This is a genomic window from Micromonospora sp. MW-13, from assembly GCF_003434305.1.
In the GTDB taxonomy this organism is placed as follows: Bacteria; Actinomycetota; Actinomycetes; order Mycobacteriales; family Micromonosporaceae; genus Micromonospora.
The window spans coordinates 168151-225821 of sequence record NZ_QKKX01000035.1; the positions used below are offsets into that span (position 1 = coordinate 168151).

Annotated in this window: 51 protein-coding genes, 1 pseudogene and 1 riboswitch (2 of these 53 only partly in view); of the genes and pseudogenes, 27 read left to right on the top strand and 25 right to left on the bottom strand. The window is 74.0% G+C overall.

Features of this window, described 5'->3' with window-relative positions:
* Window positions 1–869, bottom strand: the beginning of a protein-coding gene (locus C5N14_RS19110; protein ID WP_117669558.1) for a family 10 glycosylhydrolase. Its footprint begins 976 nt before the window's first position; the window shows 869 of its 1845 coding nt (coding positions 1–869); the start codon lies at window positions 867–869; its stop codon lies beyond the left edge, outside the window.
* A gap of 318 nt (window positions 870–1187) precedes the next feature.
* Here C5N14_RS19110 and C5N14_RS33805 point away from each other — a divergent pair, with 318 nt between their 5' ends.
* Window positions 1188–2528 carry a hypothetical protein gene (locus C5N14_RS33805; protein WP_128763608.1) on the top strand — a complete coding sequence of 447 codons (1341 nt, stop codon included), beginning with the start codon at window positions 1188–1190 and terminating at the stop codon, window positions 2526–2528.
* A gap of 168 nt (window positions 2529–2696) precedes the next feature.
* Here C5N14_RS33805 and C5N14_RS19125 read toward each other — a convergent pair whose 3' ends face one another.
* Entirely contained in the window at window positions 2697–3737 is a 1041-nt protein-coding gene (locus tag C5N14_RS19125) for an App1 family protein (RefSeq protein WP_243639772.1), read from the bottom strand.
* A 129-nt stretch (window positions 3738–3866) separates the two neighbouring features.
* Here C5N14_RS19125 and C5N14_RS19130 point away from each other — a divergent pair, with 129 nt between their 5' ends.
* From C5N14_RS19130 to C5N14_RS19145, 4 genes are all read left to right on the top strand, one after another.
* Entirely contained in the window at window positions 3867–5519 is a 1653-nt protein-coding gene (locus C5N14_RS19130; RefSeq protein WP_165878153.1) for a glycosyltransferase family 39 protein, read from the top strand.
* Between the two features lie 66 nt (window positions 5520–5585).
* A complete protein-coding gene (gene yaaA / locus C5N14_RS19135; protein WP_117669479.1) occupies window positions 5586–6383 on the top strand; it encodes a peroxide stress protein YaaA in 798 nt (265 codons plus the stop codon).
* 131 nt (window positions 6384–6514) lie between these two features.
* On the top strand, window positions 6515–7207 hold the full coding sequence (locus C5N14_RS19140; protein ID WP_117669480.1) for a hypothetical protein: 693 nt from the start codon (window positions 6515–6517) through the stop codon (window positions 7205–7207).
* A gap of 56 nt (window positions 7208–7263) precedes the next feature.
* Window positions 7264–8220, top strand: coding sequence for a TAXI family TRAP transporter solute-binding subunit (locus C5N14_RS19145; protein ID WP_117669559.1), 957 nt, complete (start codon window positions 7264–7266; stop codon window positions 8218–8220).
* Window positions 8221–8223: 3 nt separating this feature from the next.
* Here the strand turns inward: C5N14_RS19145 and C5N14_RS19150 are convergent, their stop codons facing one another.
* Both C5N14_RS19150 and C5N14_RS19155 read right to left on the bottom strand, forming a co-directional pair.
* Window positions 8224–9711, bottom strand: coding sequence for a HAMP domain-containing sensor histidine kinase (locus tag C5N14_RS19150; RefSeq protein WP_117669481.1), 1488 nt, complete (start codon window positions 9709–9711; stop codon window positions 8224–8226).
* A gap of 7 nt (window positions 9712–9718) precedes the next feature.
* Window positions 9719–10375 carry a response regulator transcription factor gene (locus tag C5N14_RS19155; RefSeq protein ID WP_117669482.1) on the bottom strand — a complete coding sequence of 219 codons (657 nt, stop codon included), beginning with the start codon at window positions 10373–10375 and terminating at the stop codon, window positions 9719–9721.
* A 155-nt stretch (window positions 10376–10530) separates the two neighbouring features.
* Between C5N14_RS19155 and C5N14_RS19160 the strand changes: the two genes are divergently transcribed.
* Window positions 10531–10869, top strand: coding sequence for a DUF952 domain-containing protein (locus tag C5N14_RS19160; RefSeq protein ID WP_117669483.1), 339 nt, complete (start codon window positions 10531–10533; stop codon window positions 10867–10869).
* 158 nt (window positions 10870–11027) lie between these two features.
* Entirely contained in the window at window positions 11028–11567 is a 540-nt protein-coding gene (locus C5N14_RS19165; protein ID WP_117669484.1) for an acyltransferase, read from the top strand.
* 60 nt (window positions 11568–11627) lie between these two features.
* Here the strand turns inward: C5N14_RS19165 and C5N14_RS19170 are convergent, their stop codons facing one another.
* A complete protein-coding gene (locus C5N14_RS19170) occupies window positions 11628–13385 on the bottom strand; it encodes a CDP-glycerol glycerophosphotransferase family protein (RefSeq protein WP_207892785.1) in 1758 nt (585 codons plus the stop codon).
* Between the two features lie 512 nt (window positions 13386–13897).
* On the opposite strand from C5N14_RS19170, the gene C5N14_RS19175 reads away from it, so the two are divergent.
* The gene (locus tag C5N14_RS19175) at window positions 13898–15976 is read left to right on the top strand and encodes a DUF6541 family protein (RefSeq protein ID WP_128763609.1); all 2079 of its coding nucleotides are present in this window, start codon (window positions 13898–13900) and stop codon (window positions 15974–15976) included.
* Between the two features lie 101 nt (window positions 15977–16077).
* On the opposite strand, the gene C5N14_RS19180 is transcribed toward C5N14_RS19175, so the two are convergent.
* On the bottom strand, window positions 16078–17046 hold the full coding sequence (locus C5N14_RS19180; protein ID WP_117669486.1) for a Gfo/Idh/MocA family protein: 969 nt from the start codon (window positions 17044–17046) through the stop codon (window positions 16078–16080).
* Window positions 17043–18143, bottom strand: a complete 1101-nt coding sequence (locus C5N14_RS19185) for a DegT/DnrJ/EryC1/StrS aminotransferase family protein (RefSeq protein ID WP_117669487.1) — start codon at window positions 18141–18143, stop codon at window positions 17043–17045. Before C5N14_RS19185 ends, C5N14_RS19180 begins: the two co-directional genes overlap by 4 nt.
* A gap of 200 nt (window positions 18144–18343) precedes the next feature.
* On the opposite strand from C5N14_RS19185, the gene C5N14_RS19190 reads away from it, so the two are divergent.
* Entirely contained in the window at window positions 18344–19411 is a 1068-nt protein-coding gene (locus C5N14_RS19190) for a lysylphosphatidylglycerol synthase domain-containing protein (protein ID WP_117669488.1), read from the top strand.
* A gap of 67 nt (window positions 19412–19478) precedes the next feature.
* Here the strand turns inward: C5N14_RS19190 and C5N14_RS19195 are convergent, their stop codons facing one another.
* The 9 genes from C5N14_RS19195 to C5N14_RS19235 all read right to left on the bottom strand — a co-directional run bounded on the left by C5N14_RS19195 (window position 19479) and on the right by C5N14_RS19235 (window position 28458).
* The gene (locus C5N14_RS19195) at window positions 19479–20717 is read right to left on the bottom strand and encodes an acyl-CoA reductase (RefSeq protein WP_165878154.1); all 1239 of its coding nucleotides are present in this window, start codon (window positions 20715–20717) and stop codon (window positions 19479–19481) included.
* The gene (locus C5N14_RS19200) at window positions 20714–21760 is read right to left on the bottom strand and encodes an acyl-protein synthetase (RefSeq protein ID WP_117669490.1); all 1047 of its coding nucleotides are present in this window, start codon (window positions 21758–21760) and stop codon (window positions 20714–20716) included. The genes C5N14_RS19195 and C5N14_RS19200 overlap by 4 nt, the downstream gene beginning before the upstream one ends.
* A complete protein-coding gene (locus C5N14_RS19205; protein WP_117669491.1) occupies window positions 21757–23178 on the bottom strand; it encodes an AMP-binding protein in 1422 nt (473 codons plus the stop codon). Before C5N14_RS19205 ends, C5N14_RS19200 begins: the two co-directional genes overlap by 4 nt.
* The gene (locus C5N14_RS19210; protein WP_117669492.1) at window positions 23175–23930 is read right to left on the bottom strand and encodes an SDR family NAD(P)-dependent oxidoreductase; all 756 of its coding nucleotides are present in this window, start codon (window positions 23928–23930) and stop codon (window positions 23175–23177) included. The genes C5N14_RS19205 and C5N14_RS19210 overlap by 4 nt, the downstream gene beginning before the upstream one ends.
* Window positions 23923–24162, bottom strand: a complete 240-nt coding sequence (locus C5N14_RS19215; RefSeq protein WP_117669493.1) for an acyl carrier protein — start codon at window positions 24160–24162, stop codon at window positions 23923–23925. The genes C5N14_RS19210 and C5N14_RS19215 overlap by 8 nt, the downstream gene beginning before the upstream one ends.
* A gap of 37 nt (window positions 24163–24199) precedes the next feature.
* On the bottom strand, window positions 24200–24826 hold the full coding sequence (locus C5N14_RS19220; protein WP_117669494.1) for a DapH/DapD/GlmU-related protein: 627 nt from the start codon (window positions 24824–24826) through the stop codon (window positions 24200–24202).
* 2 nt (window positions 24827–24828) lie between these two features.
* Window positions 24829–26019 carry a glycosyltransferase family 4 protein gene (locus C5N14_RS19225; RefSeq protein ID WP_165878155.1) on the bottom strand — a complete coding sequence of 397 codons (1191 nt, stop codon included), beginning with the start codon at window positions 26017–26019 and terminating at the stop codon, window positions 24829–24831.
* A gap of 340 nt (window positions 26020–26359) precedes the next feature.
* Window positions 26360–27292, bottom strand: coding sequence for an NAD-dependent epimerase/dehydratase family protein (locus C5N14_RS19230; RefSeq protein ID WP_117669496.1), 933 nt, complete (start codon window positions 27290–27292; stop codon window positions 26360–26362).
* Window positions 27293–27318: 26 nt separating this feature from the next.
* Window positions 27319–28458 carry a DegT/DnrJ/EryC1/StrS aminotransferase family protein gene (locus C5N14_RS19235; RefSeq protein WP_117669497.1) on the bottom strand — a complete coding sequence of 380 codons (1140 nt, stop codon included), beginning with the start codon at window positions 28456–28458 and terminating at the stop codon, window positions 27319–27321.
* Between the two features lie 120 nt (window positions 28459–28578).
* Here C5N14_RS19235 and lhgO point away from each other — a divergent pair, with 120 nt between their 5' ends.
* Window positions 28579–29775: an L-2-hydroxyglutarate oxidase gene (gene lhgO / locus C5N14_RS19240; RefSeq protein WP_117669498.1), complete on the top strand. Its 1197-nt coding sequence runs from the start codon at window positions 28579–28581 to the stop codon at window positions 29773–29775.
* A gap of 80 nt (window positions 29776–29855) precedes the next feature.
* On the opposite strand, the gene C5N14_RS19245 is transcribed toward lhgO, so the two are convergent.
* Entirely contained in the window at window positions 29856–30464 is a 609-nt protein-coding gene (locus C5N14_RS19245; RefSeq protein ID WP_117669561.1) for a TetR/AcrR family transcriptional regulator, read from the bottom strand.
* A gap of 251 nt (window positions 30465–30715) precedes the next feature.
* On the opposite strand from C5N14_RS19245, the gene C5N14_RS19250 reads away from it, so the two are divergent.
* The 4 genes from C5N14_RS19250 to C5N14_RS19265 all read left to right on the top strand — a co-directional run bounded on the left by C5N14_RS19250 (window position 30716) and on the right by C5N14_RS19265 (window position 35806).
* Window positions 30716–31612 (top strand): ABC transporter permease, encoded by an 897-nt coding sequence (locus tag C5N14_RS19250; protein WP_117669499.1) that lies wholly within the window; start codon window positions 30716–30718, stop codon window positions 31610–31612.
* Complete coding sequence (locus tag C5N14_RS19255) at window positions 31605–32423, top strand: ABC transporter ATP-binding protein (protein WP_207892787.1); 819 nt, start codon at window positions 31605–31607, stop codon at window positions 32421–32423. Before C5N14_RS19250 ends, C5N14_RS19255 begins: the two co-directional genes overlap by 8 nt.
* A 145-nt stretch (window positions 32424–32568) precedes the next feature.
* Window positions 32569–34071, top strand: a complete 1503-nt coding sequence (locus tag C5N14_RS19260) for a bifunctional cytidylyltransferase/SDR family oxidoreductase (RefSeq protein ID WP_117669500.1) — start codon at window positions 32569–32571, stop codon at window positions 34069–34071.
* 43 nt (window positions 34072–34114) lie between these two features.
* Window positions 34115–35806, top strand: coding sequence for a CDP-glycerol glycerophosphotransferase family protein (locus C5N14_RS19265; protein WP_117669501.1), 1692 nt, complete (start codon window positions 34115–34117; stop codon window positions 35804–35806).
* A 71-nt stretch (window positions 35807–35877) separates the two neighbouring features.
* On the opposite strand, the gene C5N14_RS19270 is transcribed toward C5N14_RS19265, so the two are convergent.
* The 5 genes from C5N14_RS19270 to C5N14_RS19290 form a co-directional block, all read right to left on the bottom strand.
* Window positions 35878–36612, bottom strand: coding sequence for an alpha/beta fold hydrolase (locus tag C5N14_RS19270; RefSeq protein WP_165878156.1), 735 nt, complete (start codon window positions 36610–36612; stop codon window positions 35878–35880).
* Between the two features lie 231 nt (window positions 36613–36843).
* Window positions 36844–37707, bottom strand: a complete 864-nt coding sequence (locus C5N14_RS19275) for a C39 family peptidase (protein WP_207892788.1) — start codon at window positions 37705–37707, stop codon at window positions 36844–36846.
* Between the two features lie 221 nt (window positions 37708–37928).
* Window positions 37929–38071, bottom strand: a riboswitch (cyclic di-AMP (ydaO/yuaA leader).
* A gap of 313 nt (window positions 38072–38384) precedes the next feature.
* Window positions 38385–39146, bottom strand: coding sequence for a hypothetical protein (locus C5N14_RS34000; RefSeq protein ID WP_117669502.1), 762 nt, complete (start codon window positions 39144–39146; stop codon window positions 38385–38387).
* 138 nt (window positions 39147–39284) lie between these two features.
* A complete protein-coding gene (locus tag C5N14_RS19285) occupies window positions 39285–39656 on the bottom strand; it encodes a hypothetical protein (protein WP_117669503.1) in 372 nt (123 codons plus the stop codon).
* A 201-nt stretch (window positions 39657–39857) separates the two neighbouring features.
* Window positions 39858–41072, bottom strand: coding sequence for an acyltransferase (locus C5N14_RS19290; RefSeq protein WP_117669504.1), 1215 nt, complete (start codon window positions 41070–41072; stop codon window positions 39858–39860).
* A 311-nt stretch (window positions 41073–41383) separates the two neighbouring features.
* Here C5N14_RS19290 and C5N14_RS19295 point away from each other — a divergent pair, with 311 nt between their 5' ends.
* From C5N14_RS19295 to pseI, 4 genes are all read left to right on the top strand, one after another.
* Window positions 41384–42709, top strand: a complete 1326-nt coding sequence (locus C5N14_RS19295) for a polysaccharide pyruvyl transferase family protein (RefSeq protein ID WP_117669505.1) — start codon at window positions 41384–41386, stop codon at window positions 42707–42709.
* 90 nt (window positions 42710–42799) lie between these two features.
* The gene (locus tag C5N14_RS19300; protein ID WP_117669506.1) at window positions 42800–43927 is read left to right on the top strand and encodes a glycosyltransferase; all 1128 of its coding nucleotides are present in this window, start codon (window positions 42800–42802) and stop codon (window positions 43925–43927) included.
* Window positions 43924–44448: a GNAT family N-acetyltransferase gene (locus C5N14_RS19305; protein ID WP_117669507.1), complete on the top strand. Its 525-nt coding sequence runs from the start codon at window positions 43924–43926 to the stop codon at window positions 44446–44448. The genes C5N14_RS19300 and C5N14_RS19305 overlap by 4 nt, the downstream gene beginning before the upstream one ends.
* Window positions 44445–45494: a pseudaminic acid synthase gene (gene pseI, locus C5N14_RS19310; protein WP_117669508.1), complete on the top strand. Its 1050-nt coding sequence runs from the start codon at window positions 44445–44447 to the stop codon at window positions 45492–45494. Before C5N14_RS19305 ends, pseI begins: the two co-directional genes overlap by 4 nt.
* Here pseI and C5N14_RS19315 read toward each other — a convergent pair.
* A pseudogene (locus C5N14_RS19315) lies at window positions 45485–45679 on the bottom strand (SDR family NAD(P)-dependent oxidoreductase); the annotation flags it as partial. The gene pseI and the pseudogene C5N14_RS19315 overlap by 10 nt on opposite strands.
* A gap of 49 nt (window positions 45680–45728) precedes the next feature.
* Window positions 45729–45971, bottom strand: a complete 243-nt coding sequence (locus C5N14_RS19320) for an acyl carrier protein (RefSeq protein WP_117669509.1) — start codon at window positions 45969–45971, stop codon at window positions 45729–45731.
* A 244-nt stretch (window positions 45972–46215) separates the two neighbouring features.
* Between C5N14_RS19320 and pseB the strand changes: the two genes are divergently transcribed.
* From pseB to C5N14_RS19350, 6 genes are read left to right on the top strand one after another with little or no spacing between them, the layout of a single operon-like run.
* Complete coding sequence (pseB, locus tag C5N14_RS19325) at window positions 46216–47199, top strand: UDP-N-acetylglucosamine 4,6-dehydratase (inverting) (RefSeq protein ID WP_117669510.1); 984 nt, start codon at window positions 46216–46218, stop codon at window positions 47197–47199.
* Window positions 47200–47204: 5 nt separating this feature from the next.
* On the top strand, window positions 47205–48353 hold the full coding sequence (locus C5N14_RS19330; RefSeq protein WP_117669565.1) for a DegT/DnrJ/EryC1/StrS aminotransferase family protein: 1149 nt from the start codon (window positions 47205–47207) through the stop codon (window positions 48351–48353).
* A 14-nt stretch (window positions 48354–48367) separates the two neighbouring features.
* Window positions 48368–49204: a hypothetical protein gene (locus tag C5N14_RS19335; protein ID WP_117669511.1), complete on the top strand. Its 837-nt coding sequence runs from the start codon at window positions 48368–48370 to the stop codon at window positions 49202–49204.
* A complete protein-coding gene (locus C5N14_RS19340) occupies window positions 49201–51087 on the top strand; it encodes a class I SAM-dependent methyltransferase (RefSeq protein WP_117669512.1) in 1887 nt (628 codons plus the stop codon). The genes C5N14_RS19335 and C5N14_RS19340 overlap by 4 nt, the downstream gene beginning before the upstream one ends.
* The gene (locus C5N14_RS19345) at window positions 51084–51815 is read left to right on the top strand and encodes a cytidylyltransferase domain-containing protein (protein WP_117669513.1); all 732 of its coding nucleotides are present in this window, start codon (window positions 51084–51086) and stop codon (window positions 51813–51815) included. The genes C5N14_RS19340 and C5N14_RS19345 overlap by 4 nt, the downstream gene beginning before the upstream one ends.
* Window positions 51812–52879 carry a PseG/SpsG family protein gene (locus tag C5N14_RS19350; RefSeq protein ID WP_117669566.1) on the top strand — a complete coding sequence of 356 codons (1068 nt, stop codon included), beginning with the start codon at window positions 51812–51814 and terminating at the stop codon, window positions 52877–52879. Before C5N14_RS19345 ends, C5N14_RS19350 begins: the two co-directional genes overlap by 4 nt.
* 96 nt (window positions 52880–52975) lie before the next feature.
* Here the strand turns inward: C5N14_RS19350 and C5N14_RS19355 are convergent, their stop codons facing one another.
* Window positions 52976–54982 (bottom strand): hypothetical protein, encoded by a 2007-nt coding sequence (locus C5N14_RS19355; protein ID WP_117669514.1) that lies wholly within the window; start codon window positions 54980–54982, stop codon window positions 52976–52978.
* Between the two features lie 170 nt (window positions 54983–55152).
* Here C5N14_RS19355 and C5N14_RS19360 point away from each other — a divergent pair, with 170 nt between their 5' ends.
* The 3 genes from C5N14_RS19360 to C5N14_RS19370 all read left to right on the top strand — a co-directional run.
* Window positions 55153–55788, top strand: a complete 636-nt coding sequence (locus C5N14_RS19360) for an alpha-ketoglutarate-dependent dioxygenase AlkB (protein WP_117669515.1) — start codon at window positions 55153–55155, stop codon at window positions 55786–55788.
* 311 nt (window positions 55789–56099) lie between these two features.
* Window positions 56100–57635, top strand: a complete 1536-nt coding sequence (locus C5N14_RS19365; protein ID WP_165878157.1) for a glycosyltransferase family 39 protein — start codon at window positions 56100–56102, stop codon at window positions 57633–57635.
* Window positions 57577–57671, top strand: the 5' portion of a protein-coding gene (locus C5N14_RS19370; RefSeq protein WP_117669517.1) for a glycosyltransferase family 2 protein. The gene runs 1174 nt beyond the window's last position; 95 of the gene's 1269 nt are visible here — the first part of the coding sequence; its start codon is at window positions 57577–57579; its stop codon lies beyond the right edge, outside the window. Before C5N14_RS19365 ends, C5N14_RS19370 begins: the two co-directional genes overlap by 59 nt.

Sequence of the window (57671 nt, forward strand, 5' to 3'; positions counted from 1 at the left end):
GTCACGGTCTCCGACCACCAGCGGACCAGCTCGGCGTAGTCGGCCGAAGGGTGGCCGATGTGCCAGTAGAGCTGCGGGGCGATGTAGTCGACCCAGCCCTGACGCACCCAGCGGCGGGTGTCGGCGTAGATCGCGTCGTACGACTGGAGGCCGGTGGTGCGCGAGCCGAGCGGGTCGGTGCCGGCGTTGCGCCAGATGCCGAACGGGCTCACGCCGAGCCTCACCCACGGCTTGACCGCCCGGATCCGGTCGTGCATCTCCTGGACCAGCAGGTTGACGTTGTTGCGCCGCCAGTCGGCGATGTCGCTGAAGCCGGCGCCGTACTGGGCGAAGGTGGCCTGGTCGGGGAAGGCCACCCCGCTGACCGGGTACGGGTAGAAGTAGTCGTCCCAGTGCACCGCGTCGATGTCGTAGCGGCGGACGGCGTCCATCATGGCGTCCTGCACGAAGGCGCGGACGGCGGGAATGCCGGGGTTGTAGTAGAGCTGGCCGTTGTAGGCAACGGCCCAGCCCGGGTTCTTGCGGGCCGGGTGGCTCGCCACGAGCTTGGTGAGATCGGTGTGGTTGGCGACCCGGTACGGGTTGAACCAGGCGTGGAACTCCAGGTTGCGGGCGTGCGCCTCGGCCACCATGAAGGCCAGCGGGTCGTAGCCGGGGTCACCGCCCTGGGTGCCGGTGAGCCAGTGCGACCAGGGCTCGTAGGTGGACGGCCAGAACGCGTCGGCGGTGGGGCGGATCTGCACGACGACGGCGTTCATCCGCCGCTGCTGGGCCAGGTCGAGCCAGCCCCGGTACTCCGCCTGCTGGGCGGCCGGGGTGAGCCCGGTGCGGCTGGGCCAGTCGATGTTGGCGACGCTCGCGATCCACATGCCGCGGAGCTGCCGTTTCGGGGTGGCCGGATCGGTCACGCAGGCCGCCTGGGCGGCCACCGGCACGGTGTCCGGCGTGGCGGGCGGGGAGGCGGTGGCACCCGTGGGGACGGCCACGCCGAGCGCCAGCGCCACCGTCAGCGCCGCGCCGGAAAGGAATCGACCATAATCTCTGCGCACGAAAAGAATGTTCGATGCTGCCGGTCTGTTGCGCAAGTATCCTTCACAACTTTCACCGACCGGGGTCAGGTGGTTCACTGGTGCGACCACCGAACGAGGTCAACACGTCACTCGGACTCGTACCTGGGAGGAACCTTCGTGCCCGCAAGCATCCCTCGGGAGAGAACGTCCAGGATCAGGGTCATCGCGGCCGGCATCGGCGTCGGCCTCGTCACGGCCGGAGGGGCCACCTCACTTCCCGCCGGGCCGGCGGTAGCGGCAGCGCGCTCGGCCCTCGCCGTCAACCTCGACTCCACCCCGCCCGGGGCACCCACCGTCTCCCACCCGGGAGACCTGACCACGACGGTGCACGTGCCGGCGACCTTCACCGTCGCCAAGAGCGCCACCGGCGACACCCCGAGCCAGTACGTCTACCAACTCAATGCCGGCCCGCCGGCCAATGTCGCGGCGGACGGCCAGGGCAACGCCACCATCGTGATCGCACCCACCCGATTCACCAACACCCTCACCGTGACCGGCGTCTCCGGCGGAAGCTTCGGCGAGTCCACCAACGTCACGTTCAACTCGAACCCCGCTCCCCCCGCCGTCGACGGCGACATGACCGGAGACGGGGCCGCCGACCTGCTCATCGTGGGCGCGGCGCACGGCCTGCCCTCCGGGCTCTGGCTGGCCCCCGGCAACACCGCCGGCTCCGCTCTCCCCGCGACCGACATCGGCGCCCTGGGCAACGGGGTCGGGAACAACACCTCCGCCGACTTCGACGGGGCGCAGGTCCTCACCGGCCGGTTCACCGGCACCGGGGTCCAGGACGTCCTCGTCTACTACCCCGCCGGCGTCAATCCAGGCGGCGCCAGCGTCCTGGCCGCCAACGGCGACGGCTCTGTCCTCCAGAGCCACCTCAGCGGCAACCAGTTCAGCATCTACTCCGGCCAACTCCTCGACCCCGACGGCAACATACCCCTCCAGTTGGCCAACGCCGGCGACACCCGCCGCATCGACGCCCCGGTCCCCGACCTCATCGGCATCAGCGGCAACGCCACCACCGGCCATCACCTGACCTATTACCCCAGCCTCGGTGCGCCCGCCGCATACTTCGGCGTCTTCCACACCACCGCCCTCACCCCCACCGGCGGCACCGACTGGAACAACTGGACGATCGCCACCGCCCAGCTCACCGGCGGCACCGCCATGTTCCTGTGGAACCGCACCACCGGCGCCCTGCACCTGTGGACCGACCTCACGGTCGACCCCGACACCGGCGCACTCAGCTACACCCCCTACGCGCTGTCCACGTCCTGGAACACCGGCGCGAACCTCACCCTGCGCGCCGCCGACGTCGGCAACGACGGCACGCCCGACCTGTGGACCGTCGGCGCCGGTGGCAGCACCGTCCTCTGGCGGGTAACCAACCTCACCGCAGGCACCCCCGGCACCGGCACCCTCGCCGCCGACCCGGCCCGGACCTTGATCACCAATTAGTCCTGACAGCTCAACGGTGCCGGCGGCGTCGCCCGCGACACCGCCAGTCGTGCCCGTCCGGCCGGGTCCCGTCGGAGCGCGCGGGACCGAATACCACCCCGGATCTTCTGACCCGGGGCCGGTCTCGGCGCACGCCGGGACCGGCCCCGGCCGCCGTGCCGGGAAGGCTCAGACCAGGCCGGCTTCGCGCAGCAGCTTCCACAGCCCCGCGCCGTCGGGGGCGGCGAGCCACTTCTGCCCCACCGGCCCGGACGACGAACTGCCGGACGGGGCGGGCAGGCTACCGGCCAGCACCGACTGGGTGGGCGAGAGGCGGCGGATCGCCACCCCGGCCACGTTGTCCGGGTGCCCGGCGGCGAACTCCCGGTAGATCTCCGGGTCGTGCTGGCCGTCGTCGCCGATCAGCAGCCAGCGCACGTCGGGGAACTCGCGGGACAGCCGGGCCAGGGTGGCCCGCTTGTGCTCCCGGCCGCTGCGGAACCACCGGTCGGCCGTCGGCCCCCAGTCGGTGAGCAGCAGCGGCCCAGCCGGGTAGAGGTGCCGGGACAGGAACCGGGTCAGGGTCGGCGCGACGTTCCACGCGCCGGTGGACAGGTAGAGGACCGGGGCCCCGGGGTGGGCGGTGACCAGCCGCTCGTAGAGCACGGCCATGCCGGGCACCGCGGTGCGGGCGTGCTCGTCGAGGACGAAGGTGTTCCACGCGGCCAGCAGCGGACGGGGCAGCGCCGTCACCATGACCGTGTCGTCGATGTCGGAGAGGATGCCGAACCGGACGTTCGGATCGAGGACGCGGATCAGCGCCTCCACCGGCTCGGCGTCGGCGACGCTCAACCGCACCGACGACCAGCCGGGCGTCAGGTTGGCCTCGACCACGGTGTCGACGAAGCCGCTGCGGTCGGCCTTCGCCTCGTGCGTCACCCCGCCGGCCTCGACGGTGACCGTCACGTGCTTCGCGGGCAGGGTGGCGAAGCTGCGCCAGCCGCGCACCTTCTCCAGGCGCTGCCCGGACCGGGTGTCGGGGCGGCCGAGCAGCACCCGGCACAGCACGCGCGCCCAGCCGGGGGCGCCGTACCCGGCGTACGCGACAATGTTGGTCTGCCACCCGGTGCGCCGCAGCCGGCGCTCCACGAGGTTGTGCACGGCATCCTCGATCCGCGCGGCCCGGTGCAGGTTCGGAACGGCCAGTTCGCCGGCGGGTGTCGGTGGCACGCTGCAACCCTGCCACACCTCGGCGGAGACGGCCACGCAAGGCGAGGAGCTGCCGGCTCCGCCCGATTCGCCCCGCTTGCACCCGACACGTGACATACTCCGGTCGGGACGACGACGGGGGCGTTGGTCGTGTCGACACGTGTGCGACTCCATGGGCGACGGCGCCCGGCGCTCGACCGGCCGGCGCTGGTCGCGCTGCTGCTCGGGCTGGCCGGGTTCGGTTACCGGCTGCTCCTCACGCTGCTCACCGTGCCCGTGTCGAACAGCGACGAGGCGACCTTCGGGCTGGCCGCGCTGCACGTCGCCGCCGGCCGGGAGCACCCCGTCTTCCTGTACGGGCAGCGTTACATGGGAACGGCGGAGTCGTACCTGGCGGCCCCGCTGGTGGCCGTCGCCGGCCCGAGCTGGCCGGTGCTGCGGCTGCCGGTGCTGGCGCTCTGGGCGGTCTTCGTCTGGCTGATGTACCGGCTGACCCGCCGGATCTGCGCGCCGTGGCACGCCGTGCTGGTCGTCGGCCTGCTCGCGCTGGGCCCCGAGCGGGTGCTCCGGGACCAGTTGATGGCGGTGGGCGGGCGGCCCGAGGTGAAACCGGCGGTGGTGCTGATCCTGCTGGTCGCCGTGGGGCTGGCCGACGGGCGGGTCCGGGCCCGGCGGCTCGCGGTGGGCGCGGCCGGACTGGTGGCCGGGCTGGCCGTGTGGTCGGACTGGCTGATCGTGCCGTACCTGGCCGTGGCCGGGCTGCTGCTGGTCTGGGTGCTGCGCCGAGAGCTGTTCGGCTGGTCCGGGGCGCTGCTGGCGGCCGGGTTCGCCGTCGGGACGGCGCCGTTGATCGTCGACAACCTGCGCGCGCCGCCCGGGCAGGACTCGCTGTCGGTGCTGCGGCGGATCAGCACGGTGACCGGCGCGGCCCCGCCCCTGCTCGATCGGCTGCGCGGCGGGCTCCTGGAGGGGGTGCCGCTGGCCACCGGGCTCTGCCCGGCCGACGGCTGCGCCCGCTGGCAGCAGTGGTTCGGGCTGCTCTACCCGGCGCTGCTGGCCGCCGCCGGGGCGCTCGCCCTGGTCGCGTACCGGCGGGCCGCCGCCGGCTCCTCCACGACCGCGACCGCCGGCGACCGGGGTCGGCCGACCGCCGACCGGGCCGGACCGGCCGCGCAGCTCGCCCTGGTCGCGGGTGCCGCCCTCACCCTGGCGACGTACGTCCGCAGCCCGCTGGCCGCCACCGACCCGCTGAACAACGCCCGCTACCTGTCGGTGCTCCAACTCTCGCTGCCGGTGGTGCTGTGGCCGCTGTGGCTGGCGGCGGTCGGCGTCTGGAGGGGCACGGCGGGGGCCGCCGGCCGGCTGGCCGGCGCGTCGGCCACCGCCGCGCTGGCCGGGCTGACCGCCACCGCGGTGGTCGCCACCGGCCTGTTCGTCGCCGGCGTCGGCCCGGTGCGCGCCGAGGAGCGGCGGGCCCGGGAGCTGGCCGACACGGTCCACCGGGCCGGACTGCGCGCGGTGTACGGCGAATACTGGACCTGCAACCGGCTGGTCTTCAACACCGCCGAGGCGGTGCTCTGCGGGGTGCTCGACGAGGAGCTGACCCCGGGGCAGAACCGGTACGGGCCGTACTGGCGGCAGGTGGGGCAGGCCGACCGCCCCGGGTACGTGCTGGCGGCCGACGGCCCCGCCGACCGGCGGCTGCGGGAGCTGCTGGGCGCGCGCGCCGCACCGGCGCTGATCGCCGAGGTGGGTGGCTTTCGCGTGTACCACCCGGAGACGGCCGTGCGGCCGTGGCGCTGACCCGGGCCGTACGCTGGCCGGACCGGCGCGCGCCGGCGCGCCGCCGCACCGAGGAGTCGTACCGAGATGCTCATCCTGCTGCCGCCCTCGGAGGGGAAGGCCGACGCCGGCACGGGCCGGCGGCTGGACCCGGCCCGGCTGTCCCTGCCCGAGCTGGCCCCGGCCCGCGCGCGGGTGCTGGCGGAACTGGTCGGCCTCTGCGCCGGGCCGGACGAGGCGGCGGCCCTGGACGCGCTGGGGCTGACCCCGGGGTTGGCCGGTGAGCTGCGCCGCAACGCCCGGCTGGAGCGGGCGGCCACCGCCCCGGCGGGCCGGATCTACACCGGCGTGCTCTACGAGGCCCTCGACCTGGCGACGCTGCCCCCCACGGCACAGCGGGCGGCCCGCCGTTCGGTGCTGATCAGCTCCGGCCTGTGGGGGGCGGTGCGGCTCACCGACCGCATCCCGCCGTACCGGTGCCCGATCGGGGCGCGGCTGCCCGGGGTGGGGGCGCTGTCGGCGTACTGGCGGCGGGAGCTGGCCCCGGCGTTGGACGCGGCGGCCGGCGGCGGCGCGGTGCTGGACCTGCGCTCGGGCGCGTACGCGGCGACCTGGACGCCGCGCGGCGAGCTGGCCGCACGGACGGTGACGGTGCGGGTGCTGCACGAGCGGGACACCCCGGACGGGCCGGTCCGGTCGGTGGTCAGCCACTTCAACAAGGCGACCAAGGGCCGGCTGGTCCGCGACCTGCTCGTCGCCGGCGCCCGGCCGCGCCGGGCCGGCGAGCTGGTGACCGCGCTGCGGGACCTGAAGTACACGGTCCTGGAACAGCCGGTGACCGCCGGCCGGCCCCGGACGGTGGACCTCGTGGTGACGCAGTTGTGACAGATCGCGCACGGGACACGTCGTCGTCGGCTACTGTCGCAAGATTTCCTCAAGGCTCGCGGCCACGGCTACCACCGGACCGCCCGGGAGGCCACGGTTAGGGGATCCCCGACGCCGACAAGGAGACTGTGGTGGCCCCCGAACCCACGCTGCTCGACCGGCCTCGTCCTCGCGCGACCCCGGCCCCGCTGGACTGGCTGACCCTCGCCGACGCGTTCGAGGTGGCCTGTCTGCTGCGCTGCACCTCCGCGCCGGCCGCCCCGGCCGGGGCGGGACGCCGGCCCCCGGGCCCCACCCACATCGGCCCGGCCGCCGAGTTCAACCGGGAGGACGCGGCGCACCGGATGCGCCTGCTCCTCGCCCGGCTGGAGATCCCCGTCGGGCACGACGTGGCCACCGGCGGCCTGCGCCGCCGCTACGAGCTGCACCGGCTCCAGGTGCCCCGCGAGCACCGGGCGACGTACGCGACATTGGTCGAGATCGGCTGGCGGCAGGGCCGCCGGGAGCTGCTCGGCGGGCCCGTCCCGGGCGCGTCCACGGCCCGCCGGACGTGGCGTCCCCGGCTGGCCGCCTCGGCCTGGCGGGCTGCGCTGCTGGCCGGCGGCCGGCACGTGCGCCGGCACATCCTCGGGATCCGGCTGACCGACCGGGAGCTGGCCGCCGTGCTGGTCCGGGGCGCCGCCCTGCTGGAGGTGCCGGCGCTGCTACGGCCCGGCGCGGGCTGCTTCGTGGTCAGCGTGGCCGACGGCCCGGACCGGGACCGCATCCTGCACAGCGTCGCCCTGGACCCGGCGACCGGGCCGGGGGTGGCCGCGGTCGGCTGAGCGCGGCCGGCCGGCGGGCTTGCGCCGGGAGCGCCGCACGGCGCAGAGTGCACCGGGTGAGCCGAAGCTGGTCTGTGCCACCGCGCGCCGCCGGCGTGGCGGTGCTGCTGTTGGTGCTGGTGGCGGCGTGGCCCGGGCTCGCCGCCTGCCAGGATTCGCCGAGCGAGCCGATCCCGATCCGGATCGCCACCGGCAGCCCCACCGCCGTCTACCACGCGTTCGGCGAGTCGCTGGCCGCCATCCTGAACCGGGAACTGCCCGGGGTGCGGGCGAGCGTGGTGGTCACCGCCGCGTCGGCGGAGAACATGCGGCTGCTCGGCACGGGGGACGCCGAGCTGGGCTTCACCCAGGCCGACGTGCTTCCCACCGACCGGGAGGAGCAGCCACGGGTGCTGGCCGTGGCCCGGGTCTACGACGACCTGCTGCACCTGGTCACCAGGGCCGACGGCCCGGTCCGCTCGGTGGCCGACCTGCGCGGCCGGCGGGTCTCCGTGGGGGCGCCCGGCTCCGGCACCGAGGTGACCGCCACCCGGCTGCTGGAGGTCGCCCGACTGGGCGGCACCGCGGTCCGTAGGGAGCGGCTGGGGCTGGACGGCTCGGTCGCCGCGCTGCGCGTCGGGCGGATCGACGCCTTCTTCTTCTCCGGCGGGCTCCCGGTGCGCGGCGTCGAGGAGCTGGCCTCGGACAGCGCCACCCGGATCGTCGACCTGGGCGAGTGGACGGAGCCGCTGCGGCGCAGCTACCGGGAGGTCTACGTGTCCCGGGACATTCCCCGCTCGGTGTACCTGGTCGAGCCGGTGACCACCGTGGCGAACCCGAACTACCTGGTCGTCCGGGCCGACCTGCCGGCGCCGCTGGTCCGGGAGGTGACCCGGCTGCTGATGGAACGCCGGGCCGAGCTGGCCGCGGCGCATCCCGCGGCGGGCCGGATGAGCCCCCGCTCGGCGATCGCCACCGCCCCGCTGCCGCTGCATCCCGGGGCCGCCGACTGGTACCGGTCGAACAAGCCCTGACCGTCAGCCGGCCGGCGCAGCCGCCCCGCCGGCCGGCGGGGCGTCCCGGCCCGGCGCGGCCCCACCGGCCGGCCCGGCGGTGCCCCCCGGAAGCCGGGCGGGGGCGGGGGCGGCCTCGGTCTCCGGGGCGGCCGGGAACCAGAGGCCGGCCACCAGGCCACGCGGCTGCGCCGGGCGCATGGTGAGCCGACCGTCGGAGGCGTCGACCAGGACCGCGACGATGGTCAGCCCCAGCCCGGCGCCGTCGACGTTCTGCACCTCGGGAGCCCGCCAGAACCGTTCGGTGGCCTGGTCGAGCTGGTCGAGGGTCATGCCGGGGCCGGTGTCGCGGACCTCCAGGGCCACCCCGTCGTCGGCCGGCCCGACGTCCACGGTCACCTCGCCGCCCGCGCCGCTGAACTTGACCGCGTTGTCGATCAGCGCGTCCAGCGCCTGGTCCACGGCGGTCGGCACGGTCCGGGCGTACACCGGGCCGGCGACCGGGGCCAGGCGCAGGGCGACCGACCGGTGCCGGGCCAGCGGCTGCCAGGCGGCCACCCGGGACGCGGCGACCGCCGCGGCGTCCACGGTGACCCGCTCGTTCTCCTCGCGCTCGGCGCGGGCCAGGGTGAGCAGGGCGTCCAGCAGCAGGGCCAGCCGGTCGGTCTCCTCCAGCGCCAGCCGGTGCTCGGCCCGCCCCTGCGGGTCGGTCAGGCTCGGCCCCAGCTCCTCCACCCGCAGCCGCAGCGCGGTCAGCGGGTTGCGTAGCTGGTGGCTCGCGTGCGCGACGAAGGCCCGTTGCCGGTCCATCACGTCCGACACCACGTCGGCCATGTTGTTGAAGCTCACCGCCAGGCGGCGCAGCTCCGGCGGGCCCAGCCGGTGCTGCACCCGGGCCCCCCGGTCCCCCTCGGCGATCTCGTGGGTGACCGCGTCCAGCTCGGTCACCGGGCGCAGCACCCAGCCGGCCAGCCCGAACGCGGTCAGCACGCAGGCCAGCACGGCGAAGATGCCGGTCGCGGCGAGCAGCAGCCACCACGCGGTGACGGTACGCCGGACCCCGTCCGCCGGGCTGGCGATCACCACCGCCCCGAGCACCTCACCGCCGTCGTTGATGGGCACCGCCACCACGACCGGCCCGCCGGTCCACGGCCACACCGACTCCGGGACGCTGAACTGCTGCCCGGACAGCGCGTTGTCCAGCGCCGCCTCGGTGCCCGGCCCGACCTGCCAGCGGCGCGAGGCCACCACCGTTCGGCGGTCCCGGTCGACCACGGCCGCGCCGATGCCGTACAGCTCGTCGTAGCTGCTCAGCTCGCCCCCGATCGGGCCGGGGACGCCGCCGCGCAGCACCGGCCCGGCCAGCGAGGCGAACCGGGTCGCGTCGGCCAGCCGGTCGGCGCGCACCTCGTCGGTCTCCCGGGTGGCCAGGGTGGTGGCGAGCGGCGTCTCCAGCGCGATGAGCACCAGCACCATCAGCAGCAGGTAGCTGATGACCAACCGACGGCGCACCGGCGCCTCACTCCCCGCGCAGCCGGTAGCCGACCCCGCGGACCGTCTCCACCAGCCGGGAGTCGCCCAGCTTGCCGCGCAGCGACCCGATGTGCACCTCGACGGTGTGCCGGTCCGCCCAGGTGGTGCCCCACACGTCGAGCAGGATCCGGTCCCGGGGCACCGCCGCCCCGAGCTGCCGGGCCAGCGAGAGCAGGATGTCGAACTCCTTGCGGGTGAGGGTCACCTCCCGGTCGTGCACGCTGACCGTCCGACCGGCGACGTCGATGCGGACCGGGCCGGCCTGGATCACGTCCCGCTCCGGGGCGGCGTGCGCGGCCCGGCGCAGCACCGCCTCGATCCGGGCCTGGAGCTCGACCATCGAGAACGGCTTCACCACGTAGTCGTCGGCGCCCAGCCGCAGGCCGAGGACCCGGTCGCGCTCCTCGCCCCGGGCGGTGACCGCGATGATGCCGAGCTGGGCGCTGCGCCGGCGCAGCGCCCGGCACAGGTCGGTGCCGTCGCCGTCGGGCAGGGTCAGGTCGAGCAGCACGAGGTCGCAGGGCGCGGCGGACAGCGCCGCGGCGACGGTGGCGGCGTGCTCCACCTCGTAGCCGCGGCGGGTCAGGGCGGACGACAGGGCGGCGGCCACCCGTCGGTCGTCCTCGACCAGCAGGATGCGCAACCCGGACCTCCGTTCCTCGTACTCGACCGTCGAATGGTCCCAGAAGTGCCGCCCGGACGGGAGGGCCGGCCGGTCAGACCCTCCCCGTCGTCGGAGGACGCCCGGGCCGGGCCGGTCCCGGGCGGCGGGGGCCACGGTCGCCGTAGGCTGCCGGGGTGATCTACAAGCTGCTGGCCACGGCCGAGTGGGACGCCGCCCGGGACGCCGGGCACTTCGCCGGTTCGGCGGTGGACCGCCAGGACGGCTTCATCCACCTCTCCGCCGCCGACCAGCTCGTCGAGACGGCCCGGCGGCACTTCGCCGGCGCCACCGGGCTCACCCTGCTCGCGGTGGACCCGGCGGCGCTCGGCGCGGCGCTGCGCTGGGAGCCGTCCCGGGGCGGGGCGCCGTTCCCGCACCTGTACGGGACGCTGCCGGTGGCCGCCGTGACCGCGGCCCACCCGCTGCCGGCGGACGTCCCGGCCGCCGACGCGGTGGCGCGACTGCTCCGCTGAGGGATCGCTATGCTCACCCGAGTCCGCGCGCCGGCCGGGGTGAGCGCAGCCCGCCGGCGGGCGCGGCAGTCCGATCCGCTCGGGCGGCCGGCACCCGCCGCCGGCCCGACGCGGCCACCCGCCGGCGCGACGGCGCGCCCCGAGCGATGCGAGCAGCGATGACTGACACCACCGACCGATCCGACGTCTTCGTCCACCCGAGCGCAGACGTGGAGGAGGGTGCCCGGGTGGGCGACGGCACCAAGGTCTGGCACCTGGCCCACATCCGGTCCAGCGCCCGGGTCGGCGCCGGCTGCGTGATCGGTCGCAACGTGTACGTCGACGCCGGTGTCACCGTCGGCGACCTCGTGAAGATCCAGAACAACGTCTCGGTCTACCAGGGCGTGACCATCGAGGACGAGGTCTTCGTCGGCCCGTGCGCCGTGTTCACCAACGACTTCCGCCCCCGGGCGCAGAACCCGGACTGGACCATCACCCCGACGCTCGTGCGCCGGGGCGCGTCGATCGGCGCGAACGCCACCCTGGTCTGCGGGATCGAGGTCGGCGAGTACGCGATGGTCGCCGCCGGTTCGGTGGTCACCCGGGACGTCGCGCCGTACCAGCTGGTCGCCGGCAATCCCGCCCGCCCCAAGGGCTGGGTGGACGCCAAGGGCGAGGTCGTCTCCCGCGACGTGGACAACCCGCCGCGCCGCGACTGAGCGCCGGCACGGCGAAGGGGGACGGCGGGTGCCGTCCCCCTTCCTCGTGCGGCGGGCGGGTCAGCCGCAGAGCCGGCCGATCTCCTGCCGGAACCGCTCCATCGGGTTCGGCTCGTCGGGGCCGAGCAGGTAGATCTTCAGCTCGCGGCGCGCCTCGGTCATCGGGTCGTCGCCGGCCCGGGTCAGGGCGACGATCTTCTCCAGCTCGCCGCAGTCCTTCGAGAGCAGGTACGCCCCCCGCGAGGTGGGGAAGTTGCGCCGGAACTCGTCCTCCGGCAGCCCGCTCGGGTTGGCCACCACGTACGGGCGCTGGCTCTGCACGAAGTCCGAGACCACGCTGGAGATGTCGCTGACCAGCAGGTCGGTCTGGTTGAAGCAGTCGAACAGCGCCGGGGTGCGGCCGGTGACCACCAGGTGGGCGGTGCCGTCCAGCGAGGTGGCGTCGGGGTCGCCGCCCGCCGCCCGGATCGCCGCGACCACCCGCTCGTGCACGGCGCGGGCCTCCTTGGCCCGGGTGCCGGTCAGCGGGTGCGGCTTGTAGATCAGCCGCACCGCCGGCCGGGCCGCCAGCAGCCCCTTGACGATCCGCTCCCCCATCAGCACCAGCGAGGTGTGGTACGGATCGTCGTCGAGCCACCCCTCCCAGGTCGGGGCGTAGAGCACGGTGAACGGCCGGTCGACCGACTCCGCGCCGAAGGTGTGCACGCCGGCGAGCTGGGGGCGGCCGATCTCCACGATGTCGGCGTCGAGCACCCCGACGCCGGCCCGGGCGTACCGCTCCCGCCCGGCGAGGCCGGCCACCCACACCTCGTCGTACACCTTGCTGTACGGGTTGACGCTGGCCTGCTTGTCGCTGTCGCCGTGCCCGACGAAGACGTGCTTCATGCCCGGTTCGCGCAGCATGTGGATGTTGGCGCCGACGTTGGCCGCGTACAGGGTCGCCCGGACGCTGCCCAGCTCCAGGTTCATGAAGTCCACGCCGGCCGGCACGCAGATCACCGGCAGCCGGGTGTCGGCCAGCTCCGCGAACGCCTCCCGGCTGCGCATCAGCACCACCGCCCGCCGCTGGAGGGCCTCGGTCGGGGCGAGCCACATGTTGGCCTGGTAGACGTCCTTGGCCGGGCCGGCGAAGTAGACGGCCACCTCCGGACGGTGGGTGTCCAGCCACCGCTGCACGGCGGGCAGCAGCGGGCTCTGGCCGGTGCCCCGGCCGCGCAGCCAGGTCAGCGCGACGATGCCGCCGGCCACCGCCGCGGAGAGCGCGGCGGCGGCGCCGCCGGCCAGCATCGGCGCGGCGTCGCCCCAGGCGGCCGAGAGCAGCGCCGCCGGCACCAGCAGCACGTTGACCATGGCGAGCCGCTCACCGGCGACCCCGGCCGCCCACTGCGGCGGGCTCGGCGCCGAGCGCATGGGGCCGAGGTCGATGTTGCGCACCAGCGCGGAGACCGGGTTACGCCGGTCGATCATCGTGTTCAGCGCCCCGGCGAAGACCGAGATCACCCAGACCACCGCCGGGAGCAGGAGGACCAGGGTGAGCTGCGCCGCGGTGAGGTCCACCGTGGCGGCCACCAGCAGCACGGCCGACAGGTCCCGGGCCAACTGCCGGTAGCCGAGGCCGAGGCCGACCTTCTCCAACAGGACTTCCGACGGCTTGGACCATCGGGCGAGCGCGAACTCGCCCAATGCCGCCGCCGCGCCGGAGACGGCGAACACGGCGGTCCAGCCCAACGTTCCGGCGGCGAGCATGACCAGATAGGACAACAGGAGCAGGGCGCCGCGGGCAGCGACCCCCACCCGCTGGAGCAACGAGCCGAACAAGGATCAGTCTCCCTATGAAGTCAACGACGGGCGGAGCCCGTTGGCCGGCGGCACTACTGGGCCCATCCGATGAGCTTCCGGCGGCGGGCCATGGTCGTGTTCCCGCTCGGCGACACCTGACGGGCCTGTCCCGCAGTGCTCCGGGGAGCCCCGCCCGGGTTGACCGCGCGGTCGGACGGTCGCGGCCCTGACGGGAGGCGGTCCACCACCATTCAGGTCACGTGCCATCTCGGTTTCCTGGATCCAGTCTGTCATCGCCGGCAGCCGAAACGTCGTTGCGACCTTAACGCGAGGGATCGGCACGCCCTCGCTCGGGTTAACCCATGACTTTCCGACCCATCGTCGCGAAAACGGTCAGCCGCCCGCTGAGGGACGAACCGGCACAGCCGGGGACGCCGCCCCCGCATCCGTGGCGGAGGCGCTCGGTCGGCCGCACGTCGGTTCCAGCTCTTTCCGATAGTGTTGCCGCCGAAATCGGCGTCGGCGACTGCCCGCCGGAAGGGGAACCTGTGTTGACCAGTCTCGTCGCCCTGGCCGTGGCCGTCCTACCCGGGGCTCTGCTCGGTTTCGTCGTGCCGCCCGGGCGCTACCGCTGGGCGGTGTGGGCGACGGCGCCGGCGCTGACCCTCGGCCTGACCACGATCGCGATGGGGTGGCTGCCCAAGCTGGGACTGCCCGACAGCGCCTCGGCAGTGCTGGTGGTGGAACTGCTGCTGGCCGGCGCGGCGGTGCTGGTCTCCCGGCTGTTCGGCCGGGGCTGGCCCGCTCCCGCCGGGGGCCGGGAGACCGGGGCCGAGGACGGCGGGGCGGCTCCGGCGTCCGCGCGCCGCGCCGCACTGCTCGCCCGCCTCCGGCAGCGTCCGGCACGTCCCGGCTGGGCGGACGTGCTCGGTCTGGCGGTCCCGTCGGTGCTCAGCGTGGCGTACGGGTGGCTGCTGCTCGGCCGGCTCATCGCGCCCCCCGGCTGGGACGCGATGAACCACGGCTACTTCACCCGGCGCATCCTGGACACCGGCCACGCGGCAATCGAGTCGGCGTGCAGCACCGGCTCCACCGAGCCAGCGGTCGGCTGTTCCTTCTACCCGCTGGCCACGAACGTCGCCTGGGCGCAGGCCACGGAGCTGACCGGCGGTCGGATCAGTGTCGCGATGACCGCCTGGTCGATCCTGGTCGGGCCGCTCGCCCTGGTCGCCGGGGTGTACGCCTGCGTCCGGGTGCTCGGCGGCCGCCCGGTCGTCGCGGCCTGCGCAGCGCTCGCCCCCACCTTCCTCGGCCCGCTGTGGTACTCGGTGGTCACCGGCCGGATCACCCAGCAGACCGGTCCGGCCATGGCGGTCGGGATCGCCCTGCTCGGCGCGCTCGCGTTGCGCGGCCCGCACCCGGTGCGGCTCGGTCTGCTGGCCGGCCTGTCCGGGGCCGGGTTGATCATGTCGCACACCTACGACGTCCTCGTCGTCGCCGTGCTGGCGCTGAGCCTGCTGGTGCTGCTGCGCCACCCGTTCTCGGTCCGCCACGCGGCCGCCGGCGTGGTGGCTGCGGTGGTCGGCGGCATCGGCGCGTTGATACCGTTCATCAACGCATTGACCAGCGCCAACGGCGAACGCGAGCAGAACGAGCCCGCCCTGCTCGGCAAGTGGGGCGAGGCGTTCGAGTACTGGGTCACCGACCAGCAGCGTTACGCTCTGCTGGGCTTTCCACCCCCGGGGGGCGCGGACTACCAGCTCAGCGTGCCGGCCATCCGGGTCGGCCTGATCATCACCCTTGCCTGCCTGATCGCCTCCCCGCTCTGCCTGGTGTTCCGTCAGCTGCGCTGGGCCCGACCGTGGCTGTTCACCGGTGTCCTGTTCACCGCCGTCGGGGTGTGGACCACCAGCTCCGACTCGGCGCCCGCGATGTTCGTGTCCGGCCTCTGGTACGGCGTACGGGAGCGGTTGCGCTCGATGATCCTGCCGGTGTACGGCCTGCTGGCGGTGGCCGGAGCGGTGGCCATCGGCCTGGCGATCCAGTGGCTGGCGACCCGCCTGGTGACGCGGGCGAGAACGCTGCGTGGGTCGACCGTGCCGGCCGCGGTGGCCGCCTCGGTCCTGCTGGTCACGCTGAGCGTGCTCGCCGTGCTGCCGGAGACCTGGCACCCGATCCGGGGCGAGTTCAAGCGCCGCGCCCCGGTCGGCGAGAACTACGTCCGCACGTACGAGTGGTTGGCGGCGAACACGCCGCAGGGCAAGGTCGTGGCGTATGACCGGCACCGGCAGTTCATGACCTGGTCGTACGTGGACTACGGCACGCCGGTGCTGTTCGGGCTGCCTCCTCTGCCCGTCTTTGACGTACAGAACTACAAGCGCCGCTGGGACGCCTGGAACTGGTTGGTCGACAACGAGGCGGCCATCCCGGCGGGGTGCGAGGTGGACCGGTTCGGCGTCGAGTACGTGGTCGTCGGCGGTGGCCGGGTGCTACCGGGCGGCTGGGAGAAGCACTACACCCCGGCCCGGCTGGACGCCAGTGGCCGGGTGAAACTGGTCCAGAGGTTCGGGAGTATCAACATCTACCAGGTCACCGACGAGGGACGCGCCTGCGCCAACCCCGGCGGATGACCGGCCGGTGACCCCGGCCCGGCCGGGGTCACCGTCGCCACCCCAGACGTGCTGAAGGGCGTCGCCGACGTCGTCGGCGACGCCCTTCAGCGTGGGACCGCTCAGTGACCCTTGTTGTCCCCGATGACAGCGGCCACCGCGCGGTGGGCGGGGAGCAGCCGCTGGCGCTCCACGTCCGCGTCGAGGCGCCCGTCGAGGATGTCGAGGAAGTGGTCGAGCTGGGCGGCCAGCGGCTCCCGGTTCGACACCAGCTCGGGCACCTCCATGATGCTCTGCTGCCGGTATCCGCGGCCGTCCGGCGTCGCCGCGTCCAGCGACACGTGCCGGTAGATCGTGACGTCCTTGCGGATCAGGTCCGCCTCGATCAGCCGGTCCACCTCGCTGATGACCAGCGTCCGCACCTTGCGCTGACCGATCCGGCTCGCCGAGATGTTGGCCAGTGCGGTGTTGCCGAAGGTCAGCACCGCCTCGGCGACGTCCTCCGCGCCCGCGACGGAGTCCGGGTGGAAGTATCCCAACGCGCCCCGCGTCGAGGTCGGCTCCTGGCCGCCGAACGCCTGGATCGCCAGGTCGACGTCGTGCACCAGCAGGTCCCACGCCACGCCGGTGCGGATGCGGGGAGCGTACGGGGAGTGCCGGGTTACGGTGAGGTGCACCGGGCGGTGGATGAGCGCGAACGCGGTCAGCACGGCCGGATTGAAGCGCTCCAGCAGACCGCAGAGCAGCGGCAGTCGCCGCTTCTCGGCGATCGCGACGATGTCCTCGGTCTCGTTCAGGCTGCCGCAGACCGGCTTCTCGATCAGCAGCGGCTTGTCCGCGCCGAGGACTTCCTCGGCGAGGCCACGGTGAAACTCGGTGGGGGCGGCGATGATCACCGCGTCGATGTCGGAGAGGTCGGACAGGTCCGGCGCCCAGGAGGCGCCGTACCGGTCGGCGATGTCCCGGCCTACCGTCTCCCGGGGCTCGATCACGCGGGCCAGCCTGGCCCGGGAGGACTGGGAGATGACCCGGGCGTGCAGGGAACCCATCACACCCGTGCCTACCAGGGCAAAACGCACAGGGGCGGTCACGCTCCCACCGCCTTGCGGACGGCCTCGACCACCCGGTCCACGTCGCCGTCGGCGAGGTGGTGGTGCACCGGGAGGGAGACGCACTGCCGGACCACCCGGTCGGCGACCGGGGCCGGGTCCGCGACCACCCGGGGGTGCTCGCGGTAGCAGTCGTAGTCGTAGACCGTCTTCGGGTAGTAGATCCCACAGCCCACGCCCTGCTCGGTCAGCCGGGCGACCACCTCGTCCCGGGTGACCGGCGCGGCGTCGGTGACCAGCACGGTGTACTGGTGCCAGACGTGCGAGCGGCCCGGCAGCTCGGTCGGCAGCCGCAGGCCAGGCACGTCCGCCAGACCGGCGGAGAGCCGGGTGGCGTTGTCCTTGCGGCGCTTGACGTTGTCCCCGTAGCTGGCGAGCTGCGGGATGCCGAGGGCCGCCTGGAGGTCGGTGAGCCGGTAGTTGTGGCCGGCCACCTCGTACTGGTAACGCTGCCGCATGCCCTGGTTGCGCAGCACGCGCAGCCGGTCGGCGAGGGTGGCGTCGTTGGTGGTGATCATCCCGCCCTCACCGGTGGTGAGGTTCTTCGTGGCGTAGAGAGAGAAGGTGCCCAGACCGAAGCTGCCGGCGCCGCGCCCGTCGATCGTCGCGCCGAGCGACTGCGCGGTGTCCTCGACCAGGCCCAGCCCATGCCGCTCGACCAGCGGCACGATCCCACCCATGTCGGCCGGCTGGCCGTACAGGTGTACCGGCATCACGACCTTCGTCCGCGGCCCGATCGCGGCGCCGAGGGCCTCGGGGTCGAGGCAGAAGTCCTCCTCGCGGATGTCGGCGAAGCGCGCGGTGGCACCGGCCTCAAGGATCGCGTTCAAGGTGGCGACGAAGGTGAACGGGCTGGTGACGACCTCGTCACCGGGCTTGAGGTCGAGCACCTCCAGGGCCGCGACCAGCGCGGTCGTACCGTTGTTGACGGCCACCGCGTGCTCCACTCCGACGACGTCGGCGAACTCGCGCTCCAGCCGGGCGACCATCGGACCCTGTGCCAACACTCCTGAACGGATCACCTCGACCGCCAGCTGTTCGGCCGCCTCGTCGAGTTTGACGACGGAAATGGGGATCACAGCGTCTCTCCTTGGGGGATCGGTGGCAGCGAGCAGACGGTAACAGCGGCGGACTTCGACGGGACAGGTGGTCCGTCGTCGACGGATTCCGCATCGAGCGCGCCGGGTGCCTACGGGCGCGCAGCCTGGGCTAGTGTAGTGCCTTGCTCTGACCACCCCATTCCGGCAACGGGTGAATGCGACGCGGAGGCAGGTAACGCATGGTAGAGACCGCCGCGCGGAAGGACGCCGCCGTCACGAACGCCCCGGCGTCCCCCGCCCCGTCGGCCCCGGTCAGCCCGCTGAAGGGCTGGCTGTCGCTGGGTGTACGGGTGGTCGTCATCGGGGCCATCGCCGCCGGGATGGTCTGGAGCGTCGTCGACCAGTGGCCCCAGGTCCGCTCCACCTGGCTCGGCCTGGCCTGGCAGTCGGTGGCGCTCTCCGTCCTGGCGGCCCTGCTGGGCATGGTCGCCAACACGATGGCCTGGCGGGCCGCCGTGGACGACCTGGAGCACCGGGTGTCCGTCACCGCCGCGCTGCGGATCTGCCTGGTCGGGCAGCTGGGCAAGTACGTGCCGGGCAGCGTCTGGGCGTACGTGCTCCAGATCGAGCTGAGCAAGCGGGCCGGCCTGCCCCGGGCCCGGGCCTTCCTGGCCACCCTGGTCACCGTCGGCCTCAGTGTGACCGCCGCGCTCGGCCTCGGGCTGCTGAGCCTGCCGGCGCTGCGGAACGCCGCCGGCGCCACCGACTCCAGCTACGCCGACTCGGTCCGGGTGGCGCTCTGGATCGTGGCGGGGCTGTTCCCGATCGCGCTGGTCTGCGCCGTGCCACGGGTGCTCACCATGCTCGTCCAGCTCGCCCTGAAGGTGCTGCGCCGGCCGCCCCTGGAGAACCGGCTCACCTGGCCGGGAGTGCTGCGCGTGGTCGGCTGGAGCGCCCTGGGCTACAGCCTGTTCGGGGTGCACCTGTGGCTGCTGGCCAACGCCCAGGCCGCCCCGGGGATGGAGGGCCTGCTGCGCAGCATCGGCTCCTTCGCGATCGCGATGACCGTGGGTATGTTCGCCTTCCTCTCCCCTTCCGGGCTCGGTGTGCGGGAGGCCGTGCTGGTCGCCGCGCTGGCGCCGTTCCTGGTCGGCAGCGGCGGCGTCGGCGCGGCCATGGGCATCGCACTGGCGTCCCGGCTCATCTTCACCATCGCCGACGTCATCGCCGCCGGCCTGGCCGCCCTGTCCGGGGTGCGTCAGCTGCGCCAGGGTGCCCCGGCGCAGGTGGCACCAGCCACCGAGTAGCACGACGCACGCACGAACGGGCCCGATCACTCCGGCGTGATCGGGCCCGTTCGTCGTCCGGCGGACTTCAGCGAGTGACGACGCTGGTGATGCGGGTGAACTCCCGCATCAGGTCGTACCCGTCCCAGGTGGCGGCGAAGTTCAGCGCGTCGCCCACCGGGACGATCCGGTCCACTCCGCGACCGCCGAGGGCCCGGGCGAAGGCGACCAGTTCCGCACTGCTGAACCCGAAGTGGGTGACGGTCTGGTCCCGCCGGACCACCACCGGCGCGAGGTCCACGAGGGCCTCCACCCGCGCCTGCGGGAACGTCCCGATGCCGAGCCAGCGACGCGGGATGGCCCCCGGCTCGGCCAGGTCGACGGTCGCCAGGTCGTTGCCGTCGAAGTGGATGGCCGTGGCCGCTCCCTCGACGGCCAGGCCATAGGTGGCCACCCGCTTCTCCACCGCCATCGCGGCGTCCACCTCCGGCCGCTTGTCGTTCAGCACCGTCCGCAGGCGGGCCAGCAGGTCTGCGCGGGCGGCCTCGGCCGTCGCCGGGTCGCCGACCCAGTACACCGTCCGGGGGGAGGCGCAGGCCGCCTGGTCGAACCAGTAGGAGTCGTTGTAGAAGCCGAGGGCGGCGGCGGCGCGGTCCCGCTCGTTCGCCGTGAGCCAGCCCGCCGCACCGATCACGGTGAACGAGGAGCGGTCCGGGAAGGTCAGGTCCCGGGCGTGCGGGGCGAGGGGGTGCCGGCGGATCTCTGTGACCGAACGGTCGCCGCCCCAGACAACCCGCAGGTCTGCGGCGGCGGAGAGCGCGGCGGTCACCGCGTCGTCGCGGCCGTAGGTGATCATCCGCTGGCTCTGCCGGACCGCCTCCGCAGCGTCGGCAAGGGTGTCGTTGAGCGCGTCGAGCACCACGTCGGCTGCCCCGGCCGAGCGGGACGAGATCCGGACGACGTTGGCGTTACCGGCCAGCGCGGACAACGCCCACGAGTAGACGAAGATGGTGTCCACGTTGGCCGGTGGGACGTGGAAGACCAGTCCCCGGGGGAAACGCAGCTGACCCGGCTCGTCAGCCACCCGGTGGAGTGCCTTGGCGATCTCCCCTCGACGTAGGAAGAAGCCGAGCGAGGCCAACTCCGGGTGCCGGCGGGCGACCGCCGGGCGGAGCAGCCGCCGGGCGAACGCCACCAGGAAGTCGACCACCCGTTCGTCGCCGACGGTCAGCGGACCACCGGCCGGGGCCGCGCGCAGGGCGGTGACCAGGTCGTCGACGGCGACCGCGCCGCCGGCCGGGAACCGCTCGATGACCTTGCTGCTCATGCCGCCTCCGCGAACGTGTCGCTGCAACCACGGGCCTCGGCACGGGGTAGCCGGCCCAGGATGGAGAAGCGCTTGCCGGGCCAGACGCCGTCGTCGATGCCGTGTATGACGCCCTGGTCCTCGGTGAGCAGGATGTGCCCCGGGTACGACCGGGGCATCGTGCTGATCACCTGGACCACGCCCGGGGTGCCGACCGGCACCTCCTCCCAGGTGCGCGGGTCCCGGACGATGATGTCGGAGAATTCGGGGCAGTAGAGCCCGCCGCCGTCCGGCCCTTCCAGGAAGGTCGTGCCGATCTGCTCGACCATTCCGTAGAAGCTGTGGATCCGGGTCAGGCCGGTGTCCTCGGTGAACCGGCGGCGGAACTCGGCGTTGTCCACCGCGCGGTCGACCAGCTTCTTCCAGCCGCCGCTGTGGATCAGGATGCCGTTGCTCAGGTCGAACTTGTTGTCCCGGGCCAGCTCGTAGAGGTAGAGCCAGGTCATGAAGGTGAAGCCGAAGATGAGGAACGGCTGGTCGCCGTGCTTGTCCAGGAAGACACGCACCGCGTCCAGGTCGGGCTGCTCCTGCTCGTCGAGGACGAAGGTGTGCTCCCGGCCGAAGTTCATCAGGCCGAGCACTCCGGCGCCGCGGGCCGAGAACGAGTTGCGGTTCTTGAACAGCGCCTTCGTGTCGACCAGCAGCATCGGCAGCCGCTTGGCCCCGATCACCGTGCTCAACGTGGCGGAGAGCATTTTCTGCTGGACCCCGGCGGCGTCCCTGTCCAGGTAGACACGGCTCACGTCTCCGGTGGTGCCGGACGAGGTGAGCACCTTGAAGACCTGGTCGTCGGGGATGCTCTTCAGCGTGTGGTGCTTGAACAGCCGCACCGGCAGCCAGGGCAGGTCGGCGATCCGGTCGTACCGACGGCCGGGCAGATGACCCAGGGCGGCGAGCAGCCGGGCGTACTCCCGACTGTTGGCCCGGTGGTGTTCGGTCAGCTCAACCAGCTCGGGCAGCAGCTTCGCCTCACGGGCCGCCTGGTCGAGGGTGAACAGAGTCATACCAGCGCCTCCAGGGAGCGGTAATCGATCTTGCCGTTGGGCAGCTGCGGCAACCGCTCGATGGCACGGATGTCGAAGCCGGACCGGTGCAGCTTGAGCCGCTCGGAGAACCGGCCGGCCAGCGCCCTGGCCGCGTCGTCGGTGAGCTGCTCGACGAAGACGACGACCTTGTCGGGACCGGAGACCGCCACCACTGGTCCCTGCTCGCGGGCCATCTCCTCGATGTCGTGCAGGTTGACCCGAATGCCGAAGATCTTGCCGAACCGCTTGAGACGACCGCGGAGCCAGACGAACCCGTCCTCGTCGAGGTGGCCGAGATCACCGGTACGCAGCGTCCCGCCCTGCTCGTCCCCCCGGGTGAGGTCAGCCGAGCTCTCGGCGTAACCCATCATCACGTTCGGGCCGCGGTAGACCAGCTCACCGACCACACCGGGGCGGTCGGTCTCCACACCGTCCTCGCCGAGCACGGCGAACGACCCGCCGTCCAGGGCCGGGCCGACCGAGCCGACCCGGTCGGGCAGGGCATCCGCCGGCAGGGTGCTCATCCGCGGCGCGGCCTCGGTGCAGCCCCACATGACGTGGAACCGGCCGCCGACCGCGGCGATCTTCTCGTGGTAGGCGAGGATCATCTCGTCGCGCAACTTGCCGCCGGCCTGGGTGAGGGTACGCAACGACGGGTACTTCGCCGGGCTCCACCGGATCCGGTGCAGCATCTCGTAGTTGTAGGGCACCCCGGCCAGCGACGTCGCGCCGTGGGTCTGCACGGCCTGCCAGAACTCGCGGGCCAGCACCCCGCCGTCGACCACCAGCACCGTCGCGCCGGCCGCCAGGTGGCTGTTCAGCACGGACATGCCGAAGCTGTAATACAGCGGCAGGCTGGTCGGGGCGATCTCGGCCGGGCCGATGGCCAACGCCCGCCCGATCGCGGCGGCGTTGGACTCCACCGCGCCCCGGGAGAGCCGGACGAACTTCGGGTCCCCGGTCGAGCCCGAGGTCGCCAGCAGCACCGCGAGGTCGGGGTGGGGCTGGTCGGTCGACGGCCGCTCGCGGACCCAGACCGACCCGAGGGCCGGGTCGTCGACGTGGCGGTACTGCTTGGGCCGCTCACCGGGGGTGGCACCGGCGCCGCCCTCGGCCAGGCCGACCACCACGGCCGGCTCGAAGCGCCGGACGAAGTCCGCCAGCACGGCCGGGTCCAGCGACGGGTCCAGCGGCGCCACCGGGCGGTCGGCGCGCAGCGCACCGACATACCGCAGCACCGCGGCCACCGAGGTGCCGCTGCGGGCGAAGACCACCCCGGGCGGAAGACCGGCGTACGCGGTGGCGTGCCGCTCCACCTGGGCGGCGAGGTCGTCACCCCCGAGGACGCCTCCGGTGGCGGCGTCGATCAGCCGAGCGGTCGGGGCGATCAGGTTCACGGCACGAGCCCTCCATCGACGCCGAGCACCTGACCCGTCACATACCGGGCCGCGTCGCCGGCGAGGAACCGGATGACGTCCGCCACCTCCTTCGGGTCGCCGAGGCGGCCGAGCGCGGCGGCTGACGCCTGCCGGTCCAGCACCTCCGCCGGTAGTGCCGCCGTGAGGTCGGTGCGGATGACCCCGGGCGCGACGGCGTTGACCCGGATCCCCCGGCTGCCCAACTCCCGAGCGGCGGAGCGGGCCAGCGCGGCCACGGCGGCCTTCGACGCCGCGTAGACCGACTGACCGGCCGCGCCGTACGTCCCGACGACCGAGGCGAGCAGCACGATGGAACCGCCCCGCCGCTCGGTGCCGTCTTCGGCCCTGCGCTTGCGGGCCATCGCCCGGCCGGCGGCCTGGACCGCCGCGACCGTTCCGGCCACGTTGACGTCGAGCGTGCGGCGCACGTCGTCGGCGCGCATCATCCCGAGCAGGCCGCTCTCCATGATCCCGGCGTTGGCGACCAGCACGTCCAGCCCGCCGTGCGCCGCGGTGACCTGCTTGACGGTGGCGCCGACCGCGTCGAAGTCCGCGACGTCCAGCCCTACGCCGTGCCCGCCGAACTCCTTGCCCACCTGCTCGGCCCGAGCGGCGTCGCGGCCGGTGACGACGACCGTGGCGCCCGCCTCGGCGAGCGCTCGGGCGGTGGCCAGGCCGATGCCGCGCGTACCACCGGTGACCAGGGCCACCCGGCCGGTCAGCTCACTCATCGACGCCGAGGCCCCGCAGCATGTCGAGGGCGACCTTGAAGCTGCTCATGTCGATGACCTGCTCGGTCTCGAGCTGCACGTCGAACTCGTCCTCGATGGCGGCGACCAGGGTCATGTGCCCCAGAGAGTCCCACTGCTCGATGCCGCGGTAGTTGAGGTTCTCCACGTCGGTGCCCTCGGGCACTTCCAGGGCGTCCACGAAGACGGTGCGCAGGCGGTCGTTGAGGGTCATGATCGCATTTTCTCCGTTGAATCAGTGAGGGTTGTCGTCACTGCCCGTCGCGGCGCCCGGCCGGCGAGCCCCAGACCGGGGTCTCTCCGCGCGCCTGCGCCTCCGCGCGGCGGGCGGCGTTCTCCGCCCGGACCCGTTCGGCCTCGGCCTGGATGTGCTTCTCGTCGTACCGCTGGAAGACCCGGGCCGGGTTACCCGATACCAGACTGTATGCCGGAACGTCCTTGGTCACCACCGACAGCGGGCTGACCGTGGCGCAGTCACCGATGGTGACCCCCATCATGATCACGCTGTTGCCGCCGATGAAGCAACCCTTGCCGATCCGCACCGGCTTGCGCTCGATGAGGTCGCTGCCGGAGTGGTTCTCCAGCATCATGTTCGCCAGCCAGCTGGAGTGGGTGAACACCAGACAGTTCAGGCCGATGCTGGTGTGCTCGCCGATCTCCAGGCCGCCGCTGGCGTCGAGGACCGTGTTCTCCCCGATCCAGCAGTGCTCGCCCATCACCAGGTTCTCCGGGCTGACGATCTTCGTCCGCTCGCGGATCCGGGTGGTCTCGGGCAGGCCGAGGTGCCGGGCCCGCTCCACGTCGTTGAGGAAGCCGCCGACGAAGTCGTTGAGGATGCCCGTGCGCAGGCGGTTGCTGCGCTCGTCGTCGGAGAACATCGTCACGCGCGCTCACCCACCATCCGCTCGAACACGTCCAGGTGCTTGCGAGTGACCACGTCCAGGGTGAAGTGCGAGTACACCAGGTCCCGCTGGCGCTTGGCGATCCACTCCCGCTCCTCCGGCTCGTCGAACAGCCGGATCACGGCGTCGGCGAGGTCGGCCGGGTCGTTCGGACGGACCAGCACGAAGTTCTCCCAGTTGCGCAGGTGCACGGCCGGGAAGTTGGTCTCGGTCACCGTGCCGATCGTCGCCCGGCCCGCCGCCATCGCCTCCAGGCTGGCGGTGCCGAAGCCACCGCCCTGCAGGTCGTGGGCCACCACGTCGGCAGCGGCGAAGTACGCCGGCACGTCCGCCGACGGCACCGCGCCGGTGGTGATGATCGCGTCGCTGACCCCCAGCTGCGCGGCCCTCCTCGCGAACGCGTCGAAGTAGACCCGACCAATGATCATGACCTTGGTGTCCGGGTGCTTCGCCAGGACGGTCGGCAGCGCCTCCACCAGGGCCAGCCGGTCCCGCAGCGGGATCACGTGCCCCAGGGAGACGATCAGCGGCACATCGCCAACGCCGTGCCGGGCACGCACGTCGGTCTCCGGCCTGCTGTCGAAGCGGCTCGGCTCCACCGCGACCGGAATGTAGTCGAAATCCGCCGTGGTCGCGCCGTAACGCTCCGCACAGTAACGGGCGGCCAGTTCGTCCATGATGACGTAGCGGGGCCGGAACCGGCGGATGATGGGCTTGACCATGAACCGGTCCAGCATCCGGAACAGCGCCGCGTACTTCGGGTCCGGGCTCTCCAGGCGGGTGTGGATGGAGAGCAGCACCGGGACCCGGTGGCGACGCGCGTACCAGCCGGAGATCCAGCTCAGGTCGAAGAACTGCCCGTGCTGGTGGATCACGTCCGGCTTGAACTCGGCCAGCAGCCGGGAGACCCGGCGCAGGTTGCCGGGGCGGGCCAGGGCGAAGGCCATGTCGAAGTCGATGGACAGACCGAGCTTCGGCATCGGCATCGCCGGCAGCCGGACAACCCGGTAACCGTCGCGCACCTCCTCGGCCGGCGTGTCCCGGTAGGCAGCCGTCAGGACGAGCACCTCGTGCCCGGCGGCGGCGTAGCGTTCCGCCAACGCCGCGGCGAGGTGGGAACTCCCGCCTGGTCGAGGGGGGAAGAAGTTGTTGACGACCGCGATCCGCACAGCGGTAACTCCTGTCGAGGTCGGTGTGGGGGGCGGGGGGTCCGGGCCCACCGGTGGATGGTACGGGCGGGCTGGGGGATCTGCCGGGAGGCGACGCCGGCCTACGCTACCGCAGCTCTGGAGGGATCGGCGACGGGCTCCGGTCGAGGTTGATCGACACGGGACGCGGCGGCGGCGCGCGTACGGCGGCCCACCCGTCCGCTTCAGGCCGGCCCGGCGGTCGACGCGCGACCCATGGACGCGCCGGTCCAAGCACCGGTCTCCGGGCATCGAACGCCGCCGCAGAACGGGTTCACCGGGAGCCCGTGCGACGACGGGCCCCCGGCGGACGGCGGCTGGGTCACGCCACCTCGGTCTTGATCAGATCCGTCATCCCGTCCCCGACGGCGATGGTCGGCTCCCAGCCGAGCACCTCGCGGGCCCGGGTGATGTCCGCCGCCCGGCGGCTGACCAGCACCTCGCGCGGGTTGAACTGCGGCTCCACGTCCACCCCGACCGCCTTGATCAGGATCTCGGCGAGGGCGGCGACCGAGGTGTCGAGGCCGGTGCCGATGTTGACCGGCACGTTGCCCTGCTCGGCCTCCATCGCGGCCACCACCGACCGGGCGATGTCGTGGACGTGGATGAAGTCCATCGACTGCTCGCCCTTGCCGTCGATGACCGGCGGCTCGCCGTTCTTCAGCCGCTTGACGAAGTGGTTGATCACCGAGGTGTAGTAGGCGGTCGGCTTCTGGCCGGGGCCGTAGACGTTGAAGAAGCGCAGGGCGATCCAGTTGAGGCCCTTGCTGCGCTGGTAGAAGGCGAGCAGGTCCTCGCCGGCCCGCTTGGAGATGCAGTACGGGGTGAGCGGGTCGAGCCGGTCGTCCTCGTGCATCGGCAGCTTCTGCGGGTCGCCGTACACCGAGGCGGAGGAGGCGAACACGAGCCGCTTCACCCCGTGGTCGGCGGCGGCGGCGAAGACGTTGTGGTTGCCGACCATGTTGATGTCGATCGACTCGTGCGGGTCGGCCTGGCTCTTGTTGATCGAGACGGCGGCCAGGTGGATGACGTACTCGCAGCCCTTCATGGCCGCGTGCACGGCGCCGCCGTAGCGGACGTCCTGGTCGATCAGCTCGACGTCGCCGGTGGCCACCAGCTCCGCGACGCGGTCCCGGTCGCCCCGGAACATGTTGTCGAAGATGCGGACCCGGTAGCCCTTCTCCAGCAACAACGGCACCACGTGCAGGCCGATGAAGCCCGCGCCTCCGGTGATGAAGACGGTCTGCTTCGACATGGCGGACAGTGTCCTTCCTGGGGGGATCAGCGGCCGGTGGCCGCGCTGGTGACGACGTCGACCAGGGTGGCGGCGACGGTCTCGACCTGGGCGTCGGTGAGGTTGGCGTGCATCGGGATGGCCAGGTGCCGGGCGAACAGGTCCGCCGACACCGGGCACGGGTCGGTCTGGCCGTAGAGCGGCTGCAGGTGCGAGGCGTACGTGCCGAAGGTGCACTGCACGCCGCGCTGGCGCAGCGCGAGGGCGACCGCGCCGCGGTCCACCGAGGGGTCGAGGGTGACCACGTACGACTGCCACGGGTGCTCGCGGTCCGGCGCCTCGTACGGGGTGGTGATCAGCTCGTGGTCCTTGAGCAGCTCGCCGTAGCGGGCGGCGGTGCGCCGCTTCGCGGCCAGCAGGTCCGGCAGCCGGTCGAGCTGGGCGATCATGATCGCCGCGGCCACGTCGGAGAGCCGGTAGTTGTAGCCGAGCTCGGTGAAGGTCGGGATCGGCAGGTGGGACAGCTCGGCGCGGGTGAGCGCGCCCTCCACCCCGTAGGTGTGCAGCTTGCGGGCGTGCGCGGCGAGGTCCTCGCGGTCGGTGACGTACGCCCCGCCCTCGCCGGCGGTGATGCCCTTGCGGCCGTGGAAGCTGAAGGTGGCCACGTCGGCCAGGCTGCCGGCGGGGCGGCCCTTGTAGGTCGCGCCGGCCGAGCAGGCGGCGTCCTCGACCAGGAACAGCCCGTGCCGGTCGGCGACGGCGCGCAGTTCGTCGTAGTCGGCGGGCTGGCCGAAGGCGTCGACGGCGATGATGCCGACGGTGCGTGGGGTGATCGCCGCCTCGACCGCGGCCGGGTCGACGGTCCAGATGTCCGGCCGGACGTCGGCGAAGACCGGCTTCGCGCCGGTCCACATCACCGAGTGGCCGGTGGCCGGGAACGTGTAGTCGCCGACGATCACCTCGTCGCCGGGCTTGACGCCGAGGGTGAGCAGCGCCAAGTGCAGCGCCGACCCGCAGTTGCTGGTGGCGAGCGCGTGCCGGGTGCCGACGGCGGCGGCGAAACGCTCCTCGAACCGCCGGCTGGTGGGACCGGAGCCCGCGAGCCAACCGGAGGCGAAGACCTCGGCGATGGCGGCGAGTTCGGCCTCACCGACCGTGGGCTGACCGAGCGCGATGACCTCAGACATGTGACTCCCCGAGAAATTGGACCCGCAGCAGTCTAGGCCACCTGTACGGGTCGGACGCGAATCGGGCGCGCCGGGCGACTTCGTTACCATCTGTGGCCGGCGCCCGGCAGGGGAGATGAGATGACAAGGTTCGTGGTCGTGGGTGGCGGCATCGTCGGCCTGGCGGTGGCGCACCGGCTGGTGACCGACCGCCCCGGCGACTCGGTGACCGTGCTGGAGAAGGAGCCCGGCTGGGCGGCGCACCAGACCGGCCACAACTCGGGCGTGATCCACGCCGGCGTCTACTACAAGCCGGGCAGCCTGAAGGCCACCATGTGCAAGGCCGGCAGCGCGTCGATGGTCGAGTTCTGCGCCGAACACGGGCTGACGTACGACATCTGCGGCAAGCTGATCGTCGCCACCGACCCGGCGGAGCTGCCCCGGCTGCACGCCCTGCACGAGCGGGCGAGCGCCAACGGCCTGCCGGTGCGGCTGGTCGACGCGGCCGAGGCCGCCGAGCACGAGCCGCACGTGGCCGCCGTCGCCGCCCTGCACGTCGCCTCGACCGGCATCGTCGACTTCGGCGCGGTCTGCCGCAAGCTCGCCGAGCTGCTCGCCGCCGGCGGGGCGGACCTGCGTACCCGTACCGAGGTGACCGGGGTGGCCAACCGGCCCGACGGGGTGGTGGTCACCACCACCACCGGCGAGGTGGTCGGCGACGTGCTGATCAACTGCGCGGGCCTGCACGCCGACCGGATCTCCCGACTGGCCGGGGTGCCCACGCCGGTGCGGATCGTGCCGTTCCGGGGCGAGTACTACGAGCTGACCCCGCGGCGGCGGGACCTGGTGCGGGGGCTGATCTACCCGGTGCCGGACCCGCAGTTCCCGTTCCTCGGGGTGCACCTGACCAAGATGATCGACGGCAGCGTGCACGCCGGTCCCAACGCCGTGCTGGCCACCGCCCGGGAGGGCTACTCGTGGGGCCGGGTCAGCCCGCGCGACGTCTGGGACGAGCTGTCCTACCGCGGGCTGTGGGCGCTGGCCCGCCGGCACTACCGGTACGGCCTGACCGAGGTGGCCCGGTCGCTGTCGAGGAAGAAGTTCGCCGCGAGCCTGGCCCGGCTGGTGCCGGAGCTGACCCCGGCGGACATCGTCCCGGCCGGCGCCGGGGTGCGCGCCCAGGCGATCCTGCCCGACGGCGGCCTGGTCGACGACTTCCTGATCGTCGAGGCGGACCGGCAGGTGCACGTGCTCAACGCCCCCTCCCCCGCCGCGACCAGCTCGCTGGAGATCGCCCGGCACATCGTCTCCCGGCTCCCGCTCGACGCCGGCCGCTGACCCCCGCCCGGCCCGCCGGAATCCCACACCGTCGGCTCGGGGCGGGCTCGCGGCCGGCGACCGGGGGCGGCGCGGGCGGCTCAGGCGGGGGTGGCCGGCAGGGCGGCGTCCCGCTGCCTCGGCACGGCCGGTGCCGCGCCGAGGCCGGCCGCCACGGCCTCCACCAGCACGTCGAGGTACGCCTGGGTCGGGGTGGACCGGGCGATCGCCAGCCGCCAGTAGAGCGGCCCGACGACGAGGTCCACGGCCGCGCCCGGATCGGTGCCGGCGGGCAGCTCGCCGCGCTGGACGGCCCGGGCGACCAGCGACCCGCCGATCTCCTGCTGCTTGGCCCGCAGCACCACCTGGAGGGTCTCGTCGATCTCGGGGTTGCGGGCCGCCTCGGCCAGCAGGTCCGGGATGATCTGCGAGGCCAGCGGGTGGCTCAGGGCGTGGGTGACCAGCTTGAACAGCAGGGTGAGGTCGCCGCGCAGGGTGCCGGTGTCCAGCGCCGGCAGCTTGCTGCCGGCCGCCGCGACGACGATCTCCAGAACCAGTTCCAGCTTGGAGCTCCACCGCCGGTAGATCGCCGTCTTGCTGACCCCGGCCCGGCGGGCGACCGCCTCGATGGAGAGCCGGCCGTAGCCGACCGCGGCGAGTTCCTGCATCAGCGCCCGGCGGATGGCCGTGGTGATCTCGCCCCGGAGCACCGCCGCGCCGGCCGGCGCCCGCCTCTTCTCGGTGCTCACGGCAGACTCTTCTCGGGTGTCACGGGAGACTCTTCTCGGCGGTCACGTGGGACAATGTACCGCAACGACGCTACGGTTGCGTCCCGACGTGTTTATGGACTACCTTCCACGCAGCGACGAGGCGGCGCTCCACGCACCGGCCACGCTCGATGAGTTCGAATCCCGTCGTCGCGCGCATCCCGTTGGTACGACAAGATCGGAGCGCCCATCCCATGGCCAACACCGCGCTGGCCGACCCCGACGCCGGCCTGTCCCAGGCACAGCTGGCCGCCCGGCACGGGCTGCGGGTCGCCGGCGAACGGCCGTCCCTGGCGGAGTACACCCGCCGCCTGTGGGCGTACCGGCACTTCATCGCCGCGTACTCCAACGCCAAGCTGGTCGCCTCGTTCAGCAACGCCCGGCTCGGGCAGCTCTGGCAGGTGCTCACCCCGCTGACCAACGCGGCGGTCTACTACCTGATCTTCGGACTGGTGCTGAAGCAGAACAGCATCCCGAACTTCATCGCGTACCTCACCGCCGGGCTGTTCATCTTCAACTTCACCCAGACCGCGGTGCAGAACGGCACCCAGTCGATCACCGGCAACCTGGGGCTGATCCGGGCGCTGCACTTCCCCCGGGCCTGCCTGCCGCTGGCCGTCATGCTCACCCAGTTCCAGCAGTTGCTGGCCTCGCTGGTGGTGCTCGTCGGCATCGTGCTGGTGACCGGCGAGCCGCTCACCGTCGAGTGGCTGCTGCTGGTGCCGGTGGTGCTGCTCCAGGCGCTGTTCAACGCCGGGCTCACCATGGCGGTGGCCCGGCTGGGGGCCAAGGTCGCCGACCTCAAGCAGGTGATGCCGTTCCTGCTGCGCACCTGGATGTACGGCTCCGGCGTGCTCTACAACGTGGCGCTGTTCGAGGAGAACCTCCCCGGCTGGGCGACCAGGCTGGTCGAGGCGAACCCGATGCTGGTCTACATCGAGCTGGCCCGGCACGCCCTGCTGGAGGGGGCGCCGCTGCTCAACTCCTCGATGCCCCAGCTCTGGGCGTACGCGGTGGGCTGGGCGGTCGTGATGGGTGTGGGTGGTTTCATCTACTTCTGGCGCGGCGAACAGGAGTACGGCCGTGGTTGAGCACATCGAGGCGTCCAACGACGTCACCGTGACGCTGCCCAGGATCACCGAGCGCATCCCGACCGTGGTGGTCGACGACGCGCACGTGATCTACCGGGTGCACAAGGGCGCCAGCGGCGGCACCAGCCCGGTGGCCGCGCTGCGGCGGATCGCGTCCCGCGCCTCGGCGCCGAACATCCGCGAGGTGCACGCGGTCAAGGGGGTCAGCTTCACCGCGTACCGGGGCGAGGCGGTCGGGCTGATCGGCAGCAACGGCTCCGGCAAGTCCACCCTGCTGCGGGCCATCGCCGGCCTGCTGCCGGTGAACCGGGGTGCGGTCTACACCCAGGGTCAGCCGTCCCTGCTGGGCGTCAACGCCGCCCTGCTCAACGACCTCTCCGGTGAGCGGAACGTCACGCTGGGCTGCCTCGCCATGGGCATGCACCCCGACGACGTGCAGCGGCTGACCCCGGAGATCATCGAGTTCTCCGGGATCAACCAGCGCGGCGACTTCGCCTCGCTGCCGATGCGCACGTACTCCTCGGGCATGTCGGCCCGGCTGCGGTTCTCCATCGCGGCGGCCAAGAAGCACGACGTGCTGCTGATCGACGAGGCGCTCGCCACCGGCGACAAGGGGTTCCGCAAGCGCAGCGAGCAGCGGGTCCGCGAGCTGCGGGAGAGCGCCGGCACGGTGTTCCTGGTCAGCCACCAGCTCTCCTCGGTCCGGGACACGTGCGAGCGGACGATCTGGCTGGAATCGGGCGAGCTGCGGATGGACGGCCCGACCGACGAGGTGCTGCGCGCGTACGAGGACTTCTCCAACGGCAAGTAGGGTTCCGGCATCCGTACGGTGTCGTGCGGGTGCCGACCCACCGCGTCGTCCCTGGGGGGCGACGCGGTGGACGCGTTATGGTTCACCGGGCCGCCACGCGGCCGTCACCCATTGTTCTGGCATTCCCCGAGAGTGAGGATCGGCAATGACGCAGGACCACACCACTGGCCCGGACGCCGCACCGGAGACCCCGGTGCCCTGGCGGCCCTCGCGGACAGTGGCGGTGGTGCTGGCCGGCGGCACCGGGACCCGGCTCGGCCTGGGTATCCCGAAGCAACTGCTGAAGATCGCCGGCAAGCCGATCATCGAGCACACCCTGGCGGTCTTCGAGGCCGCCCCCGAGATCGACGAGATCATCGTGCTGATGGCCACCGGGCACGTCGCCGACGCCCAGCAGATCGTCGACAAGGCCGGCTTCCGCAAGGTCAGCAAGGTCATCGAGGGCGGCGACACCCGCAACGCCACCACCCGGATCGCCCTGGACGCCGTCGGCGAGGGCGACGTCAACATCCTCTTCCACGACGCGGTGCGCCCGCTGCTCAGCGGCCGGATCGTCCGGGAGTGCGTGAACGCGCTCTGGACCTACGCGGCGGTGGACGTGGCGATCCCCTCGGCCGACACGATCATCCAGGTCGACGAGAACGACTGCATCACCGACATCCCGGTCCGCTCCACCCTGCGCCGGGGCCAGACCCCGCAGGCGTTCCGCTCGGGCACCATCCGGGAGGCGTACCGGATCGCCGAGGGCGACGCGAACTTCGCCGCCACCGACGACTGCGGCGTGGTGCTGCGCTACCTGCCCGGCACCCCGATCAAGGTGATCGACGGCTCGGACGAGAACATCAAGGTCACCCACCCGGTCGACGTGCACCTCGCGGACAAGCTCTTCCAGCTCGCCGCCGCGCAGGCGCCCCGGCTGACCGACCACCGCGGCTACACCGAGGAGCTGACCGGCCGGACCGTCGTCGTCTTCGGCGGCAGCTACGGCATCGGCCACGAGCTGACCGAGCTGGCCCGAAGCTACGGCGCGCAGGTCTTCCCGTTCAGCCGCTCCACCACCGGCACCCACGTCGAGCGGGCCGCCGACGTCGAGGCCGCGCTGAAGACCGCCTTCGAGGCCACCGGCCGGATCGACCACGTGGTGGTCACCGCCGGCATCCTGGAGAAGGGCGAGCTGGCGGAGATGGACCAGGAGACCATGGACCGGGTCCTGCACGTCAACTTCGTCGGCCCGGTCACCATCGCCCGGCAGTCCCTGCCGTACCTCCAGCAGACCAAGGGCCAGCTCCTGCTCTACACCTCCAGCTCGTACACCCGGGGCCGGGCCCGTTACGCGCTCTACTCGGCCACCAAGGCCGCGCTGGTCAACCTGACCCAGGCGCTGTCCGACGAGTGGGCCGAGTTCGGCGTACGGGTCAACTGCATCAACCCGGAGCGCACCGCCACCCCGATGCGCACCAAGGCGTTCGGCGAGGAGCCGGAGCACACCCTGCTCGCCGCCGAGGCCGTCGCCCAGTCCTCGCTGGACGTGCTGGTCTCCGAGCTGACCGGGCAGGTCATCGACGTGCGCCGGGCGCCGGGCGAGATGCCCGCCGCGACCGTCCCCGGCCAGGTCGGCAGGCCGGCTGCCCCGGCGACGGCCGGCTGACGGGTTCGGCGGGCACCGACGCGGCGGGAGAAGCGGAAGCGACATGCGTGGTGACCTGGTCAGGAAACTGATCGCCCGGGCGGCGACCACCGGCCTGGCGGTGCTGGCGTTCCTCGTCCTCGCGCTGACCGGGGCGACCGGTTGGGGGCTGGCGCTCGCGGTGGCGGCGCTGGCCGCCGCCGGCTGGGAGCGCCGGGTCCGGCCGTCCGCCGACAGCACCGCCGAGTCGGTGCTGCTCGCGGCCGGCATCCTGGTCGGGTACGCCCGCCGGCTCGATGCCGGCTTCGACCCGGCGCTGGCCGCCACGGCCCTGGTGCTGCTGGGGCTGGTGCTGCTGGTGGGGCCGCTGCGGCAGGCCGGGGACCTGGAGATCCGGGCGGCCAACCTCCCGGTCCGGGCGTGGACCCCGCTGGTCGCCGGCCGGCTGGGCGACGCCCTGCTGGTGCTGCTCGCCGCGGTGGCGCTGGCCGCCGCGCTGGTGCTGCCGGCGTTCGTCGCCCTGCTGCTGGCGCTGGCCGTCGGGGCGGGCGCCGGCGCGGTGGCGCTGGACCTGGCCCGCCGGCGGCTCCGGCCGGGCGCCGGGGGCGGGGCGGTGGCCGGGGCGCTGCGGGCGCACCGGCCGGAGTTCCTGCTGCATTTCTCCGCCCCGCCGGGGTCGGAGTACCAGGTCACCATGTGGCTGCCGTACCTGGAGCGGATCGGCCGGCCGTTCCTGGTGATGGTGCGGGAGCCGGAGTTCCTCGCCCCGATCGCCGCGGCCACCACGGCCCCGGTGGTGTACTGCCCCACCCTGAAGGCGATGGACGAGGCGCTGGTGCCGAGCCTCAAGGTGGCGTTCTACGTCAACCACGGGGCGAAGAACAGTCACTGCATCCGGTTCACCCAGCTCACCCACGTGCAGATCCACCATGGCGACAGCGACAAGGCGCCCAGCGCCAACCCGGTCTCGGCGATCTTCGACCGGATCTTCGTGGCCGGTCCGGCCGCGATCGACCGGTACGCCCGCGCCGGGGTGGACATCCCGGCGGAGAAGTTCGTCGTCGTCGGCCGCCCGCAGGTCGAGTCGATCGAGGTACGCCGGGAGTCGACCCCCGGCCTGGCGAATCCGACGGTCCTCTACACCCCGACCTGGACCGGGCACCACGCCGACGCGAACTACTGCTCCCTGCCGGTGGGCGAGACGATCGTGCGCGGCCTGCTGGCCCGGGGCGCGACGGTGATCCTGCGCGCCCACCCGTACACCGGGCAGAACCCGGCGTCGGCGCGGCAGCTCGCCCGGCTCACGGAGCTGCTCGCCGCGGACCGGGCCCGCACCGGGCGGCAGCACGTCTGGGGCGCGGCGGCCAGCCGGGAGATGTCTCTGGTCGACTGCGTGAACCGCTCCGACGCGCTGGTCTCGGACGTCTCCGGGGTGATCTCGGACTACCTCTACTCCGGCAAGCCGTACGCGGTCACGGACATGGGCGGCGACGGCGACCGGTTCGTCGAGCGGTTCCCGCTGGCCGGCTCGGGCTACGTGCTGCGCCGCGACGCGGCCAACCTCGACGAGGTGCTGGGCAACCTGCTCGACACCGACCCGAGGGCATCGGCCCGCTGGGCCACCCGCTCCCGCTACCTGGGCGACTTCCCCGCGCAGCAGTACGCCGAGGCGTTCCTGGCGGCGGCCCGCCGAGAGCTGAACCCAGCCTGGACCCCCCCGTCCCCCCGCGCCACCCACCCCACCCCGTCGCGTTGATCAAGAAGTTTGCGTCAGGATCGCGCCCAGAGCCGACGGAAACCTCTTGATCAACGCGACGATCCTCCCCGTTAGAGGTGGGGGGTCAGGAGGGTCAGGACGGCGGCGGGGTTCTCGACGTGCGCGTGGTGGCCGAGGCCGGGCAGGGTGACCGTCGGGACGCCCAGCGCCCCGAGCTGGGCGTCGCTGACCATCGGGTCGCGCTCGCCCCTGGCCAGCACGACCGGGACGTCGACGTCGGACAGCAGGGCGGGCAGGTCCGGTGCGCCGACCCCGAAGGCCGCCGGGTCCATGGCCAGCCGCCACCGGCCGCCCTCCCGGCGCAGCCCGCCGTCCACGACGGGATCGTCCGGGGCGACCAGCCCGGCCAGGCCGGACACCCGCAGGTAGCGGCGGGCCGCCTCGTCCCGGGAGGCGAACCAGGCCACGGGGCGGGCCGCCAGCTCGCGGGCCCGGTCCAGCTCGGCGGCCGACCAGGCGGCCTTGATCCCGAGGCCGACCACCACGTCGACGGGCAGGCCCCGGCCGCGCGCGGCCAGCGCGAGGCCGACCACGCCGCCCAGCGAGTGTCCCAGGACCACGAGCCGGTCGCCGGGGCGCAGCACCTCGGCGACCCGGTCGGCGAGGCCGGCGAAGGTGTAGGCCGGCAGTGCCGGCGACCAGCCGTGGCCGGCCAGGTCGGGTGCCAGCCACCGGCCCGGCCAGCGGCTCTCCAGCAGCGGCGCGCAGGGCAGCCACACCTCTCCCGTGCCGCCCATGCCGTGCAGCAGCAGCGCCACGCGCCGGGTACCCGTGTCGTCGGTCATGCGGCGCAGTGTCGCACCGCGCGGCCCGCCGGGCGAGCGTCCGGACCGGGAGACGACACCGGACGACGATACCGACGGGCGACACCGGACGACACCGGACGATGACACCGACGGGCGACACCGGGCGGCGGCGGTACCGGACCGGGCGGGCGGCAGCGGTGCCGGGCCGGCGCGGGACGGCACCGGGCCCCGGCTCACGGGGAGAGCCGGGGCCCGGTGGGGGGAGGGTGATCAGGCCGAGTAGCCCCTGGTCGCCGCCCAGTGCGCCAGGGCGACAGTGCTGATCCAGTACGCCGGGACGGCGGGGTCGGCCGAGTCGGCGATCCGCACGGTGCGGCCGTCGTTGCGGTAGCCGACGACGGCGATGTAGTGGCCGCCGGGGAAGGAGTGCCAGCCGCCGTCGACGTCGGTGGCGTCGCCGGCGATGTTCACCACGACACCGCGCCCAGCGCCGACCGCCTGCACCACGTCGGCCTGGAGCCGGTCGATCTGGGCCGCGGTGGCGGCGCCACCCGGGATCATCCGGGTCCGGTACGGGTCGCCCTTGACCATCTCGTTGAGCACCCGGGTGGTGTCCGCGGCCGAGTTGGTGCCCATCTCGGTGGTGCCGAGGCGGCTGGCCAGCCCGTCCTGGTTACTCGCGACGCCGGTGGCGGAGAGCGCGTTGCGCACCGCCGCGGGGCCGCAGTAGTAGTAGGTGGTCTGCGCCTGGTAGTCGTAGTCGAGGAGCTTCGACGACGGCGGCTTCGGGGCGGCCGGCTTCGCCGTGGTCTGCTTCGGGGCCGCGTTGGTGGTCAGGTCGGGGTTCGGCGCGGCCGAGGCGGCGCTCGGCGACGGCGAGGCGCTGGGCGACCCGGTCGCGCCGACCCGGGCCTGGGCGCGGCTGGCCGCGCCGTCGAGGCGGGGTGCGATCTCGGCCACGGCGGCGTTGGTGGTCTGCCGCGGGGCGGGGGTGTCGTCGGCACCGGCCAGCAGCACGCCGGTGCCGGAGGCCAGCAGGAGCGCCGCGGCCGAGCCGGCGACGACCTGGTACGGACGCTCGGTGGCGAGACGTCGCAACTGCCGCTTGAGGTGGTCGTTCACGTGTTCCTCCACGGGGATGGGGGAGAGCGGGGGCACCCGGGCATGCGTCGTCGCACGGCGGTGCGGGCGAGACGCCCGCGGCCGGTGGGGACCGCTCTGGGAAGACGCCCGGTCAGCCGGGCGTACGGGTGGGTGCGCCGGTCAGCTCGTCAGCCCGGGGGCTACGGACGCGGGCACCACGGAACCGTGGTGGAGGAACAACCGAGGGGTGGGGGCATGCTGCACGAGGATGGCACTCCTTCCGACACCGCCTACCGGGTTAGCTGACGGATTCGGGCGGGAAGATCGCCCTACCACGGGCCGTGGCCCGCGGATTCACCCCACACGTGCACTGGGTCCCCGGTTCGTGATGGTCACGATTGAGCGGGTCGGCGCGGCGTCGCCTTGTTGCGAACGGGTACCGCACCGGACGGGCCGACATTACTGGCCGGCCTGAGCCCTGCCAACCCCATCCCACCTGCGTAAACCTTCCCCGAACAACTTTCTTGCAGCACATTCGGAACTGATGCGACTCAATGGGATTGCCGGCTGTCCCGGTGCCGGAGGTCGACAACCGGACGATCGGTCGTGATCGTCGGTGAGTTGTGTCGGCCGATCGGACGCAATGGGTCGACTGCCCGTTTGTGCGGCGACGTGACCGGCGTCACGAGGAAATTCGGGGCGGCTCTCGCTACCGGGCTGGACCGGGTTCAGCCGACCCGGGCCGGGCGCCAGCGGGCGGCCGGGACGGTGCGGCGGGCCGCCGCCGTCGCGGGCCGGGGGGCGGGCACCCGGACGGGGTTGGCCCGCTCCGCGGCGGCGTACGCCTCGGCGGCCAGTGCCCGGGCGGCCTCGGCGGCCAGCTCGGCGTCGCGCCAGGCGGCCCGTTCCCGGGCCACCGCCGCCCGGTGGCCGGCCTGCTTCCCGTCCCGCACCGCCCGGGCCAGCACGACCTCCTGCTGCACCGGGTGCAGGCGGGGGTCCCAGCCGCCCCGGTGCGCGAAGACGTCGCAGAGCTGCCGGATGGACAGCTCGCCGCGCAGGTGGGCGACCGTGGCGGCGTGGTGCAGCCAGCGCTCCCGGGCGGCGTACTCGGCGGGGGTGCGGGGGGTGCGCGGCGCAGGCAGGGCCCACCCGCCGGAGAACCGCCGCGCGGCGGCCTCCGCCTCGTCGTACGCCTGCCAGGCCCGGTCCAGGGCGCCCTGGGCGACCAGCCACGCGTCGCGCCGCCGGCGGGCGGTCTGGGCCGCCCCGGCGGCGGCCACCGCCACCTCCTCGGCGTACCGGCGTAGGTCGGCGGCCTCCTCGACGACCGGGTCGGCGGCGGGCGGGGCGGGGTCGACCGCCGGCCGGTCCCGCTGCGGGCGGGCGACCAGGAAGGTGAGCACGCCGAGGGCCACCACGAGCAGCACCGACCAGATGGCGACGGCCAGCGGCACCTCGACGAGGAACTGATAGAGAACGATGTCCATGGTCGGCACCTCACGGGGGTGGATGCGGGAAGCGGGCTCCGCGCGCCGCCGGGCGGGGCGCGGGCGCGCCACCGGGGCCGGACGGACGGGTGCGGTGGTGAGGTTCGCGGGACGGCGGTGTCGCGGGCGCGGGCGGGGTCAGCCGCGCGGCGGCGCGCGCGAACCGGCGGCCGCCGGGGCGGGGCCGAGGGGCATCCGGCGCGCCGGGGCCGGGTGGACCACGGACCACCCCGCCGGGCCGGCCGGGACCGCGTCGGTGTGCGCGGGGGCGGCCGGAGTGTCGACTGCGGCCCGGCCGGGGTCGGGTGCCCCGAGGACGGGCGGGCTGCCGGCCGGGGACCAGGCCGCCGCGGGCACGCCAGCGGCGGCGGCCCCGGCGGGCGACACGGCGTCGAACGACAGCGACCCGGCGCCCAGCGAGAAGGCGACCGCGACGGCCAGGCTGGTCAGCATCCGGGCGGTCCAGCGCGCGACCCACCACAGGGGACAGGTCGGCGCGACGGAGAGCACCCGTTCACGCTACCGAAGCCGGCCGCACGACGCACCGCTGCCGGGGCGTGTCGCGACGCCCCGATCGTCCGATTCTTCCCCGGCCCGCCGGCCGCCCGCCGCCGGCACGCGGGCCGCGCCCCGGCCGAACGGCGGGGCGGCGCGGGAACGGGCCGGTCAGCGCGGCTCGGCGCGGGGACGGGCCGTCGGGGGCCGGGCCGGTCAGCGCGGCTCGGGGATGGTGACGTACTCGCGGGAACGCTCGGGCGTGGGGGCGGCCGTCATCACCGGCCCGGGCGGATCGCCGGGGGTCGTCCCGCCGTCGGGGGCCGGCGGTCGGGGTCGGCGGGGCGGCCCGAGCCAGCGGGTCAGCGGCATCTCGACCCACCGGTGCAGCAGCCCGGCCAGTCCCAGGTTCACCAGCAGGAAGCCGACCGCCGCCAGCGGCCCCCACCAGCCGGGCAGCCCCGCGCCGAGTCGGTCGGCCAGCCGCAGCACGGTGACCATGACGAACACGTGCACCAGGTAGAAGGCGAACGAGACCTCGCCGAGCCAGACCATCGGCCGGGACCGCCACGGCGTCCGCGCGCCCCGCACGTCCGCGTCGGCGGCGGCGGCGATGACCAGCAGGTACGCCGCCGCGAGCAGCGCCGCCCACAGCTCGGCGCGGATCCACTGCGCGGCGACGACCCAGGTGGCCACGAAGATCAGGCTGGCCCCGGTGAGGCCGGGGCCCCGCCAGCGCCCCCGGCGCAGCAGCTCGGCCGCGGCGACGCCCATCCAGAACTCCAGGGACCGCACGACGGGGAAGATCTGGGTGAACCACCAGGTGCTCTCCTGCGGCACCAGGCGCTGGCCGGGCCAGAGCGCCACGATCAGCAGGGGCACCGCGACCACCACCGCCCACAGTGCCCCGGGCCGCGCCCGGCGTACCAGCGGCAGCGCGAACGGCAGGCAGAAGTAGAAGAACAGCTCGCAGGAGAGCGACCAGCTCACCGAGTTGACGCTGTAGAAGTAGCCGGGGGTCGGGTCCCAGGCCTGGAGCAGCAGGAGGTTCTCCACCGCGGCACGGACGTTGACCGGGTCGGCGAACACCCAGCCGCCGGTCAGCAGCACCACCGCCCACATCAGCACGTGGTTGGGGTAGATCTTGGCGAGCCGGCGGCGCCAGAAGTCGCGCCGGCGTTCCCCGTCGCGGGCCGACCAGACCAGCACGAAGCCACTGAGGATGAAGAAGAACTCCACCCCGGACAGGCCCAGGGTGAACAGCCAGTCGACGACCGCCTGGTAGTCGGGCTCGCCGACGATCCGCATGGTGCCGACGTGGTACCCGAAGACCAGCAGGGCGGCGACCCACCGCAGCCCGGTCAGCGACGGCAGCCGGCTCGCGGGCCGGGCCGGCGGCTCGGGGCGTACGACGGTCGGTGCGCTGGTCATGCCGGCGGCCCGTCCGTCCGCAGGGTCACCAGCACCGTGCCTCCTCGCCTCGTGTCGCGCCGGGGCGGCCGGCGCCGCCGCGGCGCGGCGGGCCGGTGGGTGCCGCCCGCCGGGCACCCTACCCGCTGTGCCCGCCCGGCCCCCGCGGCGGCGGCGGCCCGGTGACGCGAATGCCGAGCGCGGATGTCCGATGGCCTAATATCGCGGTCTCGGAACCAACATGCGTGCCTCCCGACCATGTCGGGCCAGGCCGGGTCGGCGCCCGCCGGCGCACCCCCGACGGGGCGGACACCACGAGAAGGACGGTACCGATGCACCAGCGGATCCTGCTCCGGGCCAAGAAGGGCCCGTTCGACGTCTACTCGCCGGAGGAGACGTTCGACCGCAACTGGATCGGCGACAACACCGGCAACCTGGTGTTCAGCCACTCGGCGCACAAGATCCTGCAGACCTCGACGGCGCGGATCACCTCGTCGGAGTTCCGGGCCAACCCGCGCGACGCGGACGAGATCAACGAGCGCTACGACGTCTTCGTGGTGCCGCTGGCGAACGCGTTCCGGCGCAGCTACGCCCACCGGCTGGTCACCATGACCCGGCTCATCGAACGGCTGAAGATCCCGGTGGTGGTGCTGGGCGTCGGCGCGCAGACCGACGTCAAGGGCGACCGGGAGTACCTGCGGCCGATCGACGACGCGGTGAAGGCGTTCGTGAAGGCGGTGCTCGACCGGTCGCACAGCATCGGCGTGCGCGGCGAGATCACCGAGGGGTACCTGCGCAGCCTCGGCTTCTCCGCGGTCGACGTGATCGGCTGCCCGTCGATGTTCCTGCACGGCGACAGCCTGCGGGTGGAGAAGCGCAAGGCGACGCTCACCGTCGAGGACCGGGTGGCGCTGACCGTGTCCCCGTACGTCAAGTCGATGGCGAAGGTGATCACCTCGCACCACCAGCGCTACCCGAACCTGCGCTACCTCCCGCAGGACCTGAAGACCCTCGGCACCCTGCTCTACGGCGACCTGCCGGAGGAGCGGGGCAAGAAGGCCGCCATCCCGATCCACACCTCGCACCCGCTCTTCGTCGAGGACAAGGTGCGGATGTTCGTCGACCCGTGGACCTGGATGGACTACCTGTCCGGGTTCGACTTCAACTTCGGCACCCGCATCCACGGCACCATCACGGCGCTGATCGCCGGCACCCCGGGCTACCTGTTCGCGCACGACTCGCGGACGCTGGAGCTGGCCCGGTACTTCGACATCCCGCACCGGATCATGAAGGACGTGTCGGCCGACGTGGACGCCGTGGCGCTCTACGACGAGGCGGACTACACCGCGCTGAACAACGGGCACAAGGCCCGGTTCGAGACGATGATGTCGTTCCTGGCCCGGCACGACCTCGGCCACTGCTTCGCCGACGGCGACAGCGCGGCGCGCTTCGACCGGCAGGTCGCCGAGACGAGCTATCCCCCGGCGGTCCGCCCCCAGACGGCCACCGACCCGGACGAGCTGATCACCCGGATCCAGTGGCTGCGCGACCGGAACCAGGAGCTCAGGGAGAACGTCGAGGAGCTGAACGCCCAGCGGTTGCGAACCCGGGTACGGGCGGCGGTGGGCGGCCGGATGCGCAAGATTCTCAACCGTTAACCCTGCGTCAGGGGGCTGTTCAGCGACCCCACGCCCGCCGGATACGTCAGGTTCCGGGGCCGGCCATCCGGGCGGTCGATCGTGTCGGGCGTGGTCAATGAGCCGACGCGGAGCCCACTGCTGAGCATCGTCGTCCCGGTGCACGGCGTCGAGGCGTACCTGTACCAGTGCCTGGAGTCGGTCCTCGGCGGGCTGCCCGCCGGGGTGGCGGACGAGGTCGAGCTGGTCGCCGTCGACGACGCCTCCCCGGACCGGTGCGGGGAGATGCTGCGCTCGTACGCGGCCGGGCGCCCCCAGGTGCGGGTCGTCGAACTGACCCGCAACGTCGGGCTCGGCCTGGCCCGCAACGCCGGTCTGGAGGCGGCGACGGGCCGGTACGTCTGGTTCGTCGACAGCGACGACTGGCTGCCCCCGGGCACCCTGCCGGCGGTGCTGGGGCGGCTGCGCCGCGACGAGCCGGACGTGCTGCTCGTGGACCACCTGCGGATGCACGAGACCGGCCGGGCGGAGGTCGACGCGAGCAGCCACCTGCTGCGCGGCGTCGACGGCTGCGTCCGGTTGGCCGACCGGCCGGAGCTGCTGCGGGTGCAGCACACCGCGTGGAACAAGGTGGTGCGCCGCGCGTTCCTCGACGAGCTGGGGCTGCGCTTCCACCCCGGCTGGTACGAGGACATCCCGTTCAGCCACCCGCTGCTGATCGGCGCGGACCGGATCGCCGTGCTGGACCGGGTCTGCTACCACTACCGGCAGGGCCGGCTCGGCGCGATCACCTCCACCCGCAGCGGCCGACACTTCGACGCCTTCGTGCAGTACGAGCGGCTGCAGGAGTGGATGCGGCGGCACGTCACCGAGGAGTGGATCAGGACCGACCTGTTCGGGCTGATGATCAACCACTACCTGGTGGTGGTGGGCAACGACGGCCGGGTGCACCCGCGGCTGCGCCGGGGCTTCTTCCGCCGGGTGGCCGCGCACTACCGCCGGTACCTGCCCTCGGGCGGCTACTCCCGGCCGGGCGGGGTGGCCGGGCTGAAGCACCGGCTCGTCGCCCGGGACAGCTACGTCGCGTACACCACCCTGCGTCGGGCCCACCGGATCGCCGGCGCCCTGCGCCCGGCCGCGACCGTCGGGGAGCCCGCCGGGGCCGGGCCGACGCCGCCCGGCCACGGCGGCACACCGGAGGCCGCCGAGCAGGGCAGCGCGCTGGCGGGAAAGGGATGAGCGGGGCCGCGAACCGGGCCGACGGCGGGCTGCGCGTGGCCCGGGACGCCGACTCGGAGACCCTCCGGCGCTGGCGCAACCACCCGCGGGTCCGCGCGGTCAGCTTCACCCGGCACGAGATCGGGCCGGCCGAGCACGCCGCCTGGTGGACGGCGGTACGCGCCGACCCGGATCGCCGGCTGTTGGTGCACGAGCACCTGGGCGTGCCCTGCGGGGTGGTCACCTTCTCCGGGGTGACCACCCCGGACAGGGCGCTGGCCTGGGGCTTCTACCTGGACGTCGAGGGCCTGGACGCGCGGCGGCAGCTCATGCCGGCGTGGCTGGCGCTGGAGCGGGCGGCCGTCGCGTACGCCTTCGACGTGCTCGGCGCGCGCACCCTCGGCGGGGAGACGCTGGCCACCAACCGGCCGGTGCTGGCGCTGCACCGGCGCCTCGGATTCGCGATCGTCCGGCGCTACGAGCGGGACGTCGACGGCACGCCGCACCAGGTGGTGTGGACGGAACTGAGCAGGGGAACATGACGACAGTCAAGATCGGCCCGCACGCGGTCGGCACCGGTGAGCGGCCCTTCCTGGTGGCCGAGATGTCCGGCAACCACAACGGCAGCCTGGACCGGGCGCTGGCGATCGTGGACGCGGTGGCGGCCAGCGGCGCGCACGCGCTGAAGCTCCAGACGTACACGCCGGACACGATCACCATCGACGTGGACACGCCCGGGTTCCGCATCTCCGGCGGCCACGAGCTGTGGGGCGGCGAGCGGCTGTACCAGCTCTTCGAGCGGGCCCACACCCCGTACGAGTGGCACGCCCCGATCTTCGAGCGGGCCCGCCGGCACGGCCTGACGGTCTTCTCGTCGCCGTTCGACCGTACGGCGGTGGAGCTGCTGGAGGAGCTGGACGCCCCGGCGTACAAGATCGCCTCGTCGGAGCTGGTCGACCTGCCGCTGATCCGGCTGGTGGCCGCCACCGGCAAGCCGCTGGTCATCTCCACCGGGATGGCCACGGTCGGCGAGATCGACGCGGCGGTCACGGCCGCCCGCGCGGCCGGGGCCGGCGGCATCGTGCTGCTGGCCTGCACGGCGTCGTACCCGGCGCCGCCGCGGGACAGCAACCTGCGCCGGCTGCCGGTGCTGGCCGACACCTTCGGGGTGCCGGTCGGCCTGTCCGACCACACCCCCGGCATCGGGGTGCCGGTCGCGGCCGTGGCGCTGGGCGCCTGCCTGATCGAGAAGCACGTGACGCTGCGCCGCTCCGACGGCGGGGTGGACTCGGACTTCTCGCTGGAGCCGGCCGAGCTGGCCGGGCTGCGGGTGGAGTCGGAGCGGGCGTGGGCGGCGATGGGGACCACGACCATCGGCCCCACCCCCACCGAGCGGGAGGGGCTGCGCTTCCGCCGGTCGCTGTACGTGGTGGCCGACGTCCGCGCCGGCGACCCGGTGACCGCGGCGAACGTCCGGTCGATCCGGCCGGCGGGCGGGCTGCCCCCGGCCGACCTGGACCGGGTGCTCGGCCGGACGTTCCGCCGGGACGTCCCGCGCGGCACCGCGCTGGACTGGGACCTGATCTGACGGGACGCGCCGGCGGGGTCGGCGACGTCGCCGTGCACGGCCAGGTGCGGCCCGCCGGGCAGGGCGGCGGCGACCTCGTCGGCGGAGCCGGGCAGCCGCCCGTGCACGGCGACGAGGTCGCCGGCGGCGGCGAGCCGGCGGGCCACCGCCCGGCCGATGCCCCGGCTGGACCCGGTCACCAGCACGTGCCGGGGCGGCCGGTCCTCGGCGGGGACCGGCCCGGCCCCGGCCGGGTCAGTCGGTGAGGACGACACCGTGCTTCTCCAGGATCTGCCGCGCCCGCTCGAACGAGCTGAGGTCGATCACCTCGTCGGTGTCCAGCATGACCCCGAACTCGTCCTCGATCGCGGCCACCAGCGACATGTGCGCGAGGGAGTCCCACTGCTCGACACCGCGGTATTCCAGGCTGTTCACCTGGACGCCATCCGGCAGTTCCAGTGCCGTCCGAAAAACGACACCGAGCCCTTCCAGATCCACCGTTTCTTCCTCCGTCTTTCGTCGGCACCAGAGCGGTGCCCGGCGAGCATAGCCGAAGATCCGGAGGCGGTCGCGGGGCTGTGAGCTGCTCGGAAACTGTTTCCCGGCAGGGTGTTCGGCATTCACCGGCTGCGCCTGGCGAGTTCACCGGGCGGCGTCAGGGAGTTAACCCGCCGCGCCTAGCGTCTCGATCCGACCGCTGGCCGAGGTCTGCGCCAAAAACCACTCACCACGGGAGCACCAATTGAGCGAACTGAATGGTTCGTCCATTCTGATCACCGGCGGGACGGGTTCCTTCGGCCGGGCCTTCCTGCGCCACGTCCTCACCACGGCCGACCCGGCCCGGGTGGTGGTGTTCTCCCGCGACGAGCTGAAGCAGTACGAGCTGCGCCAGCAACTCGGCGACGACCCGCGGCTGCGCTGGTTCATCGGTGACATCCGGGACCGGCACCGGCTCACCCGGGCGATGCACGGGGTGGACCACGTGGTGCACGCCGCCGCACTCAAGCAGGTGGACACCGCCGAGTACAACCCCTCGGAGTTCATCGCCACCAACATCACCGGCTCGCAGCACGTCGTCGACGCGGCGATCGAGGCCGGGGTGCGGAAGGTCATCGCGCTCTCCACCGACAAGGCGTCCAGCCCGATCAACCTGTACGGGGCCACCAAGCTGGTCGGCGACAAGCTGTTCGTCTCGGCCAACCACTACGCCGCCCACCACCCCACCCGTTTCTCCGTGGTGCGCTACGGCAACGTGGTGGGCAGCCGCGGCTCGGTGGTCCCGCTGTTCCGCCGGCTCGCCGCCGAGGGCAAGAGCCTGCCGGTCACCGACAAGCGGATGACCCGGTTCTGGATCACCCTGGACCAGGCCGTGCAGTTCGTGCTGGACTCGTTCGACCAGATGCAGGGCGGGGAACTGTTCGTCCCACGCATCCCGAGCATGCGGATCCTCGACCTGGTCGAGGCGGTCGCCCCGGACGCCACCACCCACGAGATCGGCATTCGGCCCGGCGAGAAGCTGCACGAGGAGATGATCGCCCCGGACGACAGCCGGCGGACCCTGCGCACCCCGGACCGGTTCATCGTCCAGCCGACCATCGCCACCTGGGGCTACCAGCCGCCGGCGCACTGCGAGCCGGTGCCGGACGGCTTCGCGTACCAGTCGGACGGCAACGACGAGTGGCTCGGCGTGGAGCAGCTTCGCGACATGCTCGGCATCGCCGCGTGATGGCGATGCTCCCGTACGGGCGGCAGTCCGTCACCGACGACGACGTCGCCGCCGTGGTCGCCGCCCTGCGCAGCGACTGGCTCACCACCGGCCCGCAGGTCGACGCGTTCGAGGCCGACCTCGCCGGCTGGACCGGCGGGGCCGGCTGCGCGGCCGTGTCCAACGGCACCGCCGCCCTGCACGTGGCGTACGCGGCGGCCGGGGTCGGCCCGGGCGACGAGGTGGTGGTGCCGCCGACGACCTTCGTGGCCACCGCGAGCACCGCCGTCGCCCTCGGCGCGCGGGTCGTCTTCGCCGACGTCGAGCCGGAGACGTACACGCTGGACCCGGCGGCGGTCGCCGCCGCGCTCACCGACCGGACGAAGGCGGTCACGGCGGTCGACTACGCCGGCCATCCGGCCGACTACGACGCGCTGCGCGCGGCCCTGGGCGGCCACGACGCGCTGCTGCTCGCCGACGCCGCCCACTCCATCGGCGCCGCCTACCACGGCCGGCCGGTGGGGTCGCTGGCCGACCTGACCACGTTCTCGTTCTTCCCGACCAAGAATCTGACCACCGCCGAGGGCGGCGCGGTCGCGGCCGTGAGCCCGGCGCTGCTGGAGCGGGCCCGCCGGTTCCGCAACCACGGCCTGGTACGCGACCGCGCCGGGCAGCGCTGGCCGGACGAGGGCGGCTGGCACCAGGAGGTGCACGAGTTCGGGCTGAACTACCGGCTGCCCGACGTGCTCTGCGCGCTGGGCCGCAGCCAGCTACGCCGGCTCGGCGACTTCCTCGACCGCCGCGCCCGGCTGGTCGCCCGGTACGACGAGGCCCTGGCCGACCTGCCCGGCGTCTCGGTCCCCGGCCGGCGGGCCTGGGCGGACCCGGCCTGGCACCTGTACCCGGTCCGGGTGCGCGAGGGCCGTCGCCGCGTCGTGTACGACGCGATGCGGGCCGCCGGGATCGGCGTGCAGGTCAACTACCTCCCGGCGCACTGGCACCCGGCCTTCGCCGACCTGGGCTACCGGCGCGGCTCCTGCCCGGTCGCCGAGGCGTTCTACGCCGAGCAGCTCTCCCTGCCGCTCTTTCCCGACCTGGGCGACGCCGACCAGGACCGGGTGGTCGACGCCCTGGCCGCCGCCCTGCACGCCGCCCCGGCGCGCGCCGCCGCCTGAGGGGAGCCGACCGGATGCACCACGCGAACCACTTCTACGGCCACGCGCACGTGCTGGCCCGCTACTGCGGGCTCGGCGACGGGCACCCGCCGCGGATCAACGGGTACCTGCAACACGGCTGGAACATCGGCGACGGGCTCGCCCCCGGCCACCCGTACGTCGAGGGCACGCCGAGCCTGCTGTGGTCGGAGCAGACCCGGCGGCGGGCCTGGTCGGTGGGGCGGCGCAACGTCGTGGTGACCGGCGCGCCCTTCGGCTACCTGCTGTCGCTGCGCCCCGAGGAGCCGCCGGCGCAGGAGCGGGAGGGCACCATCTGGTACCCGTTCCACGGCTGGGAGGGCCAGCACGTACGCGGCGACCACCGGGAGCTGATCGCCCGGATCCTGGACACCGAGCCCGGACCCGTCACCGTCTGCCTCTACTGGCACGAGCACCGGATGCGCCGGGTGCGCCGGCTCTACGAGCGGGCCGGGTTCCGGGTGATCTGCCACGGCTACCGGGGCCACTGGTGGTCCGACACCGACCCGCTGTTCCTCGACAGGCAGCTCACCGAGCTGCGCCGGCACCGCCGGGTGGCGTCCAACCGGCTGACCAGCGCGATCTTCTACGGCATCGCGGCCGGCTGCGAGCCCGCCGTCTACGGCGACCCGATGATCCTCGCCGACGAGGATCCGACGTTCGGCGGCACCGCCCGCATCCGCCGGCAGTGGCCGGAACTGCACGGCGAGTCGGTGCACCTGCCGACCGCCGTCGAGATCGCCCGCGCCGAACTCGGCACCGACCACCGTTGCACGCCGGCCGAGCTGCGCGAGCTGCTGGGTTGGGCGAACCTCCAGGAGGAAACCCGTTGACCACTGAGACCCCGCCCCGGATCGCCCTGCCCGGCGGGGAGATGCTGGCCTGGTCGGACCTGCCCGAGCGGCGGCTGCCCGACGGCGGCCCGCTGGTGGCGCTCGTCGCGCGGCTGGTGCCGGCCGGCGCGCGGGTGCTGCTCGCCGGCCCGCACGACCCCGCCCTGCTCGACCGGCTGGCCCACGCCGAGGTGACCTGGCTGCTGCGCAGCCTGCCGGACGGGGTGGCGCTGGCCGAGCGGGCCGGCGGTCGGTCGGTCGGCGTGCTGGTCGGCGGCCCGGGCGGGCTGCCCACCGGCAAGACGTTCGACGTGGTGGTGGCCGCCTCGGGGCTGGACGCCGTGGAGTCGGTGGAGGGGCCCCGAATCGGCTGGGACGGGCTGCTGGAGCGGCTGGCGGGCGTGCTCGCCCCGGGCGGGACCCTGCTGCTGCGGCTGGACAACCCGGCCGGGCTGACCCGGATGGTCTCCGCCACCCCCTGGTACGCCGGGCGCGGCGACGCCGAGTGGGCGGTCGGCGGGGCGCTGGACGTCGGCCGCCCGGCCAACCTGGACCAGCTCCGGGGCCGGCTGGCCGGGGTCGGGCTGCGCCCGGGCGGCTGCTTCGCCGCGTACCCGGACGCGGCGGCGCCGACGGCGCTGGTCGACGTCGCCGCGCTGGACGGGCGGCCCACCAGCGGGCTGCTCGACGCGATGCTGCACGGCGCGTGCGCCGGCGGTCACGCCGGCCGGCCGGTGCTCCAGGACCCGGCCCGGCTGGCGGTCGACGCGCTGCACTCCGGCCTGGCCGGCGCGCTCGCGCCGGGCTGGCTGGCGCTGGCCCACCGGGCCCCCGCCGACGCCGGCCGGCCGGCCGGGCCCGGACCGGCCGAACCGGGCGGGCCGGGCGGGCCGGGCGGGCTGCCGGTGGCGCTGGCGCAGACCGGGCCACCCGGGCTCGGCGTGGTGGAGGTGACGGCGGCGACGGACGGCTGGCGGTGGCGGGTCGCGGACCCGGTCGAGCCGGCGGCCGGCGCCCCGTTCGCCACCCGCGAGGCGGCCTGGCGGGACCCGGCCGCCCACACCGGCCCGGTGCCCGAGGGGCGGCTGCTGCGCACCGTACTGCTCGACGCCTGCCTGCGCCGCGACCTGGACACCCTGCGCCGGCTGCTGCGCGGCTACGCCGACTGGCTCGCCGGGCACGCCGACGCCGCCGGCCGGCTCGCCGGGGCGACCGCCCTGGCCAGCCCCGACAACGTGGTGGTCGCCGACACCGACGTGGTGGTCGCCGGCGCGGCCCCGGCCTTCGCGGTGCTCGACGCGAGTTGGCGGGCCAGCGACCCGTGGCCCGTCGACGTGACGCTGGCCCGGGGCCTGTGGCGATTCGCCGCCGCCCTGGCCACCGGCGGATACGCCCACCCGTGGTCGTCCACCCTCGACGTGGCCGGGCTGACCGTGGTGCTCGCCGGGGCGGCCGGCCACGACCTGGACCGGGCGACGGTGGCGGCGGCCGTGGACGCGGAGGCGGCGGTCGCCGCCGCGCTGCGCGGGCTGGACGGGGCCGCCCGCACCGCGCTCGCCGACGAGCTGCGCGCGGTCGAACCGACCGCGCCACCGCCCGGGTCGGACAGCCACCAGCAGCTACGCGAGGCGTGGCTGCGCCAGCGGGCCGAGCTGACCCGGTTGCAGGCCCTGCTGCGCTGGACCGAGGACCTGCTCACCTCGCGGGAGCGGGCGCTGCGCCGGGCCGACGCCACCATCAACCTGCTCAGCGGGTCGCTCAGCTACCGGGTCGGCCGGCTGGCCGTCACCCCGGCCCGGCTGGCCAGGCGGGGGGCCCGCGCGGCGAAACGGCGGGCCGCGGACGCGCTGCGGCCACGACCCACCGGGGAGGAGCGGCGGTGACCCGGATCGTGGGGATCGTGCAGGCCCGGATGGGCTCGTCGCGGCTGCCCGGGAAGGTGCTCCGGCCGCTGGCCGGGCGCTCGGTGCTCGGCCGGGTGGTACGGGCCGCCACCGACGGCGGGGTGCTGGCCGACCTGGTCGTGGCCACCAGCACCGACACGGTCGACGACGCGGTGGCCGCCGAGTGCGCGCGGCTCGGCGTGGCCTGCCACCGGGGGGCCGTGGACGACGTGCTCGACCGGTTCGCCGGGGCGCTGGCGGCGCACCCCGCAGACGCGGTCATGCGGTTCACCGCGGACTGTCCGCTGCTGGACCCGGAGGTCGTCCGGCTGGTCGCCGACGTGTACCGGGCCGTGCCCGGGCTGGACTACGCCAGCACCTCGATCGCCCGTACCCTGCCGCGCGGGCTGGACGTGGAGATCATCCGGGCCGACACGCTACGTACGCTGCACCGGATCGCCACCGGCCACCACCGGGTGCACGTAACCTCGTACGCGTACACCCACCCGGAGCTGTTCCGGGTGCTCGGGGTGACGCTCACCCCGGACCGGTCGGCCCTGCGGCTCACCCTCGACACCGAGGAGGACTGGGCGCTGGTTCGGGCGGTGACCGACCACTTCGGCGACGTCAGCGTCCCGCTGGCCAAGCTCGCCGACTGGCTGGACGGCCAACCGGCCCTGCGCGCCCTGAACGCCTCGGTACGGCAGAAGCGGCTGGAGGAATCCTGAGCACGGTACGCGTCGGGGTGCGCTGCGACGCCGGCCCGACCCGGGGAGTCGGGCACCTGGTGCGCTGCCTCGCCCTGGCCGAGGAGTTCCTCGCCCGGGGCGCCCGGGTCGAGTTCTTCGGCACGGTCGAGGGGGTCGGCTGGGCGCGGCGGCAGCTCGCCGACCGGGGCGTCCCGCTGCACCCCGGCCCCGAACGCCCCGAGGACCTGGTGGCGGCGGCGCGCCGGCACGATCTGGACGTGCTGGTGCTCGACTCGTACGAGCTGGACCCGGCCGGGGCGGGGGCGCTGCGGGCGGCGGGGGTCGTCACCCTCGCGGTCGTCGACGGCGACACCCGGGGGCAGGACGCCGACGTGTACCTCGACCAGAACCTGGGGGCGACGCACGGGGCGCTGCCCGGCCGGCTGCTCGCCGGGACGGCGTACCCCCTGCTGCGTGACGCCGTGGTGGCCGCGCGGCCGGCGGCGCCACGCCCGCCGACGCCGGCCGGCCGGCCCCGGGTGCTCGCCTTCTTCGGCGGCACCGACGCGTTCGGGGCCGCGCCGGTGCTGGCCCGGGTGCTGCTCGCCACCGGCCACCCGATGGACCTGACGGTGGTCGTCGGCCGCGCCGACGTGGAGGCGGAGCTGGCGGCGCTGATCCCGGGCCGGGGGCAGGCACTACGGCCCATCCCGCCCACCGACGACCTGCCCGCCCTGATCACCGCCGCCGACCTGGTGGTCAGCGCGGCCGGCACGTCCACCTGGGAGCTGTGCTGCCTGGGCGCGCCCGCGGCCCTGGTCTGCGTGGTGGACAACCAGCGCGAGTCGTACCACCGGGTGGTGGCCGAGGGAATCGTGGCCGGCCTGGGCGAGCTGCCCGCGCTGGCCGCCGCCGGCCTGCCCGGACGGGCGGCGCGGGCCGACGCCGCGCGGACCCTGCGCGCCCTGCTGGCCTCCCCGGAGCGCCGGGCCGCCCTGGCCGTCCGCGCCTGGTCCACCGTGGACGGCCACGGCCGCTCCCGCGTAGCCGACACCCTCCTGGCCCTCCTCCCCTCCCCCTCCCACCCCACCATCCCGCGTTGATCAAGAGGTTTGCGTCAGGAAACCGGCCTGGTGATGACACACAGCTCTTGATCACCTGAGCCACCGGGGCGGAGCAACGGGGGTGGGGTGGGTGGGTCAGTGCAGGGTTTGGGTGGTTACCCGGGGGCGCAGGTCGGGGCGGGCGGCGAGCAGGTCCTCGACGATCCGTGCGGCGGCCGGGTCGGCGGCGACGAACCGGACCGGGCCGGGCACCGCCTCGACCAGGGCCGCGGAACGCGCCGGTTCGGACAGCGGAAGCTGGTACACCGCCGGCCCGGACGCCCCCGCCGTGCCCTGCAGGGTCGACAGGAACAGGGTGGCCAGGTAGCCCTCGCGCCGGTGCGTGCTGACCACGACGGTGACCGCGCCGGGGCGCGGCGGCGCCTGGGCCAGGGCCCGCGCGGTCACGTCGGCCGGACGCGGCCGGTCCAGCAGCCCGCTCCACCAGGCCGCCGACCAGGTGGTGGTCCGGTCGCCGAACGGCTGGGCGAAGATCCCGGTGCCCCGGGGCAGGCCGGCCAGCCCGGCGCAGGCCGCCACCACCGCCGCCGCGACCAGGAACCGCGCCGGCCGGTCGAGCCCGTGCCACCGCCGGCCGGGCCGCCCGCCGGCACCGGCCCGCCCCGCCGCTGCGGCACCGGCCCGTCCGGGGGGCCGTCGCCATCCGGCCGGCAGCAGCAGGGTCAGCGCGCCCGCGCCGACGAGCAGCACCGCCAGCAGCAGGTGCAGGGTCTTGCCGTAGTAGTAGCGGGGGTCGGTGCCCAGCGCCCGGAAGTAGATCAGGAAACCGGCCGCGAAGGCCACGGCCGCGCCGAGCGCGCCGGCGTAACGCCGCCACACCGGCAGCCGCAGCCCGCCGCCGGCCAGGCCGGCCGCGACCAGGCCGCCGAGCGCCAGGAACGCGTCGTAGCGGGGGAAGACGCCCCCGCCGGTGGCCACGTTGTCCACCTGGTCGGTGTGCAGCAGGCCGCCGACGGCGGGCAGCGGGGTCAGCGCGACGGTCGCCAGCGCCACCGCCGCCAGCAGCAGCGGGTGGTGGCGCAGCCGGCCCCGGTCGCGGACCAGCCAGGCCAGCACCAGCGCCGCCACCACCGGAAGGAACATCAGGTACGCGAAGCCGACCGCGACGCAGAGCGCCCCGACGACGCACAACTGGGTACGGGTGCGGGCCAGCGGACGGCAGGTCACCGCCACCAGCACCACCGTCGCGGCCAGCCCGACGCTCTCGCCCGGGTAGCCGTAGACGACGAAGCGGGCCAGCTCGGAGCCGAGGCAGGCGGCGGTCACCGCGCCGGTCAGGGCCAGCGTCCCGGGCAGGTCGAGCCGCCGGCCGGCGAGCCGCAGGGCGGCCCAGAGCACGGCCAGGACCAGCGCCGCCCACGCCCCGATCGCCCAGCCGAGGTAGTGGTCCAGGGCGGTCACCGGGTCCGCGGGGGCACCGGAGCGCAGGAAGCCGTCCAGCAGCGCCGCCGTGAGGTGGAAGCCCTGCGGGTACCAGACCATCGCCTCCGGCGTGGTCCGGGCCGCCGCCTGCGGATCGGTGAAGAGGTAGCCGCCCACCGCCCCGATGCCCTGCACCGCGGCCAGGTGCCGGCTGTTGTCCTCGCCGGTCATCGCGTACGCGAGCCGCCCGGCGAGGTCGCCGGCGCGCAGGTAGGGCCCGGCCATGGCCAGCGCGGCCAGCACCGCCGCCCCGACCGCCAGCAGGTCGGCGGCCTCCGGGCGGGGCAGCCGGGGCCGTCGGCCGGTCGCCGCCGCCACCCCGAGCAGCCCGGTCAGCGCCGCGCCGGCCACCGGCACCGGATGCAGACCCCACGGCCAGGCCGAGATGAGCAGCCCGGCGGCGCAGACCGCGCCGAACAGCAACGCGCCGGCCAGCACCAGCCGGTCCAGCAGCGTACGGCCGGCCCGCAGCAGCCCGGCGGCCAGCCCGAACACCACCACCGGCAGCACCCCGGCGGCGCCGACGGCGTACGCCAGCAGTGGCCCCAGCCACGCGAGTGCCAGCCACCCGGCCAGCCGCAGGGCGGGCCGGACCGGCCGACGGGGCGGGGCGGCCCCCTCCGGCGCGGCGGCCGGGGCGGTGGTGAGCTGGCTCGGCACGGACGGTCTCCTCGCGGCGCCGGTGGTGCCCGGCCGGTGCCGGACGGAGCGGACCCACGCTAGGGCCGTTCCGGCGACGGACGGCGACGGACACGTGTGCCGCAGGTGACCGGCAGGTGACGGGACGCCACACTCGTACGGGTGTACGAACGCACCGCTAGGATGGGAGCATGTCCGGTGCCGCCTACCAGCCGTCCATGCTCGACCTCACCGCCGACGGGCCCGCGCTCGGCCCGCTCGCCGGGCGGCTGCGCCGGCACCGGCTCGACCGGGGCGCGTGGGTGGACCACCTGCCCGGCTGGGTCCTCGGCTCCGACCGGGTGCTGGACACCCTGCTCGCCGAGGTGCCGTGGCGGGCCGAGCGCCGCACGATGTACGACGCCGAGGTCGCCGTGCCCCGGCTGCTCTGCTGGTACGCCGCCCACCGGCCGCTCCCCCATCCGGTGCTCACCGCCGCGCGGGCCGCCCTGACCGCGCACTACGCGCCCGAGTTGGGCGAGCCGTTCGTGACCGCGGGAATGTGCCTCTACCGCGACGGGCGGGACAGCGTCGCCTGGCACGGCGACACCCAGGGCCGCTCCGCGCACACCGACACCATGGTGGCCATCGTGTCGTTCGGCTCGCCCCGGCCGCTGCTGCTGCGCCCGCGCGGGGGCGGCGCGAGCCTGCGCTTCCCGCTCGGGCACGGCGACCTGGTGGTGATGGGCGGCTCCTGCCAGCGCACCTGGGAGCACGCGATCCCGAAGACCAGCCGGCCCGTCGGGCCCCGGGTCAGCGTCCAGTTCCGCCCCGCCGGCGTCGCCTGAACCGCCGGCCGCGTCCGACGCCGTCGCGCCGGGTCCGCCCGGTGCCGCCCGGGTCCGCCCGCGCGCGGCCGGACCCGGTGCCCACGTCGCCAGGTCCGCCGGCCGGACAGGGAGCGGAGAGTACCGGGTCGGTTCCGCCGTGGCGGCCGTTCGGGCCAGGGGTCGCAGGGCCCGCGCGTCCCGCCGGCGCCCGGGCCGGTGGGGCGGACCAGAAACGTAACGTGGTCGCCCGGTTGCGAGTAACCATGGGCGTCCCGGACCGTGCTAGCTTGGCCGCGTTCGTTACTCTCCGCATTTCTCTGGAGCTTTTCGTGCTCGTTGGACGCCCGACCGCGCGGCGGGTGGGAGCCGCCCGCGCCCTCGCCGCCCTGCTGCGTCGCCACGTCGGGCTGGTCCTCCTGCTGGCCGCGGGGATCGCACTGCGCGTCACGGCCATGGTCGCCTACGCGCCGGCGCTGTGGTTCCAGGGCGACTCGGGCAGCTACGTCCGGATGTCCGGGGAGTGGCCCGCCATGCCCCCGCGCTGGACGTTCCCGTGGCTGCTCAAGGGCTTCGAGTGGACGGGCACCTTCGCCTCGGTGGTGGCGCTCCAGCACGTAGCCGGGGTCGCCCTGGGCGTCGCGGCGTACCTGCTGCTGCGCCGCCGCCTCGGGGTGGGGCCGTGGGTCGCCGCGCTGGCCACCGCGCCGGTGCTGCTCGACGCCACCCAGCTGACGCTGGAGCAGTACCTGCTCACCGAGACCCTCTTCACCACCACGCTGGCCGTCGCGGCGCTGCTGCTGGTCCGGCGGGAGCGGCCCGGGCCGCTCGCCGCGCTGGGCGCCGGGGTGGCGGTCGCCCTGGGCATGGCCACCCGCCCCACGGGCGTGGTCGCCGTCGGCGCGCTGCTGCTGTTCCTCCTGCTGCCCTGGCGCGGCTGGCGGGCCCCGACCGCGTACCTGCTGGGCATCGTCGCCGTGTTCGGGACGGTCTTCGCCGCCACCGGCACGGTCAAGGAGGCGTTCGGCGCGGAGGGCGGGAAGTTCCTGTACGGACGCACCGCGCAGATAGCCGACTGTGACCGGCTGGAGCTGCGCGCCGGGCTGCGCAAGCTCTGCCCGACACAGCCGCTGGGCCAGCGACCCGACCGGCCGGACTGGTTCATCTGGAACCGGGCCAGCCCGATCCACGCCGCCGAGCGGCCGGCGGACCTCGACGAGTTCGCCCGCGAGGTGCTCCGGCAGCAGCCGGGCGACTACCTGGCCGCCGTGGCGTCCGACACCGGCCGCTACTTCTGGCCGAGCCGGCTCGGCCCGACCGAGGCGTGCCTGGCCAGTCTGTGGCGCCCGCAGCCCGCCCCGACCGACTGGGCGGCCGACTACGACTGCGTGCCGCGCACCGCCGGTGACGGCTACCAGTGGCAGCCCGCGCCGTCGCGGGACGTCGAGCCCAACGCGGCCAGCCGGTTCCTGCACGCCTACGGCCGGCACGCCGTCACCCCGCCGCCAGCCGTGGCCGCCATGGTCCTGCTCGCGCTGGTCGGGGCGGCGTGGCCGCGCCGGGGCGGGCTGCGGCTGACCATGGTGGCGCTGCTGTACGCGGGGATCGGCGTCGGGATCATGGTCTTCTCGGTCGCCACCTCGATGTTCGACCTCCGCTACGGGCTGCCGGCGCTGGCGTTCCTGCCGATCGCCGCAGCGGCCGGCTGGCAGCGGCTGCGGTCGACCCCCACCCGGCCGGAGCGGCGCACGCCGGCCGACCGCGAGCCGGACCGGCTCGCACCCACCACGGCAGAGAGCAACGGGAAGCATGACGAACGAACGGGAGATCGAGGTCACGGTGCTGCTGCCGTGCCTCAACGAGGCTGAGACCCTGCAGACCTGCGTCCGCAAGGCGCTGCGTTC

Bases quoted from the DNA above. Each gene is read 5' to 3' on its own strand.
- yaaA (WP_117669479.1), top strand. From the start codon at position 5,586: ATGCTCATCCTGCTGCCGCCCTCGGAGGGGAAGGCCGACGCCGGCACG.
- C5N14_RS19165 (WP_117669484.1), top strand. From the start codon at position 11,028: ATGACTGACACCACCGACCGATCCGACGTCTTCGTCCACCCGAGCGCA.
- C5N14_RS19190 (WP_117669488.1), top strand. From the start codon at position 18,344: ATGGTAGAGACCGCCGCGCGGAAGGACGCCGCCGTCACGAACGCCCCG.
- C5N14_RS19195 (WP_165878154.1), bottom strand. From the start codon at position 20,717: ATGAGCAGCAAGGTCATCGAGCGGTTCCCGGCCGGCGGCGCGGTCGCC.
- C5N14_RS19200 (WP_117669490.1), bottom strand. From the start codon at position 21,760: ATGACTCTGTTCACCCTCGACCAGGCGGCCCGTGAGGCGAAGCTGCTG.
- C5N14_RS19210 (WP_117669492.1), bottom strand. From the start codon at position 23,930: ATGAGTGAGCTGACCGGCCGGGTGGCCCTGGTCACCGGTGGTACGCGC.
- C5N14_RS19215 (WP_117669493.1), bottom strand. From the start codon at position 24,162: ATGACCCTCAACGACCGCCTGCGCACCGTCTTCGTGGACGCCCTGGAA.
- C5N14_RS19220 (WP_117669494.1), bottom strand. From the start codon at position 24,826: ATGTTCTCCGACGACGAGCGCAGCAACCGCCTGCGCACGGGCATCCTC.
- C5N14_RS19230 (WP_117669496.1), bottom strand. From the start codon at position 27,292: ATGTCGAAGCAGACCGTCTTCATCACCGGAGGCGCGGGCTTCATCGGC.
- C5N14_RS19235 (WP_117669497.1), bottom strand. From the start codon at position 28,458: ATGTCTGAGGTCATCGCGCTCGGTCAGCCCACGGTCGGTGAGGCCGAA.
- lhgO (WP_117669498.1), top strand. From the start codon at position 28,579: ATGACAAGGTTCGTGGTCGTGGGTGGCGGCATCGTCGGCCTGGCGGTG.
- C5N14_RS19250 (WP_117669499.1), top strand. From the start codon at position 30,716: ATGGCCAACACCGCGCTGGCCGACCCCGACGCCGGCCTGTCCCAGGCA.
- C5N14_RS19260 (WP_117669500.1), top strand. From the start codon at position 32,569: ATGACGCAGGACCACACCACTGGCCCGGACGCCGCACCGGAGACCCCG.
- C5N14_RS19265 (WP_117669501.1), top strand. From the start codon at position 34,115: ATGCGTGGTGACCTGGTCAGGAAACTGATCGCCCGGGCGGCGACCACC.
- C5N14_RS19270 (WP_165878156.1), bottom strand. From the start codon at position 36,612: ATGACCGACGACACGGGTACCCGGCGCGTGGCGCTGCTGCTGCACGGC.
- C5N14_RS34000 (WP_117669502.1), bottom strand. From the start codon at position 39,146: ATGGACATCGTTCTCTATCAGTTCCTCGTCGAGGTGCCGCTGGCCGTC.
- C5N14_RS19290 (WP_117669504.1), bottom strand. From the start codon at position 41,072: ATGACCAGCGCACCGACCGTCGTACGCCCCGAGCCGCCGGCCCGGCCC.
- C5N14_RS19295 (WP_117669505.1), top strand. From the start codon at position 41,384: ATGCACCAGCGGATCCTGCTCCGGGCCAAGAAGGGCCCGTTCGACGTC.
- C5N14_RS19305 (WP_117669507.1), top strand. From the start codon at position 43,924: ATGAGCGGGGCCGCGAACCGGGCCGACGGCGGGCTGCGCGTGGCCCGG.
- pseI (WP_117669508.1), top strand. From the start codon at position 44,445: ATGACGACAGTCAAGATCGGCCCGCACGCGGTCGGCACCGGTGAGCGG.
- C5N14_RS19330 (WP_117669565.1), top strand. From the start codon at position 47,205: ATGCTCCCGTACGGGCGGCAGTCCGTCACCGACGACGACGTCGCCGCC.
- C5N14_RS19335 (WP_117669511.1), top strand. From the start codon at position 48,368: ATGCACCACGCGAACCACTTCTACGGCCACGCGCACGTGCTGGCCCGC.
- C5N14_RS19360 (WP_117669515.1), top strand. From the start codon at position 55,153: ATGTCCGGTGCCGCCTACCAGCCGTCCATGCTCGACCTCACCGCCGAC.